The 57,671-nt window shown below is 66.3% G+C and carries 42 protein-coding genes and 1 pseudogene (1 of these 43 running past the window's edge); 29 read left to right on the forward strand and 14 right to left on the reverse strand.

The window, feature by feature from the left end; genetic code table 11:
- The 5 genes from ACTJLD_RS37620 to ACTJLD_RS37640 form a co-directional block, all read left to right on the forward strand.
- Nucleotides 1-3,447: hemagglutinin repeat-containing protein (locus ACTJLD_RS37620; RefSeq protein ID WP_440661296.1), on the forward strand; the 3,447-nt coding region annotated here is incomplete at its 5' end.
- 174 nt (nucleotides 3,448-3,621) lie between these two features.
- The gene (locus ACTJLD_RS37625) at nucleotides 3,622-5,382 is read left to right on the forward strand and encodes a DUF637 domain-containing protein (RefSeq protein ID WP_440661297.1); all 1,761 of its coding nucleotides are present in this window, start codon (nucleotides 3,622-3,624) and stop codon (nucleotides 5,380-5,382) included.
- Nucleotides 5,383-5,391: 9 nt separating this feature from the next.
- On the forward strand, nucleotides 5,392-6,402 hold the full coding sequence (locus tag ACTJLD_RS37630) for a hypothetical protein (protein ID WP_440661299.1): 1,011 nt from the start codon (nucleotides 5,392-5,394) through the stop codon (nucleotides 6,400-6,402).
- A gap of 21 nt (nucleotides 6,403-6,423) precedes the next feature.
- Nucleotides 6,424-6,639, forward strand: a complete 216-nt coding sequence (locus ACTJLD_RS37635) for a hypothetical protein (protein WP_371090928.1) — start codon at nucleotides 6,424-6,426, stop codon at nucleotides 6,637-6,639.
- A 57-nt stretch (nucleotides 6,640-6,696) separates the two neighbouring features.
- Nucleotides 6,697-8,436, forward strand: a complete 1,740-nt coding sequence (locus ACTJLD_RS37640; protein WP_440661301.1) for a ShlB/FhaC/HecB family hemolysin secretion/activation protein — start codon at nucleotides 6,697-6,699, stop codon at nucleotides 8,434-8,436.
- Nucleotides 8,437-8,815: 379 nt separating this feature from the next.
- On the opposite strand, the pseudogene ACTJLD_RS37645 reads toward ACTJLD_RS37640, so the two are convergent.
- The 3 genes and pseudogenes from ACTJLD_RS37645 to ACTJLD_RS37655 all read right to left on the reverse strand — a co-directional run.
- Nucleotides 8,816-8,998, reverse strand: a pseudogene (locus tag ACTJLD_RS37645) (IS21 family transposase); the annotation flags it as partial.
- A 5-nt stretch (nucleotides 8,999-9,003) separates the two neighbouring features.
- Nucleotides 9,004-10,821 (reverse strand): glutamine--fructose-6-phosphate transaminase (isomerizing), encoded by a 1,818-nt coding sequence (glmS, locus tag ACTJLD_RS37650; RefSeq protein WP_059695619.1) that lies wholly within the window; start codon nucleotides 10,819-10,821, stop codon nucleotides 9,004-9,006.
- 49 nt (nucleotides 10,822-10,870) lie between these two features.
- Nucleotides 10,871-11,959, reverse strand: a complete 1,089-nt coding sequence (locus tag ACTJLD_RS37655; protein ID WP_124535621.1) for a hypothetical protein — start codon at nucleotides 11,957-11,959, stop codon at nucleotides 10,871-10,873.
- Nucleotides 11,960-13,282: 1,323 nt separating this feature from the next.
- Here ACTJLD_RS37655 and wecB point away from each other — a divergent pair.
- The 6 genes from wecB (at nucleotide 13,283) to ACTJLD_RS37685 (ending at nucleotide 21,791) form a co-directional block, all read left to right on the forward strand.
- Nucleotides 13,283-14,500, forward strand: coding sequence for a non-hydrolyzing UDP-N-acetylglucosamine 2-epimerase (gene wecB / locus ACTJLD_RS37660; RefSeq protein WP_119336624.1), 1,218 nt, complete (start codon nucleotides 13,283-13,285; stop codon nucleotides 14,498-14,500).
- A 605-nt stretch (nucleotides 14,501-15,105) separates the two neighbouring features.
- Nucleotides 15,106-15,567: a (2Fe-2S)-binding protein gene (locus ACTJLD_RS37665; RefSeq protein WP_021157241.1), complete on the forward strand. Its 462-nt coding sequence runs from the start codon at nucleotides 15,106-15,108 to the stop codon at nucleotides 15,565-15,567.
- Nucleotides 15,564-17,888, forward strand: a complete 2,325-nt coding sequence (locus ACTJLD_RS37670; RefSeq protein ID WP_440661304.1) for a molybdopterin cofactor-binding domain-containing protein — start codon at nucleotides 15,564-15,566, stop codon at nucleotides 17,886-17,888. Before ACTJLD_RS37665 ends, ACTJLD_RS37670 begins: the two co-directional genes overlap by 4 nt.
- 68 nt (nucleotides 17,889-17,956) lie before the next feature.
- The gene (locus ACTJLD_RS37675) at nucleotides 17,957-18,724 is read left to right on the forward strand and encodes a class II aldolase/adducin family protein (protein ID WP_119336622.1); all 768 of its coding nucleotides are present in this window, start codon (nucleotides 17,957-17,959) and stop codon (nucleotides 18,722-18,724) included.
- Between the two features lie 108 nt (nucleotides 18,725-18,832).
- Nucleotides 18,833-20,662 (forward strand): acyl-CoA dehydrogenase, encoded by a 1,830-nt coding sequence (locus ACTJLD_RS37680; RefSeq protein WP_440661306.1) that lies wholly within the window; start codon nucleotides 18,833-18,835, stop codon nucleotides 20,660-20,662.
- A 148-nt stretch (nucleotides 20,663-20,810) separates the two neighbouring features.
- A complete protein-coding gene (locus ACTJLD_RS37685) occupies nucleotides 20,811-21,791 on the forward strand; it encodes an NADPH:quinone oxidoreductase family protein (protein ID WP_176115685.1) in 981 nt (326 codons plus the stop codon).
- A gap of 117 nt (nucleotides 21,792-21,908) precedes the next feature.
- On the opposite strand, the gene ACTJLD_RS37690 is transcribed toward ACTJLD_RS37685, so the two are convergent.
- Nucleotides 21,909-22,445, reverse strand: a complete 537-nt coding sequence (locus ACTJLD_RS37690; protein ID WP_021157238.1) for a PadR family transcriptional regulator — start codon at nucleotides 22,443-22,445, stop codon at nucleotides 21,909-21,911.
- A 151-nt stretch (nucleotides 22,446-22,596) separates the two neighbouring features.
- Here ACTJLD_RS37690 and ACTJLD_RS37695 point away from each other — a divergent pair, with 151 nt between their 5' ends.
- Together ACTJLD_RS37695 and ACTJLD_RS37700 are read left to right on the forward strand one after the other, a co-directional pair.
- Nucleotides 22,597-24,621 carry an oxidoreductase gene (locus ACTJLD_RS37695; RefSeq protein ID WP_440661309.1) on the forward strand — a complete coding sequence of 675 codons (2,025 nt, stop codon included), beginning with the start codon at nucleotides 22,597-22,599 and terminating at the stop codon, nucleotides 24,619-24,621.
- A gap of 44 nt (nucleotides 24,622-24,665) precedes the next feature.
- Nucleotides 24,666-25,106, forward strand: a complete 441-nt coding sequence (locus ACTJLD_RS37700; RefSeq protein ID WP_060312121.1) for a nuclear transport factor 2 family protein — start codon at nucleotides 24,666-24,668, stop codon at nucleotides 25,104-25,106.
- Between the two features lie 182 nt (nucleotides 25,107-25,288).
- On the opposite strand, the gene ACTJLD_RS37705 is transcribed toward ACTJLD_RS37700, so the two are convergent.
- Genes ACTJLD_RS37705 through ACTJLD_RS37725 form a run of 5 tightly spaced genes read right to left on the reverse strand, consistent with a single transcriptional unit; the run spans nucleotide 25,289 to nucleotide 30,361 of the window.
- Nucleotides 25,289-26,365, reverse strand: coding sequence for an alpha/beta hydrolase family protein (locus tag ACTJLD_RS37705; protein ID WP_440661310.1), 1,077 nt, complete (start codon nucleotides 26,363-26,365; stop codon nucleotides 25,289-25,291).
- 13 nt (nucleotides 26,366-26,378) lie between these two features.
- Nucleotides 26,379-28,055 (reverse strand): bifunctional 3-(3-hydroxy-phenyl)propionate/3-hydroxycinnamic acid hydroxylase MhpA, encoded by a 1,677-nt coding sequence (gene mhpA / locus ACTJLD_RS37710; RefSeq protein ID WP_440661311.1) that lies wholly within the window; start codon nucleotides 28,053-28,055, stop codon nucleotides 26,379-26,381.
- A 50-nt stretch (nucleotides 28,056-28,105) separates the two neighbouring features.
- Nucleotides 28,106-29,173 carry a maleylacetate reductase gene (locus ACTJLD_RS37715; RefSeq protein ID WP_440661312.1) on the reverse strand — a complete coding sequence of 356 codons (1,068 nt, stop codon included), beginning with the start codon at nucleotides 29,171-29,173 and terminating at the stop codon, nucleotides 28,106-28,108.
- Between the two features lie 7 nt (nucleotides 29,174-29,180).
- Nucleotides 29,181-29,483: a Dabb family protein gene (locus ACTJLD_RS37720; protein WP_027787834.1), complete on the reverse strand. Its 303-nt coding sequence runs from the start codon at nucleotides 29,481-29,483 to the stop codon at nucleotides 29,181-29,183.
- The gene (locus ACTJLD_RS37725) at nucleotides 29,480-30,361 is read right to left on the reverse strand and encodes an intradiol ring-cleavage dioxygenase (RefSeq protein ID WP_440661313.1); all 882 of its coding nucleotides are present in this window, start codon (nucleotides 30,359-30,361) and stop codon (nucleotides 29,480-29,482) included. Before ACTJLD_RS37725 ends, ACTJLD_RS37720 begins: the two co-directional genes overlap by 4 nt.
- Nucleotides 30,362-30,478: 117 nt before the next feature.
- Between ACTJLD_RS37725 and ACTJLD_RS37730 the strand changes: the two genes are divergently transcribed.
- A complete protein-coding gene (locus ACTJLD_RS37730) occupies nucleotides 30,479-31,402 on the forward strand; it encodes a LysR family transcriptional regulator (protein ID WP_060357331.1) in 924 nt (307 codons plus the stop codon).
- Nucleotides 31,403-31,564: 162 nt separating this feature from the next.
- A complete protein-coding gene (locus tag ACTJLD_RS37735) occupies nucleotides 31,565-32,473 on the forward strand; it encodes a SphA family protein (protein ID WP_440661314.1) in 909 nt (302 codons plus the stop codon).
- A gap of 34 nt (nucleotides 32,474-32,507) precedes the next feature.
- On the opposite strand, the gene ACTJLD_RS37740 is transcribed toward ACTJLD_RS37735, so the two are convergent.
- Nucleotides 32,508-32,801: a hypothetical protein gene (locus tag ACTJLD_RS37740; protein ID WP_440661315.1), complete on the reverse strand. Its 294-nt coding sequence runs from the start codon at nucleotides 32,799-32,801 to the stop codon at nucleotides 32,508-32,510.
- Between the two features lie 378 nt (nucleotides 32,802-33,179).
- Here ACTJLD_RS37740 and ACTJLD_RS37745 point away from each other — a divergent pair, with 378 nt between their 5' ends.
- Genes ACTJLD_RS37745 through ACTJLD_RS37760 form a run of 4 tightly spaced genes read left to right on the forward strand, consistent with a single transcriptional unit; the run spans nucleotide 33,180 to nucleotide 38,117 of the window.
- Nucleotides 33,180-35,270, forward strand: coding sequence for a TonB-dependent receptor (locus ACTJLD_RS37745; protein ID WP_440661379.1), 2,091 nt, complete (start codon nucleotides 33,180-33,182; stop codon nucleotides 35,268-35,270).
- 29 nt (nucleotides 35,271-35,299) lie between these two features.
- A complete protein-coding gene (locus ACTJLD_RS37750; protein WP_060280011.1) occupies nucleotides 35,300-36,067 on the forward strand; it encodes an ABC transporter ATP-binding protein in 768 nt (255 codons plus the stop codon).
- The gene (locus tag ACTJLD_RS37755) at nucleotides 36,064-37,080 is read left to right on the forward strand and encodes an ABC transporter substrate-binding protein (protein WP_440661317.1); all 1,017 of its coding nucleotides are present in this window, start codon (nucleotides 36,064-36,066) and stop codon (nucleotides 37,078-37,080) included. The genes ACTJLD_RS37750 and ACTJLD_RS37755 overlap by 4 nt, the downstream gene beginning before the upstream one ends.
- Nucleotides 37,077-38,117 (forward strand): FecCD family ABC transporter permease, encoded by a 1,041-nt coding sequence (locus ACTJLD_RS37760; RefSeq protein ID WP_440661319.1) that lies wholly within the window; start codon nucleotides 37,077-37,079, stop codon nucleotides 38,115-38,117. Before ACTJLD_RS37755 ends, ACTJLD_RS37760 begins: the two co-directional genes overlap by 4 nt.
- A 54-nt stretch (nucleotides 38,118-38,171) precedes the next feature.
- On the opposite strand, the gene ACTJLD_RS37765 is transcribed toward ACTJLD_RS37760, so the two are convergent.
- Nucleotides 38,172-39,548, reverse strand: coding sequence for an ATP-binding protein (locus ACTJLD_RS37765; protein ID WP_124815615.1), 1,377 nt, complete (start codon nucleotides 39,546-39,548; stop codon nucleotides 38,172-38,174).
- Nucleotides 39,549-40,274, reverse strand: a complete 726-nt coding sequence (locus ACTJLD_RS37770) for a response regulator (RefSeq protein WP_027787824.1) — start codon at nucleotides 40,272-40,274, stop codon at nucleotides 39,549-39,551. It lies immediately after the preceding gene.
- A gap of 246 nt (nucleotides 40,275-40,520) precedes the next feature.
- Here ACTJLD_RS37770 and ACTJLD_RS37775 point away from each other — a divergent pair, with 246 nt between their 5' ends.
- Nucleotides 40,521-41,267: a MipA/OmpV family protein gene (locus tag ACTJLD_RS37775; RefSeq protein ID WP_440661322.1), complete on the forward strand. Its 747-nt coding sequence runs from the start codon at nucleotides 40,521-40,523 to the stop codon at nucleotides 41,265-41,267.
- Nucleotides 41,268-41,548: 281 nt separating this feature from the next.
- Nucleotides 41,549-41,884, forward strand: a complete 336-nt coding sequence (locus tag ACTJLD_RS37780; RefSeq protein ID WP_119336608.1) for a hypothetical protein — start codon at nucleotides 41,549-41,551, stop codon at nucleotides 41,882-41,884.
- A 22-nt stretch (nucleotides 41,885-41,906) separates the two neighbouring features.
- Here the strand turns inward: ACTJLD_RS37780 and ACTJLD_RS37785 are convergent, their stop codons facing one another.
- A complete protein-coding gene (locus ACTJLD_RS37785; protein ID WP_440661324.1) occupies nucleotides 41,907-43,298 on the reverse strand; it encodes a hypothetical protein in 1,392 nt (463 codons plus the stop codon).
- A 37-nt stretch (nucleotides 43,299-43,335) separates the two neighbouring features.
- Entirely contained in the window at nucleotides 43,336-43,599 is a 264-nt protein-coding gene (locus ACTJLD_RS37790; RefSeq protein WP_027787820.1) for a PAAR domain-containing protein, read from the reverse strand.
- Between the two features lie 479 nt (nucleotides 43,600-44,078).
- On the opposite strand from ACTJLD_RS37790, the gene ACTJLD_RS37795 reads away from it, so the two are divergent.
- The 8 genes from ACTJLD_RS37795 to ACTJLD_RS37830 all read left to right on the forward strand — a co-directional run.
- Nucleotides 44,079-46,874: a type VI secretion system Vgr family protein gene (locus tag ACTJLD_RS37795; protein WP_440661326.1), complete on the forward strand. Its 2,796-nt coding sequence runs from the start codon at nucleotides 44,079-44,081 to the stop codon at nucleotides 46,872-46,874.
- A gap of 2 nt (nucleotides 46,875-46,876) precedes the next feature.
- Nucleotides 46,877-47,734, forward strand: coding sequence for a DUF4123 domain-containing protein (locus ACTJLD_RS37800; RefSeq protein WP_440661328.1), 858 nt, complete (start codon nucleotides 46,877-46,879; stop codon nucleotides 47,732-47,734).
- 117 nt (nucleotides 47,735-47,851) lie between these two features.
- A complete protein-coding gene (locus tag ACTJLD_RS37805) occupies nucleotides 47,852-48,451 on the forward strand; it encodes a DUF3304 domain-containing protein (RefSeq protein ID WP_027787817.1) in 600 nt (199 codons plus the stop codon).
- The gene (locus tag ACTJLD_RS37810; RefSeq protein WP_440661331.1) at nucleotides 48,448-50,850 is read left to right on the forward strand and encodes a T6SS phospholipase effector Tle1-like catalytic domain-containing protein; all 2,403 of its coding nucleotides are present in this window, start codon (nucleotides 48,448-48,450) and stop codon (nucleotides 50,848-50,850) included. Before ACTJLD_RS37805 ends, ACTJLD_RS37810 begins: the two co-directional genes overlap by 4 nt.
- Nucleotides 50,851-50,962: 112 nt before the next feature.
- A complete protein-coding gene (gene tssI / locus ACTJLD_RS37815) occupies nucleotides 50,963-54,676 on the forward strand; it encodes a type VI secretion system tip protein TssI/VgrG (protein WP_440661333.1) in 3,714 nt (1,237 codons plus the stop codon).
- The gene (locus ACTJLD_RS37820) at nucleotides 54,673-55,599 is read left to right on the forward strand and encodes a hypothetical protein (protein ID WP_027787815.1); all 927 of its coding nucleotides are present in this window, start codon (nucleotides 54,673-54,675) and stop codon (nucleotides 55,597-55,599) included. Before tssI ends, ACTJLD_RS37820 begins: the two co-directional genes overlap by 4 nt.
- A 34-nt stretch (nucleotides 55,600-55,633) precedes the next feature.
- Complete coding sequence (locus ACTJLD_RS37825) at nucleotides 55,634-56,536, forward strand: hypothetical protein (RefSeq protein ID WP_440661335.1); 903 nt, start codon at nucleotides 55,634-55,636, stop codon at nucleotides 56,534-56,536.
- Between the two features lie 69 nt (nucleotides 56,537-56,605).
- Nucleotides 56,606-57,671 carry the beginning of a type VI secretion system Vgr family protein gene (locus ACTJLD_RS37830; protein WP_440661337.1) on the forward strand. 1,751 nt of this gene lie beyond the right edge of the window, so 1,066 of the gene's 2,817 nt are visible here — the first part of the coding sequence; the start codon lies at nucleotides 56,606-56,608; its stop codon lies off the right edge, out of view.

Consider the following 57,671-nt stretch of genomic DNA (forward strand, 5'->3'; position numbering starts at 1 on the left):
AGCCCGGCTGCCCAGATCGTGTCGGGCGGCAAGATCGACGCCTCTTCGGTCGGTACGCTGCAGAACTACTGGAGCAACATCGCGGCGGTCGGCGACATCAAGATGCCAGCCCGCTACGATGCCGACGGCTGGGCGGCGTCCGGTCAGAAACTGCCGGGCGTGTCGGTTTCCTACTCGGGGCAATATCACTACAACAATTACGATAATTCCGAATATGACTGGAAGCTTCCGTTCGGCAATGCGCCGTTTGTCGGCTCTCGGCCGGGTGGCTACACGCAGGCGGCGCCAGCATCGATCAAAGACTACAAGCTGCCGCGTTACGATGCGACGTTGAATTCGAACGGCACGATTTCCGGTACTGGAGTGAGTGTCAACAACTCGGCGGGCAACGCATCGATCCCGTCGCTCGGCCTGCTGCCGGGGCAGTCGGTGCCGGGTCTCACGCCTACCAATCTGAGTGGGAACGCGAGCGGTGCGAAATCGGGGGCGTCGTCCGTGCACGGCGGCCCGTCGGCGCCGGTCGACCCGATCATCGCCAGCGCGACGGCGCTGAACGTGCTGAACAATCTCGCCATTCCGCAGGGCGGATTGTTCAAGCCGACTACCGCGCCGAACGCGAGCTACGTAATCGAGACGAACCCTGCGTTCACGAACCAGAAGAATTTCATTTCGAGCGACTACTTTTTCGGCCAGCTCGGCGTCGATCTCACGCATATTCCGAAGCGACTCGGTGACGGCTTCTACGAGCAGCAGCTCGTGCGCAACGAAGTCACATCGTTGACCGGCAAGGCGGTACTCGGGCCGTACGCCGACCTGGAGACGATGTACCAGTCGTTGATGGCGGCCGGTGCGAGCCTGTCGAAGTCGCTTGATCTTCCGATCGGCGCGCGCCTGTCTGCCGATCAGGTATCGAAGCTGACCAGCAACGTAATCATGATGGAAACGCGTGTGGTCGACGGTCAGTCGGTGTTGGTGCCCGTCGTGTATCTCGCGAAGGCCAGCCAGCAGAACATCGACGGCCCGCTGATCAGCGCAACGAACATCGATTTCCAGAACGCGCAGTCGTTCACGAACAGTGGCACGATCAAGGCGGACAACACGCTGGCAATCCAGGGCAAGCAGATCGACAACGCATTCGGCGCGCTGCAAAGCGGTGGGCTGATGTCTCTGAAGACAGAGAACAACATCGATCTGACGTCGGCGAACGTGAAGGCGGGCAGCCTTCAGCTTGATGCCGGCAAGGACTTGATTCTGGACACGGCGACGAAGACGAATGCGCGCGTGAGTCGGGACGGCGCGACGAGCGTGGTGACGACGCTCGGGCCGACTGCGAAGCTGGATGTCGCGGGTGATGCGTCGATTACGACAGGTGGCAACTTCCAGCAGAACGCGGGCAACCTGTCGGTCGGCGGCAATCTCGGGATGAAGATCGGCGGCAACTGGAATCTCGGTGCGGTGCAGACGGGCGAGCACAAGATCGTGCAGCGGGCGAACGGCGTGTCGAATACCGACATCAACAAGGTCACCGGTAGCTCGGTGACGGTCGGTGGGCAGTCGAACGTCGTCGTGGGTGGTGATCTGACGGCCAAGGGCGCACAAATCGACCTCGGCAAGGGCGGCACGCTTGCGGCCAAGGGCAACGTAACGCTCGGCGCGGCGAGCACGACATCGACGGTGAACAGCAACAGCTCGGGCAGCGACAGTCACAGCAGTTATGCGGAGACGCTGCATACGTCCGATCAGGCGTTGACCGGCACGACGCTCAAGGGCGGCGACACGGTGAACATCGTGTCGGGCAAGGACATTACTCTTTCCGGCAGCGCGATCAGCCTCGACAAGGGCAACGCGAACCTGCTGGCGTCTGGCGACGTGAATGTCGGCGCGGCAACCGAGACGCACGAGTTGAACTCGCACGAGACCCACAGCCACAGCAATGTTGTCAGCGGAGCAAAGATCGCGAGCGGAATCGATCAGACCGCGACTTATAGCCAGGGCAGCACGATTTCGGCGGATGGTGTGACGGTCACGAGCGGCCGGGACATCAATGTGACGGGCAGCAATATCGTCGGTACAAACGATGTGTCGCTGTCGGCTGCGCGGGACGTGAACGTCAAGACCGCGCAGGACACGATCCAATCGTCGACCTATTTCGACAAGAAGGAAACCGGCCTCATGTCGAACGGCGGCTTGTCGGTATCCGTCGGCTCGCGTTCGAACTCCGACAAGCAGCAGTCTTCATCGGTCACGAACAACGGTAGCGCGATCGGCGCGCTGAATGGCAACCTGACCGTGAGTGCGGGTAACGATCTGCACGCGACCGGAAGCATCCTGCATGCGGGCAATGACGTGAATTTGGCCGGCAAGACGGTCAAGATCGACGCCGCGACGGATACATCCAGCTTCGCAGAGCAACAGCAGTTCCGTCAGGCCGGCGTGACGGTGGGCGTGACGAATCCGGTGGTCGCGGCGGTACAGACTGGCAGGCAGATGACGAACGCTGCGCAAAACGTGGGTGGTGATCCACGCCTGATCGCGCTGGCAGCGGCTACGACGGGTCTTGCGGCGAAGAACACCTATGACTCGCTGAAGCAGATGGGCGGGGATCCGGTGAAAGCCGCGACAAGCGTCGGGATCAACGTATCGGTTGGCGCGAGCAAGAGCGACAGTCAGATGCACGCACAGTCGAGCACGGCGGTGGGGAGTACTGTGTCGGCGGGCCGCAACGTGACGATCGCAGCCGCTGGTGCCGGCAAGGACAGCAATATCGACGTGATCGGCAGCACGATTTTGGCGGGTAACAACGCGAAGTTGGCCGCCGAAGGCAATGTGAACCTGCAGGCGGCGGAAAATACCAGTAGCCAGCACAGCACGAACAGCGGGTCGAGCGCCTCGGTGGGCGTGTCGTTCACCGTTGGCGATAAGTCGGGGATAGCCTTCACGGCGGGCGTTGCCGGCAATCGAGGCAACGCGGATGGAGATTCGTCGACGTGGACGAATACGCACGTGACCGCGGGCAACCAGCTTGCAATTCAGTCGGGCGGCGATACGATTCTGAAGGGCGCGGTCGTGTCAGGCAAACAGGTGGTTACCGATGTCGGCGGTAACCTGAACATCGAGAGCCTGCAGGACAAGGATCACTACGATTCGAAGCAGCAAAGCGCCGGTATTTCGGCGAGCGTGTGTGCGCCACCGCTTTGCGCCGGGAAGTCGAGCGTGGCGGGCAGCGTCGGCCAGACCAAGATGAACAGCGATTACGCAAGCGTGATCGAGCAATCGGGGATCAAGGCGGGTGATGGCGGCTTCCAGGTCGACGTGAAGGGCAATACTGATCTCAAGGGCGGTGTGATCGCGAGCAGCGACAAGGCCGTGCAGGACAATCTGAACAAACTGACGACCGGCACCCTCACCCATAGCGACATCGAGAACCACGCATCGTACGACGCATAGTCGGTCGGGCTCTCGGGTGGCTATGGTGGCACCATCGGCAAGGATCAGAAAGGTACAGCGGATAACGTGAATCCGGTGCCTGGGACCAGTGTGCCGAGTAAGGGCGGGGTATCAGTTGCGCCACCGGTGGTGATGGGCGCATCGGGTGATGCGAGCTCGACCACAAAGAGCGGTGTGAGCGGTGGTACGGTCACGATTGCTGATGGCGCGAAGCAGCAGCAACTGACGGGCGAAACTGCCGCCGAAGCGGTAGCGAACATCAATCGCGACACGTCGAACACGAGCAGCGCGCTCGCGCCGATCTTCGACAAGGACAAGATTCAGGCCGGGTTCGACATCACGAGTCAGTTTATCAATCAGGTCGGAACCTTCGTCGACAATCGATTGAAGGAAGCGGACGCGGCACAGGCTGCCGCCAAGAATCCAAATTTGACGCCTGAGCAACGATTGCAGGCGCAGCAGCAGGCCGACCAGTTGACGGCGGAATGGGGCCCAGGCGGTACGTACAGGCAAGTGCTGTCCGCACTGACCGCAGCTGCGGGCGGCAACGTGACCGGTGGCGCCGGCCAGTTTGCGCAGGCCGGCGTGGTGAATTACCTGCAGCAGCAAGGCGCGTCGTACATCGGCAAGCTGGTCGAAAATGGCACGGTGACGGAAGGTAGCCCGCTGCACGCTGCGCTGCACGCGATTGTTGGATGTGCAGGTGCGGCCGCTAGCAGCCAAAGCTGCGGCGCCGGCGCGATGGGCGCGGCGGCATCCAGTCTGCTGACGAATCTGTTTGCGCCCCCGACTCCTGACATGACCGAGCAGGAGAAGGAAGCGAAACAAAATCTGATTTCGTCCATCGTGGCCGGCGTGGCGGCAGAGTCCGGCGTGGGCGGCGCCTCGGGAGCGGCCACGACGACAACCAGCGCGACCGCAGCCGCGCAGAACAATTGGCTTGCGACCGAACAGCGCGTTCAGATGCAAAAGGATCTGGTTGCCTGTAACGGCAACCTGGGATGCCAGTTGCAGACCAATGCGAAGTGGTTCGCAGTCAGCGGAAAGCAAGATTTGCTTACGGCTGGGGGCGTGTGGAAAGGCTTGAACGAGGCCGCCGTCATTGACGCTGCCGGGCTCGTGCGTTTCGCATCTGATCCCGTCGCTGCATTGAAGGGGCTGCAGGCGCTGGTCGACGATCCCCAGGTGCGCGCTGCACTTGGTGATCAGATCGTCTCTTCATTGAAGACGCGGATCGCCAGCATGGACAACGCGCTGACAGTCGGTGGCGACGCGAATGCCGAGCAGCTCGGGCGCGATTTAGGCAATCTCTTGTGGCAAGCTACCAGCGTCGTCACCGCTGCTAAGGGCGCGGTCGACGCGAGTGCAGCTCTTGGTCGAGTAGGACTGGATGTGACCGCCGGTGCGCTTGAAACACTCGCACGTCGGGCACCGCCACTTGTGACCGGCACGATGGCCGATATGGCGGGTAGCTATCGCTTCACGGCGGATCAACTGCCAACGTTGACGAATATTTGGCGCAACGATGGGCGCCTTGGGGAGCAGTTATCGTCTCAACTGATGAAGGAGGCGTCCGGTCAGGACTTCGTACCCATCCAGAACGCGTCCGGACACGGTATTGATCTGGTCTATATCGATCAGCAAACCAGGACGATTTATCATGTCGAGGTGAAAACTGTGACCGGTGATCGGATTCCGATAACGCCAGAGGATAATCTCACCAATCGATTCAATGACTGGGTTGCTCAAGCATCGACTGGGGTCCTGAATAAGCAGCAACTCCCAGGCGACATGCAGGCCCTTGCGAACCGGATTGGTCAAGCGCAAGACGAAGGGTACGCGGTTAGCCACAATGTCATGCAGGTCCGAATTCCTCGCCCAGGGTCAACAGGTTCAGTGACCGCCGGCCTTTTGCCTTGGCCGCCCGCACCGTGAGAAAAGTGAATGAAACGCCTTGGTATCTATCCGCGTTGGGAGACCGAAGATCAACTTCTGTCCGGAATTGAGAAGAGCTGGGAGCAGTTGCGACAGAACATATGGGAACCGCGCCGGCGGGACCTGGAAGCATATGCACGTGGTGAAAATCCATTTACGGATGTATCCGGGACTTCTCCCGCAAAATACCTTTCTCACGGGGTTAGTACGTCACTGGTCTGCGCTGAGAAGGAAAAATCCGAAGCCGTAAGGCTCATGTTTTCTTCCGATGAAGAGCCGGAATGGAAAGGATTGCTGGCAGAAAGTTTCGGCTACCAGTACTGGCGCACAAGAATTGAACAGTATAAGCAGATCGATTCCACTCGAACCGATTTTCGAGCATCGTTCAATCAAGCGATTGAGACCTTGTCTACCTGCCTGTGTATGGGCTGGATCGATGAAGCGAAAATGCTAACCGACGAAATCAAGATTCTTTATGAGAGACAGCGGTACTTTGACACGGGGCATTACCCGCTTTATCACTGGTTGCTGCGAATCTGCTTTGACCACTGGGATATTCCGTTCGATGCCTGGAGCGATCCTGATGAAGACACGCCTCATTCTTTGAACCAGCCGGTACTAAACGAACTGTTCGTTCACTGGCGCGGAGCCGATCTCTTGCCGATGCAAGAGCACATCCAGTGGTTGTGTGACTTCTACACGCATCGAACTAGAGGCAAGCAATGGTACGAATTCAGCAACAGCCATCTTCTGACACGTTTCCCGGCGCTGATATTGGCTTGGCAGCGACTGCGCGAGATTCGAGGGCTTGAGAATCCCCTCATCGATCATCCGCTGATGCAACCGACTTACGCACGCCTCCAGGCCGCGATTCCGTTCTATACAGATCCGGTGCTGGAGGCTGCGCTCGCGCGGCTCCGCCGTGAGGAAATGCCGGATCTAGGGGGCGTGCGGCAACCGCCTCCGTCAGCCAATGTCGAGAAGCGTGGCTTGTTCGCTCGGTTGTTTGGGCGAATCTGAATTCCAATAGAAGGTATAGCAATGAACCAAGTGATGACGTCGTTCGCGAGTTGGGGGCCATTGGCTCTCATGGTGTTACCCATTTTTTATGGCCTGTTTCTTTATCCATATGCTCGAATTTTGCGTCGAACCGGGCATTCCGGCTGGTGGGTGCTTGCGCTGTTGATTCCCGGTGTGAATCTTGCTGCGATTTGGATTTTCGCGTTTGCGGGATGGCCGGCAATTGACCGAAAGTGACGCTTCGATAGCACTCGCGATCCAGCCGTAGTCCACGATCACATACCTAGAAAACACATGAGAACTATTCGCCGGGGGAATTCTGCTGCGGCAGCGCTGTTGCTTATCGCGACCAATGTGTCCGCACAGGAAGCGCCGCGCCTGACCGTTCCGGGCAATGACCAGCAAACCCGACAGCAAGAAGAGGCACGTGAGCGCGAGCGAACCGTCACCGCGCCTGGGGTACGATCGAACGTGGCGGCAAGCGCTGGGTATCCGACGCTGCCGTCGGAGATGCCCTGCTTTCGGATCGAGCGTTTCGCACTCGACGTACCCGATGCGCTGCCTGCTTCCCTGAAATCGCAAGGCGCGTCGGTGTTGCCGATGGATCGATTCGCCTTCGCGCGGGAATGGCTCGAGCACTACGCCGGCCAGTGCGTCGGCAAACAAGGCCTCGACGTCCTTGTCAATGGCCTGTCGCAAGCCATCCTGGCGCGTGGGTACGTGACGACGCGCCTGCTGCTGCCCGAACAGGATCTCTCCACCAGCACGCTGAAGCTCTCGCTGATCCCCGGTGTCATCCGCCATGTGCGCTTCGCCGATGAAAAACTGCGCGGTACGTGGAAAACTGCCTTCCCGACACGTGACGGCGAACTGCTGAACTTGCGCGATCTCGAACAGGGCCTCGAGCAGATGAAGCGCGTGTCGAGCCAGGACGTGTCGATGGAGATCGTGCCGGCCAACGTGCCGGGCGAGAGCGACGTCGTGCTCGACGTGAAGCGCGGCAAGCCGTGGACGGTCGTCGCCTCGATTGACAACTCGGGTACGCGCGCGACCGGCCGCTTGCAGGGCAACTTGTCGCTCGGCATCGACAACCCACTCGGATTGAACGACCTCTTCAACATTGGCCTGAGCCAGGATCTTGAGTTCGGCGACAAGCGCCTCGGCTCGCACGGCTGGAACGGCTTCTATTCGATCCCGTGGGGCTACTGGACGGCCACGCTGTCCGCTTACACGAACACGTACTACCAGCAGATTGCTGGCGTGAATCAGACATTCGTCGCGAGCGGCAATTCAAAGACGGTCGATTTCAAACTGGCCCGCGTGCTGTCGCGTAGTCAGAACGATGTATTCGGCGCCTACGCTCGCCTGTCGCGCCGTTTTGGACAAAGCTTTATCGAAGACACCGAGATCTCGCAGCAGCGCCGCAATAACACGATGATCGAACTCGGCCTGACTGATCGCCACTACTTCGGCGGCGCGCAGTTCGACGGCTCGCTTGCATATCGTCAAGGTGTCGGTGGATTGGGCGCCCAGGACGATACGTTGGCGGCGGGTGGCGGGCCGACCTATCGCTTCAAGATGGCGGTGCTCGACGCGAACTTGTCGGTACCGTTTGCCATCGGTAAGCAGCCATTCCGCTATGTCGGCACATTCCACGGCCAGTACACCGGAAACACGCTTTACTACATCGACGACTTGACGATTGGCAGTCGCTATACGGTGCGCGGCTTCGATGGCGAGACGATGCTCGCGGCGGCACGCGGCTTCTACTGGCGCAACGAATTGCAGGCGCCGATCGGGCAGACGGGGCAGGCGCTCTATGCGGGGCTCGATTATGGCCGCGTATGGGGGCCGCAGCCGATCGCACTCGTCGGCACGCAACTGGCGGGTGCTGTGATCGGCGTGAAGGGGAGTGTCGGCACGCGATTCGGCTCCTATGCGTACGATCTCTTCGCGGGTACGCCTGTCTACAAGCCGTCGGGTTTTCCGACGGCACGTGTGACGCTCGGTTTTCAGGTGACCGCTCAGTTCTGAAGACAATGAGCCAAGGTACTTCTCCGACACGTACACGTCGCAAGCCCGATGTCGCATATGCTCGTCTGGTATGAATTCCGCCGTGAATCGGGACATGACTTCACTCGCGTAGGCGCGGTCGCGATGCGAGGCACGATAACCTGCTACGCAGCCTCAAGTGTGTTGCATCGACCGGTTGAATCCACCACTGGATGTAGTCGCTCGATTCTTGGCTTCAAATGTCCCCTGGGTTCAATACGAGACGTTGACCTGGGGCGAGAACTGCAACTGAACTGATTCCGAGGCCTCGCCCCAGCTATCAGTTGCGTCATGCTTCGGTTAACGCTACAAAAATTACATGCAAAGGGGATGGTGCGAAATGCATATCGAATTCGTCGAGATCGCGAATTTCAGGAAGCTCTTGTCGGCTCGCGTGGATCTGTCGCTCAAGACAACGCTGTTCGTCGGCGCGAGCCGGCAATCGGGGCACCGCGTAACCCGGCATATCGCGCAAGCAAGCCCGTTCGCGTTGCTCCAACAGAATCACGGGTGCCAGCCCTGTAACCGGATGCACGCGCTGGTTACCCCTCACTCCACCGTAACCGATTTCGCCAGATTCCTCGGCTTGTCGATATCCGCGCCACGCAGACACGCCGCGTGATACGCGAGCAACTGCAGCGGCACGACGTGCAGGATCGGCGACAACAACCCGTAGTAATCCGGCATTCGCAGCACCGACACGCCTTCGCTGTTGTCGATCCGCGTATCTGCGTCGGCGAACACGTAAAGCTGCCCGCCGCGTGCCCGCACTTCCTGCATGTTCGACTTCAGCTTCTCGAGCAGCGCATCGTTCGGCGCGATCGTCGCGACGGGCATCGTGTGCGTCACGAGCGCGAGCGGCCCGTGCTTGAGCTCACCCGCGGGATACGCCTCCGCATGGATGTACGAAATCTCCTTCAGCTTCAACGCACCTTCGAGCGCGATCGGGTAGTGCAGCCCGCGCCCGAGGAACAGCGCATTTTCATGCTGCGAGAATTCCCCCGCCCAGCGCTCGATCTGCGGCTCGAGCCCAAGTACGTCCTCGAGCGCGCCGGGCAGCCGCCGCAATTGCATCGTGTAGCGCGCGAGCTGTGCATCGTCGACGTAGCCGCGCAGCCGCCCGAGCGTGACGGCGAGAATGAACAGCGCGACGAGCTGCGTCGTGAACGCCTTGGTCGACGCGACGCCGATTTCCGGGCCGGCCCGCGTCAGGAAGCGCAGGCCTGCCTGACGCATCATCGCGCTGGTCGGCACGTTGCAGATCGCCAGCGTATCGATATGGCCGAGCGCCTGCGCATACTTCAGCGCGGCGAGCGTGTCGGCGGTCTCGCCGGATTGCGACACGCTCACCACCAGCGTATTCGGCGTTGCGAGCGCGTCGCTGTAACGGTATTCACTCGCGATCTCGACCTGGGCGGGCACGCGCGCGATCGTTTCGAGCCAGCGGCGCGCGGTCAGGCCGGAATAGTGACTCGTGCCGCACGCGAGAATCAGCACGTTGTCGATCTGCTCGAACGCGCGCGCGGCGTCGGGGCCGAATACGGCCGGATCGAACAGCCCGGCATCCGGGATGGTCGCGGCTACGGCCTGCGGCTGCTCGAATATCTCCTTCTGCATGAAATGCCGGTACGGCCCGAGTTCGACCGCGGCCTGCGCGGACGAAATGGTCTGTACCGCGCGCTCGACCGGCGCGCCACCGCGATCGAGTACGCGCACGCCGCCCGGCGTCAACTCGACGATGTCGCCTTCCTCGAGAAAGATGAAGCGGTCGGTGATGCCGGCGAGCGCGAGCGCGTCGGACGCAAGAAAGCATTCGCCATCCGTCACGCCGACGACGAGCGGCGAGCCGACCCGTGCGCCGATCAGCCGCTGCGGCTCGTGCTTGCTGAATACCGCAATCGCGTACGCACCGTGAAGTTGCGACGTTGCCGCGCGCACGGCGGCGAGCAGGTCGCCGCGATACTTGCTGTGGATCAGGTGTGCGACGACCTCGGTGTCGGTCTGGCCGTCGAATTCGTAGTGCGCGTCGGAAAGTTGCTTGCGCAACGTTTCGTGGTTCTCGATGATGCCGTTGTGCACGAGCGCGATTTCGTCGCGCGAGAAGATCGGATGCGCGTTGCAGGTGGCCGGCGCGCCGTGCGTCGCCCAGCGCGTGTGCGCGATGCCGGTGCTGCCGGTCAGGCCGGCGGTGCGCACGTGCGCGTCGAGATCGGCGACGCGCGACACGCTGCGCTCGCGGCGGGCCTGGCCGTCGACGACCGTTGCCACGCCGCATGAATCGTAGCCGCGATATTCGAGGCGACGCAAACCTTCAATCAGAATCGGGACGATGTCCCGTTGCGCGACTGCGCCGACGATGCCACACATGACACGCCTCCTTCCCGTTTAGTCATCATGGACCGCACGCGCCGTTGCGTCAGCGCGATGCGGTTGCCGTTGCCGCCGCCGTCGTGAGCCCGCATCGAGCGGGGATGACGGGATCGGCCATCCGGCTTTCGAATGCCAGATAAAGCGACTCTTCCAATACGTTCCAGTGCGCGCCGTGCCGGTATGGCCCCGATCGCGCTTGCCAGCAGGCAACCGTGCTCCAATCGTTCATCTTGACCGCGACCAGCGCGATCAGGCTCCACGGGTAGTCGGTGTTGGCAAGTTGCGGCCAGCTCCTGCCGTACTTCCGGATCCACCGTGCATAGATCACCTCGCCGGATTGTTCGGGAACCTGAATACCGGACAGGAGCGGGAGGATCTGCGCGATCTTCGCCGGGTAAAAACTCGCATCGCTGACCTGCTGCGTGCTGGCGCGAAAACCGGATGCCGTGCCGCGCCAGAACACCTTCAGGATCGCGGAGGCAAGCTGGTCGGCGCGCAGGCTCCACGGGCCCGCATGCGTGTAGTCGGCGCGCCGGACGTAGTACGCCGCGAGTGCCTGGAACGCGCTGTGTACCTCGACGTTGTCCATCAGCAGCGCGACGTGCAGTGAAGACGAGATCTGATACACGCCGGAGGGCTTGTCGAGCAGCGTCTCCAGATGCATGGCGGCGCGGTTCAGGCTGAGTTCCCACGCGGCGGGCAAGCCGCCGGGCGGCGCGAAGCGGGCGAGCAATTCGATCCAGGTCGCCGTCATCGCGTCGTCGGTTTCCGCTTCGGCACATGAGCGGTAGCGGCCGTCCTTCACGCAGTAGCGATCGAAGCCGCCATCCGGGCGCTGGCGCGGCAGCAACCATGCGATCCACGCGAGTGCGGCCTGACGGGCGTCGAGTTGCGCGTCGGACGCGGCGAGCAGCGCTTTTGCCGCGAAATACGGATCGATGCCGACGCCGTTCAGGCGCACGGTGATCGCACCGTCGGTGCGCTGGTACAGCCCTTCGAGCCGGAGCTCGGCGGCGCTCGCGTGCAGTGCGAAGCCGCACGCGGCGAGACAGCAGGCGACGTGCCACAGGCGGCACAGCGCGATGGTGGCCGCGACGCGCGAGCGTGCGGTCGGGGAAAGCGCGGGCCGTTTCATGTCTTGGGCTCCTGCGCGGGGTCCTGTGCAATCGTCGCCGGGCGCGGCGTTGGCCGCGTCGCGCCTGGCGAGCGTGTCGACGTTGCGGCTCGGTTCACGGTGATGCGGGTGAACCCGAGGCTCGTACCGGGATATGCGTCCACGAGGCAGTTCCCTGCATCGGAGCCTGAATCTGGCCCGCGGATCGCGTATTGCAACAGGACACGTTGGCTCGCGCGGTGCGCAGGAGCGCTTGTTTTTCGCTCCCGGCGGACGCGTCGCGTTTCCTCCCGGCTTCGTTGCTTGGGCGTCCCCGTTCGTCCGCTGTCCGGCGCGTGCTTCGAGGTACACCTGACTGTCATTAAGCAAGGCGTGAGCCATCGGCCGCGATGCCGCGCGCAGCAAGGAGCAGGGGCGGAGGCCGGGGGCGTGGCGCGGACAGCGGCGGCGGATTTTGATTCATCGAAGAATCAGCCCGCGTGCAGGCCGATTGCCCGCGCGCGACCGGGATTGCAGCCCGCACGCTCGATGCGTCCAGCGAATTGTCTGTCGAACGTGTGCCGCGCCGGCAGCGTGACTTTGCGCGGTGATGCGCGCGGTGTCGTTCGTTGTGTGCGCATCGGCCGGGGTGCCGATGCGATTCATGCAGGCGCATGCGCTGCATTGGCCGCGCGTCGATGTATCCGCCCCGTTTCGGATCAGCGTTACACATTCGCAACATTTCGCATGCATCGATTCGTGCGACGTGAACGACGTTGCATGTCAGGTAAATCCCTCGTGCGGGATCGCGGCCGAGCGGCCGATTGCGCCGCCCGCTGCACAGACAAAAGTGGCGGATCGAGTAAACGCAACGCGCTTCGACAGATCCGCGAGATCCGATGCGAAACGAATGCGCGACACGCGTCCGCGATTCGTCGGACGACGCCGCTGAAGGGGCCATGAAACTGCCCGGATTTTTGCCTGTATCGCGCTTGACCGGCGATGCGACACGCGTAGCAGTTGTGAAACATTTCATCGTGCACCGCGTGTGCACGGTGCATGCGGTGTGAACCGGACACGGCCGCAGTACGACTGGTTTGAATATTGCTGTAGTGGAGGGGGACGTGACGAACGGACGTGACGCCTGGCCAAGCGAGGAACGACTCATGACGTGACTGATCAAGTGCAATGAGACGCCGGTAGTACGACGATTCGCGTGGCGCAGACCACGTGGACAGGGCGGCGCGCTCGCTCCGCGACACTGCAGCGTGTCGATCGCGTGCGAGTACGGAAGGTGCCGTCTGAATACATGCTTCGCGCCGCGAGCAGGGGCATTCAGCGCGATATGGGTCAACGAGGATAACGATGAAAAAGATTTTGCTTGTGTTCGGGACTCGGCCGGAGGCCATCAAGATGGCACCGCTGGTGCGTGCATTAAAAGCACAGGCGGGTGTCGACGCCAGGGTATGCGTGACCGCGCAGCACCGCGAAATGCTCGATCAGGTGCTGACGCTGTTCGACATCAAGCCCGACTACGATCTCAACGTGATGCGGCAAAGCCAGACGCTGACCGACGTGACGACTGGCATTCTGCAGGCAATCGGCGTCGTCTTCGACGAGTTGCGCCCGGACGTCGTGCTGGTGCACGGCGATACGACGACCACGCTCGCGGTCAGTCTGGCGGCGTTCTACCGCTATTTGCCGGTCGGGCATGTGGAGGCCGGCTTGCGCAGCGGCGACATCTGGTCGCCGTGGCCGGAGGAGTTGAACCGCCGCGTGACCGACGCGGTGTCGTCGTGGCATTTCGCGCCGACCGGGCAGGCACGCGACAACCTGCTCAGCGAGGGCGTGCCGGGCGCGGCGGTCGTGCTGACCGGCAATACCGTGATCGATGCGCTGCACGAGGTCAAGCGCATGCTGGACTGCACGGCGGCGCTGACGGAGAAGGTCGCGGGACAGTTTCCGTTTCTCGAGCCGTCGCGGCGCATGGTGCTGATCACGGGCCATCGCCGCGAAAGTTTCGGCGAGCCGTTCCAGAATTTCTGCGATGCGCTGTGCGCGCTCGCGAAGCGCTATCCCGACGCCCAGTTCGTCTATCCGCTGCACATGAATCCGAATGTTCGGGAGCCGGCGCGCGCCCGGCTCGGTAACCTGCCGAACATCTACCTGATCGAGCCGCAGGAATATCTGTCGTTCGTATTCCTGATGTCGCGTGCGCATTTCATCATCACCGATTCGGGCGGCATTCAGGAAGAAGGACCCGCGTTGGGCAAGCCGGTGCTCGTCACGCGCGAGACGACGGAGCGACCCGAGGCGATCCAGGCCGGTACCGCGCGGCTCGTCGGTACCGATCAGGAGCGGATCGTGTGGGAAGCGTCGCGGCTGTTCGACAGCGAGAGCGCTTACGGGGAGATGGCGCGCGCGAGCAATCCGTACGGCGACGGTCATGCGAGCGAGCGGATCGTTCATGCGCTGATGCGGAATTCGGGCGTACCCACGAAGGCGACGAGCTTTTCGATGGGGGCTGCGGAAATGCCGTTCAACGCGCTCACGCTGGGGTTGCAGGCGTTGAGGTCGCGGTGACCATAGCGGCGCGCTAGCGTCCGAACCGCTCGTTGCAATCGCGGGATGATCCGGTCCGGCCGGGAGGCCGGCCGGACGTTTGCGTTTGCGCGATCGATCATTTCCGGTTTCTCGGCCGGCTGATTGCACAGGGCGGGTCTGGTCATCCGGCTTTGCTACCGCGGCACCGCAGCGCCCGGCGAACGTGGCCAGTCGCCGTGCAAGAACGAGAGCGAACCACCTGCGGCCGTGCATCGAAACGTCGAAACCTGAATCGCCAGCCCACCTTTCCGGCAAGCGTGACCGGTCGCGGCACGCCATCTCCGGGCAAATTTCCCGCTCCGATTACCTGAAACGCCCGAATCCCCCCGATCCGACGGCAAATCCGAAATGGTTCGATAATGCGGATCGGCGATCCATGCGGACGAGCGAGCGGCCGGGAATTCGTTGCCATGTTGCGCAGGCAACCGGGCCGCAGCATCGTTTGCAGCATCTGCCGGGCCGTGCCTGCAGGCAACGCGGCCTACGACACGGCGCCCTGCCTGGTTGTTCGGAATGTGCGCCGCGCCGTTCGAATCCCCACCCGATGCCTGCCCGAAGCGGGCATCGCAACCAGGAGGTGAACGATGATCACGCTGACCGTCAACGGTAGCGAGCAACACTTCGACGGCAATCCCGACATGCCGTTGCTCTGGTATCTGCGCGATGTTCTCGGCCACACCGGCACCAAGTTCGGCTGCGGGATGGCACTGTGCGGCGCGTGCACCGTGCACGTCGACGGCGTCGCGATCCGGTCGTGCATCACCCCGGTCGCGGCCGCTTCCGGCAAGCGCGTGACGACGATCGAGGGCTTGTCGACCGATCTGACCCATCCGCTGCAGCAGGCGTGGCAGGAACTGAACGTCGCGCAGTGCGGCTACTGCCAGTCCGGGCAGATCATGCAGGCCGCGTCGTTGCTGAAGACGAATCCCCATCCGACCGACGCCGACATCGACGATGCGATGTCCGGCAACATCTGCCGCTGCGGCACCTACACGCGCATACGCGCGGCGATCCGCCTGGCCGTGCGCCGCGGAGGTGCCGCATGAGCGCGCCCGAACTCTCCGTCCATAACGAAAGCCGTCGCGCGCTGCTGCTCGGTTTCGCGTCCGGCGGGTTGCTGCTCGCGTTCGGCGTGCCGTCGCTCGTGCGCGCGGCCGTGCCGAGCCAGCCGCCCGTCAGTGCAGATCCGCGTTATGGCGGCGCGGGAATGCCGCACGGGTTGCGAGACGATCCGCACCTGTTCGTCGCGATCGCACCCGATGGCACGGTCACCGTGACCTGCATCCGCTCCGAGATGGGGCAGGGGGTGCGCACGAGCGTCGCGCTCGTGGTGGCGGACGAGCTGGGCGCGGACTGGGCGCGCGTGAAGGTCGCACAGGCCGTCGGCGACGAGCCGCGCTACGGCAACCAGAATACAGACGGGTCGCGCAGCCTGCGTCAGAGCTTCGCCGCGTTGCGTCGCGCGGGCGCGGCGGCGCGCACGATGCTCGAACAGGCTGCGGCCGCGGCGTGGGGCGTCGATGCGCGGCAGGTCAAGGCAACCGTGCATGAGGTCGTCGACACGAAGAGCGGACGCAAGCTCGGCTTCGGCGAACTGGCGGCGAAAGCGGCCGCGTTGCCGGCACCCGATCCGGCAACGGTGCCGCTGAAAGCGCCAGCCGAATTCCGCTATATCGGCAAGGGCCAAACGGCATTGATCGACGGGCGCGACATCGTCGCCGGCCGCGCGCACTACGGGATCGACACGCGGCTCGACGGCATGCTGTACGCGGTCGTCGCGCGCCCGCCGGCCTACGGGGACACGGTGGCGTCGTTCGACGCGTCGGCGGCGGAGAAGCTGCCGGGCGTCGTCAAGGTCGTGCCGCTCACGCCGACGCCGCTGCCGTCCGGCTTCCAGCCGCTCGGCGGCGTGGCCGTCGTCGCGCGCGACACGTGGACGGCGATCCAGGCGCGCGCGCAACTGAAGATCGACTGGAAGCACGGGCCCAATGCGAACTATGACTCGGCCGCGTATCGGAAGACGCTTGAAGCGGCTGCCGCGCAACCGGGCGACGTGATCCGCAACGACGGCGACGCGGCGGCGGCGCTGGCCGGCGCGGCGAAACGCGTGCGTGCGACCTACTACATCCCGCATCTCGCGCACGCGACGATGGAGCCGCCCGCGGCCGTCGCGCGCGTGGCGGACGGCCGATGCGAAGTGTGGACCTGCACGCAGGCGCCGCAGACCACACGCGACGAGGTCGCGAAGGCGCTCGGGTTGCCGGGCGAGCGCGTGACGGTCAACGTGACGCTGCTCGGCGGCGGTTTCGGCCGCAAGTCGAAGCCCGACTACGTGGTGGAGGCGGCGCTGCTGTCGAAGGCGGTCGGCGCGCCCGTCAAGCTGACGTTCACGCGCGAGGACGACCTCGCGCACGACTATTTCCATGCCGTGTCGCTCGAAGCGTTCGACGGCGGGATCGATGCGTCGGGGAAAGTGGTCGCGTGGCGGCATCGCACGGTTGCGCCGTCGATCCAGTCGACCTTCAGGGCCGGCATCGTGCACGAGCAGCCGGGCGAGCTCGCGCAGGGGATCGCGGACCTGCCGTTCGCGATCCCGAACGTGCGGATCGAGAATCCGGCCGCGCAGGCGCACACGCGGATCGGCTGGTTCCGCTCGGTCTACAACATCCCGCATGCGTTCGGAATCCAGAGTTTCGTGTCGGAGCTGGCGCACGCGGCCGGCCGCGACCCGAAGGATTTCCTGCTCGAACTGATCGGGCCCGCGCGGCGTTTCGAGCCGCACATCACGGTGAAAAACGTGAACTACGGCGAGGATCCGGCGCTGTATCCGGTCGACACCGGGCGGCTGCGGCGCGTGGTCGAGACGGTCGCGCGCGAGGCGGGCTGGGGGCGCAAGCTGCCGATGGGGCACGGGCTCGGGATCGCCGCGCATCGCAGCTTCGTCTCGTATACGGCGGCGGTGTGCGAGGTGCAGGTCGATGCCGACGGCAAGATCACGGTGCCGCGGGTCGACATCGCGATCGACTGCGGGCCGCAGGTCAATCCGGAGCGCGTACGCTCGCAGCTCGAGGGAGCGGTGGTGATGGGGCTCGGCATCGCGCTGCACGGCGAGATCACGTTCAAGGACGGCCATCCGGAGCAGAGCAACTTCAACGGGTTCCAGGTGCTGAGAATGAACGAGGCGCCGCGTGAAATCCGCGTGCATCTCGTCGCGCCCGACGATTTCGCGACACCGCTCGGCGGCGTGGGCGAGCCGGGCCTGCCGCCCGTCGCGCCCGCGCTGACCAATGCGATCTTCGCGGCGACCGGCACGCGCATCCGCAGCCTGCCGGTTGCCGATCAGCTCGCGAAGCCCCGGGCGGGGTGACGCAATCCCCGGGCCGGGCCGTATCGTGCGGCCCGGTACGCATCCATCCTTGAACAAGGAGTGTCGACATGGCCTCGTCCGATGTCAGCGTGAAGCAGGCGGTTTCCCCCACCGAATGGGACGCGCGAGTCAACCTGGCGGCGGCTTACCGCCTCACCGCGCTGTTCGGCTGGGACGATCTCGTGTTCACCCATATTTCCGCGCGCATCCCCGGCCCGGAGCATCATTTCCTGATCAACCCGTACGGCATGATGTTCGACGAGATCACGGCATCGTCGCTGGTGAAGGTGGATCTCGAAGGACGCAAGGTGTCCGAATCGCCGTACGAGATCAACCCGGCCGGCTTCACCATCCACAGCGCGGTGCACGCGGCCCGCGACGACGCGCTGTGCGTGATGCATACGCATTCGATCAACGGCGTCGCCGTGTCGGCGCAGGCGGGCGGGTTGCTGCCGCTGTCGCAGCAGTCGCTCGGCGTGCTGGCGTCGCTCGGCTATCACGACTACGAGGGCATTGCGCTCAACGAAGGCGAAAAGGCGCGCCTCGTGCGCGACCTCGGCGCCCACACGAACCTGATGCTGCGCAACCACGGCCTGCTGACCGTCGGAGCGACGCCGGCAGACGCATTCGTCGCGATGTACTTCTTCGAAGCGGCCTGCATGATCCAGGTGCGCGCGCAGGCCGGCGGCACCGCGCTGTTGCCGATCGCACAGCCGATTCTCGACGGCATCAAGCAGCAGATCGCCGCGGTGACGCGCGGCATGGGGGCCGGCGCACTCGTCTGGCCCGGGCTGCTGCGCCGGCTCGATCGACGCAATCCGGGGTACGCGGACTAGCTCATCCGTCGTTGTTGTTTGCGAACGACCGTGCTAAATTCCTGCCAGCATTCGCAATCACGGAACCCTTCATTCGGCTGACGAAGCCGGCCCCCGGGAGGCAGCACGATGAGCTTGTTGATGTCGCGACGCGATCTCGCGTTCCTGTTGTACGACTGGCTCGATGCGGAGGCGCTCGTCGCGCTGCCGCGCTACGCGGAGCACAGTCGCGAGACCTTCGACGCGGTGCTCGATACCAGCGAGCGGATTGCCGAAGACCTGTTCGCGCCGCATGCGGCACGAGGCGATCGCGAGGAACCGCACTTCGACGGCGAGCGCGTGACGCTGATCCCGGACGTCGAACCGGCCGTGCGCGCCTTCGCGGACGCCGGGCTGATCGCCGCGGGCCACGACGAAGCGCTCGGCGGCATGCGCTTGCCGAAGCTGGTCGAAGCCGCGTCGTTCCTGTTCTTCCAGGCCGCGAACATCGCGACCGCCGCCTATCCGTTCCTGACCGTCGCCAACGCGAACCTGCTCGTCGCGCATGGCACCCCCGCGCAGATCGACGCGTTCGCGCGCCCGGAGCTGGAAGGGCGCTACTTCGGCACCATGTGCCTGTCCGAGCCGCAAGCCGGTTCGTCGCTGTCCGACATCGCGACGCGCGCGGATTTCGAGTGCGACTCGCCGCTCGGCCCGCGCTACCGGCTGACCGGCAACAAGATGTGGATCTCGGGCGGCGAACACGAGTTGACGGAGAACATCGTCCACCTCGTGCTCGCGAAGATTCCCGACGAACACGGCCGGCTGCTGCCCGGCACGCGCGGCATCTCGCTGTTCATCGTGCCCAAGTACCTGCCCGGTACCGACGGCGCCGCGCAGGGCGAGCACAACGACGTGGTGCTCGCCGGGCTGAACCACAAGATGGGCTACCGCGGCACCACCAACTGCCTGCTGAACTTCGGCGAAGGCACGCGCTACCGGCCGGAAGGGCGGGCGGGTGCGATCGGTTATCTGGTCGGCCAGCCGAACCACGGCCTCGCGTACATGTTCCACATGATGAACGAGGCACGCATCGGTGTCGGCGCGGGCGCGGTGGCGCTCGGCTACACGGGTTATCTGCACGCGCTCGACTACGCGCGGAACCGGCCTCAAGGGCGTCCGCTGGGGCCGGCGGGCAAGGATGCCGCCGCGCCGCAGGCGCCGATCGTCGAGCATCCGGACGTGCGGCGCATGCTGCTCGCGCAGAAGGCCTATGTCGAAGGCGGTCTCGCGCTGATCCTGTACTGCGCGAAGCTGGTCGACGAAGCGCGCGCGCACGACGACGCGACCGTGCGCGCCCAGGCCGAGCGGCTGCTCGACATCCTGACGCCGATCGCGAAAAGCTGGCCGTCGCAGTGGTGTCTCGCGGCGAACGACCTCGCGATCCAGGTGCACGGCGGCTACGGCTACACGCGCGATTACGCGGTCGAGCGGCTCTATCGCGACAATCGGCTCAACCCGATACACGAAGGCACGCACGGAATCCAGGCGCTCGACCTGCTGGGCCGCAAGGTCGCGCAGGACGATGGCGCACTGCTGCACGCGCTCGACGGGAGAATCGGTGCGAGCGTCGAACGCGCGCGGGCGCTCGACGCGGGCCTGCGAGAGCAGGCCGATGCGCTGGCGCAGCGCTGGTCGCGGCTGCTCGACGTCACTCGACAGCTCGGCGCGATCGGCGATCAGCAGGCGCGGCTCGCGAACGCGAGTGTCTATCTGGAAGCGTTCGGCCATCTCGTCGTCGCGTGGCTGTGGCTCGACGTGACGCTCGCCGCGCACGGGCAAACCGGCGATTTCCACGACGGCAAGCGTGCGGCCGCCCGCTACTTCTTCCGCTGGGAATTGCCGAAAGTGGACGCACAGCTCGATCTGCTGTCGAGCGTCGACACGACGACGCTCGACATGCGCGACGCGTGGTTCTGAACGTGGCCGCACCGACATTCCGGAATACTGACGATGTGGCGAAGGCCGGCTCGGAAGGCTATCGCACACGCGTCGTGAACCGGGCGCGCGGGAACATCCCGCAAACCGCATCGATGCGCGGCCGCGCCGCGCAAGGAGAGAGAAGCGCATGAAAGCCCTGTTGTGTACCGCATTTGGCCCGATCGACAGCTTGCGCATCGAAGACGTCGAGATTCCCGAACCGGCGGCCGGCCAGGTTCGGGTCCGGGTGAAGGCCGCGTCGCTCAATTTTCCCGACGCGCTGATCGTCCAGGGGTTGTATCAGGTGAAGCCGGCGCTGCCGTTTTCGCCGGGCGCCGAGTTTGCCGGCGTGATCGACGCGGTCGGCGAGGGCGTTACCGCGTGGCGGCCCGGCGATTCGGTGGTCGCGTTCACGGGGCACGGCGGGTTCGCGCAGCAGTGTTTGGCCGATGCGCACCAGATCGCTCCGTTGCCGCCGGGGATGACGTTCGAGCAGGGCGCGGCGCTCGTGCTCGCATACGGCACGTCGCTGCACGCGTTGCAGCAGCGCGCGCGGCTGCAGGCGGGCGAGACGCTGCTCGTGCTGGGCGCGGCGGGCGGGGTCGGGCTCGCCGCGATCGAGATCGCGAAGGCGCTCGGCGCGCGCGTGATCGCGGCGGCGTCGAGCGCGGACAAGCTCGCGCTGTGCCGTGAAGCCGGCGCGGACGAGACGATCGACTATGCGACCGAAGACCTGCGCCGCCGCGTGGACGAGCTGACCGGCGGGCGCGGCGCCGACGTCGTCTACGATCCGGTGGGCGGCGCATACAGCGAGGCGGCGCTGCGCGCGACCGCATGGCGCGGCCGGTTCCTCGTCGTCGGGTTCGCGGCCGGCGAGATTCCGAAGATCGCGCTGAACCTCGCGCTGCTCAAGGAGCGCGACATCCTCGGCGTGTTCTGGGGCGACGCGGTGCGCCGCGACCCGGCGCAGCATGTCGCGAACATGCGCTTGCTGGCCGAATGGTTCTCGGCCGGCAAGGTGCGGCCCGCGATCACCGAACGCGTGTCGCTGGCCGGCGCGACCGATGCGATCGCGCGGATGGCGAACCGGCAGGTGAAGGGCAAGGTGGTGATTCTGCCGGACGCGTGACTACGGTATGGCGCGTCGCGGCGCAATGCGCGCCGCGCTCGCCGTGCGTCCTCGACGGCCGCGTGCGCCGGTGCAACACCGGTGCAGCCGTGCCGGCGGCCCCCGCGCGAACCCGGTTCAGTCCTTCGGCAGGCGCAGCGTGTCGAGCGCATGCTGCGAAAACTCGACCCAGAACCGCTCGTTCGCAATGCCGGCCTGCAGCACCAGATGCTGCAGGCGCTTCGTGCGTGAATCGTCGGGCGTCGAAAAATCGCGCGCCTCGATCTGCAGATACAGGTCGAGCTTTTCCTGGTGAAGCGCGATGCGCCGCCTGATTTCGTCCTCGAGGCCGGCCGGCCCGAGCACCGCTTCCGCGCGCAGGCGCACCATCAATGCTTCGCGCAGCGGCGTCGGATCTTCCGGTTCGGCGATCCAGCGCCGCAGTTCCTTTTTGCCGGCCGGCAGGATCCGGTACGCGCGCTTGCGGCCGCGCCCCGATTCGGCGGGCAGCGATTCGATCCAGCCCGTTTCCTCGAGGCGCCCCAGTTCGCGGTAGATCTGCTGGTGCGTGGCCTGCCAGAAATAGCCGATCGAGCGATCGAAGCGGTCGGCGAGCTCGGACCCCGAACCGGGACGTTCGGCGAGCGCGGTGAGGAGTGCGTGAGGCAGGGACATGTCGGATCGGATGAGGCTGCGGAATGAACCGCATCTTGCCATATCGGGGCCACAGTACAAGCCACGGGTCATGTTTATGCAACTTGTTGCGTAAACGAACGCGGTGAACTACCATCTGTGCAACTTGTTGCATAAAAAATGGAGACACTCGATGGCATCCCGCTATCCGCATTTGACGACCCCGCTCGAACTGGGCTTCACGTCGCTCAGGAACCGCGTACTGATGGGGTCGATGCACGTCGGCCTCGAGGAAGCGCCGCACGGATTCGAGCGAATGGCGGCGTTCTACGCGGAGCGCGCGCGAGGCGAGGCCGGCCTGATCGTCACGGGTGGCTTCGCGCCGAACGAACGCGGCCGCCCGGCGCCGGGCGGCGCGATGCTGACGACCGATGCGGAAGCCGAACGCCATCGCGTCGTGACGCGCGCGGTGCATGCGGAGGGCGGCAGGATCGCGCTGCAGATCCTCCACTTCGGGCGCTACGCATATCACCCGGCGCTCGCCGCGCCCAGTGCGCTGAAAGCGCCGATCAACCGGTTCACGCCGCATGCGTTGAGTGGCGACGAAGTCGACGAGACGATCGCCGATTTCGTCCGATGCGCGGCGCTTGCGCAGCATGCGGGCTACGACGGTGTCGAGATCATGGGGTCCGAGGGCTACCTGATCAACGAGTTCATTGCCGCGCGCACGAACCATCGCGACGACGCGTGGGGCGGCGCCTACGAGAATCGCATCCGTTTCGCGGTCGAGATCGTGCGGCGCGTGCGCGAGCGGGTGGGCACGAACTTCATCGTCATCTACCGGCTGTCGATGCTCGATCTCGTCGAAGGCGGCTCGACGCTCGACGAGGTGATCCGGCTCGCGCAGGCGATCGAGGCGGCCGGTGCGACGATCCTCAATACCGGTATCGGCTGGCACGAGGCGCGTATTCCGACGATCGCGACCAAGGTGCCGCGCGCCGCGTACGCATGGGTTACGCGGCAATTGATGGGCAAGGTCGGCATCCCGCTCGTGGCGACCAACCGGATCAACACGCCGGAAGTCGCCGAACAGTTGCTCGCCGACGGCTATTGCGACATGGTGTCGATGGCGCGGCCATTCCTCGCCGACGCCGAATTCGTGCGCAAGGCGCGGGAAGGGCGCGCGGACGAAATCAACACGTGCATCGGCTGCAACCAGGCGTGCCTCGACCATACGTTCAGCGGCAGGATCACGTCCTGCCTCGTGAATCCGCGCGCCTGCCACGAAACCGAGCTCGTGATCCGCCCCGCACGGCAGCGCAAGCGCATCGCGGTGGTCGGTGCCGGTCCGGCGGGCCTCGGTTTCGCGGTCACGGCGGCCGAGCGCGGTCACGCGGTGACGCTGTACGAAGCGGGTGCCGAGATCGGCGGCCAGTTCAACATCGCGAAGAAGGTGCCGGGCAAGGAGGAGTTCAACGAAACGCTGCGTTACTTCCGCCGGCAGATCGAGTTGCGCGGCATCACGCTGCATGTCAATACGCGCGCGAGCGCCGAGATGCTGCTGCAGGGCGAATTCGACGAAGTGGTGATCGCGACGGGCATCGTGCCGCGCACGCCGCCGATCGACGGCGTCGGGCATCCGAAGACGCTCGGTTATCTCGACGTGCTGCGCGACGACAAGGCCGTGGGCCGCAGCGTCGCGATCGTCGGCGCCGGCGGAATCGGTTTCGACGTCGCGGAATATCTGGTTCATCGCAATGGCGGCGAACAGGTAGACGCGGACCGGTTCTTCAACGAATGGGGCGTCGATCGATCGTATGCGGGTGCCGGCGGGCTGGGCCGTGCGCAACCCGAGCCGGCCGCGCGGCAGGTGCATCTGCTGCAGCGCAAGGCATCGAAGATCGGCGACGGGCTCGGCAAGACCACCGGGTGGATCCACCGCACGGCGCTGAAGGCGCGCGGCGTCGGCATGTCGTCGGCGGTGACGTACCGTCGCATCGACGACGAAGGATTGCACTTGACGATCGACGGCGTCGAACAGACGCTGCCGGTGGACAACGTGGTGATCTGCGCGGGGCAGGAGCCGTCGCGCGAACTGGCGGAGCAACTGCAGGCCGCCGGATGCCGCGTGCATCTGATCGGCGGCGCACACGAGGCCGCCGAACTCGATGCGAAGCGCGCGATTCACCAGGGCACGACGCTGGCCGCGACGCTTTGACGCCGATTCGTTTCTTTTCCGTCCGATGAGTCAGGAGACTTCTGATGACACACTCACCGCTGCAAGTTCATCCCGCTGTCGCGAAATCGCTCGACGTGTGGCACGCGATGATCGACAACAAGGATTTCAGTGCGCTCGAATCGATCGTTCACCCGGATGCGGTGTTCCGTTCGCCGATGGCGTTCAAGCCGTACGGGCCGGCGCCCGCGCTGTTGATGGCGCTGCGCACGGTGATCACGATCCTCGAGAATTTCGTCTATTACCGCCAGTTCGTCACCGACGACGGCCTGAGCGTGGTGCTGGAATTCAGCGCGAGCGTCGGCGACAAGGCGCTGAAGGGGATCGACATGATCCGCTTCGACGAAGAAGGGCGGATCGTGGAATTCGAAGTGATGATCCGGCCGTTCAATGCGCTGCAGGCGCTCGGTACGGAAATGGGTGCGCGGCTCGGGCAGCAGTTGCCGGCGTTCAAGGTTGGCGGTTGAAGCGACGATGACCGCGCAACTGCGCGCGTATCCCGGTTCGGCCGGCCATCATGAGCGGATGGCGAAGTACGGCTTCACACACGTGGAAACCGACGGCGTCGCGGCAGGCGGCGGTGCGACGTCGTCATGCCGGATGCCACGCGCGGTGTCGACCGTCGGCACGGCCGGTACCGCATGCGTGTTCACACGGCTGCCGCTCGCGCCAGCCGCTCGGCGAACCAGTCGCAGACGAGCGCGGTGCGCTCGGACGCGTGGTTGTAGATCGTGTGCTCGCCGTCCGGCCAGACCTTGAGCGTCGCATCGCCGGACGTCGCGGCATCGAGAAACGGCTGTTGATCGTCGATCCGGATCAGCGGATCTTCGCCGCCGTGCAGCACCAGCAGCGGACACGCGATACGGTCGCGTTCGGACGAGAAACGCATCCGCGCGAAGTTCGCCGCCACGGCATCGGGATCGTCGTTGCCGAGCATCGCCGCGGCCTGCTCGACGAACGTGCGGAACGGCAGCAGCGTCGGCGCCGCGAGCGCGCCGTTCACGCAACAGGCCGCGATCCGTCGGTCACTCGCGGCAGTCGACGCCGCCCACAACCCGCCGATGCTGTTCCCCCAGATACCGATCGGCCCGGGCACACGATCGGCGACGTGGTCGACGAAGCGCCGATAGGCGGCGCTCATGTCGACGTCGACGAAGATCCGCTGTTCGAGCCGCGTCTCGCCCTGGCCCGGCCCCTCGGCGAGCAGCGTGGCGAGGCCGCGTGCCGCGAGTGCGCGCGCGATCGGCCAGTACGCGAAGCCCCAGCCGCTCTGGCCGCCGAACACGATCACGGTGCCGAGTACGCGCTCCGCCGGCGGCCGCACCAGCCAGCCGATCAGGCGCGCATCGCCGAACGGCACTTCGACACGTTCGATGCGCTTGTCGGACCAGCGCGCGAGGCCGTGCGACGCGTCGACGAGCCGCGCATAAAGCGCGCGCTTGCGCGGCACGTCGTGGTTGAACGCCATCTGTGCGAACAGCAGGTTCGCGATGGCCATCGCCTGCGCGTCGGCGGCCGTGACCAGATGGCCGGCATCCGCCGCCTGCGCGGCGCGCGCGAGCTGCGCGTCGGCCAGCGCTTCGGCCGCGACGTCCCACGGTTCGCCGTTGGACGTGCGGGCGTGCAGCGCGGTTGCGTCCGCGTAGTCCATCCCGCAATCGAGCAGGCGCGTGACGGGCATCGCGCGCTGCAGCGACAGCGCGAACGGTGACAGTTTGGTCGTCATGCGTCGGTCTCCTTCACGATGCGTGGGTGACGGCTGGCGAAGCCGCCGAAGTTGCCGAAGCCGCGGCAGGCTCGCTCGAAACGGCGGACCAGTGCAGTGTGTCGCGCAGCGCGTCGACGAGCGCGCCGAGATCGCGCAGGTCGCTTACCGAACCGAACACGATGAAATCGGGCCGCTTGATATACGCGGCGATGCCGTGCGCGTGCATGAACGCGTGCTGCTCGCCGTCTAGATCGACCACGGCATCCGGCGCGCACACGTCGTCGGCCAGCACGGCCACGTGACAGCCGAGCTGCGCGAGGAATGCGCGCTGCGCGTCGTCGAGATGGCGGGCAGGATGCTCGCGCGTGACGAGCTGGAAACCCTGGCCGACCACGTCGTCGAAACGGCCCTCGGCCGCGCCGCGCCGTGCGCGGCCTTGCGGGGCCGGTGCGCCCGTCGTCGGCAGCAGCGTGCCGTCGGCTTGTGCGTGCACGATGCCGTGGCCGAGCTTCGGGAACGGCGGCATCGGCGGCATGTTGCCGGAGCGGAACGCCGCGTCGCGCTCGGCGACCTTGCGCGGATCGTCCTCGTTGACGACCTGCCCGAGAAACAGCGACATCTGCGTGATCGCCGTCACGTGCGGGCGGCGCTCGGCTTCATAGGTGTCGAGCAGGTCGGCGGACGCGCGCCCGGTCAGCACCAGGTCGAGCTTCCACGCGAGGTTGATGCCGTCGCGCATGCCGGAGCACGCGCCTTGTCCCATGTACGGCATCATCGTGTGCGCCGCATCGCCCGCGAGCAGCACGCGGCCGGCGCGCCAGCGTTCGGCCATGCGCGTCTCGAACGTGTAGACGACGTGCCGCAGCAGCGTCAGATCGTCCGGGCCGTAGCCGTAGTGGTCGTTGAGCCACTTCCAGCCGGCTTCTTCCGTTTCCCATTCGGCCGTCGATTCGTTCGGCAGCACGCGCAGCTCGAAACGCGTGCGCTTCGTGCCGATCGGCATGTGCATGTAAGCGCGTGCCGGATCGCAGTAGATCGTCGTGCGCGCGCAGCCGTCGCCGAGATCGCGCTTGTTTTCCGAATCGAGATTGAGCCAGCGTTCGTTGCAGCCGAAATCGGAGCGTTCGATGCCGAGCGTGCGGCGCACGAGGCTGTTCGCGCCGTCGGCGCCGATCACGTAGCGCGCGCGAATGACGCGCGGCCTGTCGGTCCATTGCGCGTCCTGGCCGCAGCGGGACGGATGCGCGGTCAGCGTCACGCCGTCGTCGTCCTGCCGCAGTGCGTCGACTTCCCAGCCGCGCAGGATCGTCACGTTCTTGAAGGCACTGGCGCGTGCATCGATCGCGTCCTCGATGTCGGGCTGGTAGATCGAGATGTGCGCGGGATAGCCGCATGCGCGGCCGGTCCAGTTCAGTTCGAGCAGCAGGTCGCCGTTCGCGTCGCAGTAGTGGTAGGTGTCGACGGCCTTCGCGTTGCGCAGCGCGTGATCGACGTCGGCACTGGCCTGCACGATGCGCGCGGTTTCGCCGTCGATGTGCGTGAGGCGCGGCAGGCCGTAGGGCGTCGGCCAGCGTTCGAGGACGATCACGCGATGGCCGGCACGGCCCAGCATCGATGCGGCGACGAGGCCGGTCGGGCCGTAGCCGACGATCGCGACGTCGCAGTGTTCGGCGGTGCTGTTGCCGTGCGCGCTCGATTCGGTATTCATGTGGGATGTCTCCATGATGGTGGCGTCTGTTGGTTTGTCGTGTGTTCGATTCAGCGCGCGGTGGAGCCGGGCAGGTTGCCGTCGAACGCGTCCTGCAGCAGCGCGCGCAGGCCGTCGCGTTCGATCGGGCGAGGGTTCCAGTACGGATTGGCGGCCGCGAGATCGGCCGCGCGATCGAGGTCGACCTCCTGCATGCCGATCGCCTTCAACGAGACGGGCGCGCCGTTGTCGAGCGCCAGTGCGTAGAGGCCGCGCGCCGCGTCGTTCGTGCCGATCGCGCGGGCGATGCGCTGCATCGCGTCCGGCGCATGCGCCGCGTTGTACGCGAGCGCATGCGGCAGCACGACCGTATGGGTCGGCGCGTGTGGCAGGTTGAAGCTGCCGCCGAGCGTATGACAGAGCTTGTGATGCAGCGCCATGCCGACGTTGCCGAGCACCATCCCGCACAGCCATGCGCCGTAAAGCGCGTCGCCGCGTGCGCCGAGATCGGCGGTGTTGCGGCGCACGCCGGGCAGGCCGCGCGCCAGCGCGCGAATCCCTTCTTCTGCGACGAGGCTCATCACCGGGTTCGCGTTGTTCGCGTAGAGGCCTTCCGCTGCGTGCGCGATCGCATTGAGCCCGCTCGTCACGGACAGCTCGACGGGCAGCGTGACGGTGAGCGCGGGATCGTAGATCACCGTTTTCGGCAGGACGCGCGCGTCGGAGCCCGTGCGCTTGATGCCGCCTTCCGTCAGGCCGTAGATCGGGGTCATCTCGCTGCCCGCATACGTCGTCGGGATGGCGAGGATAGGCAGGCTGCTTTCGAGCGCGATCGCCTTGCCGAGGCCGATCGTGGAGCCGCCGCCGATCGCGATCGCGCAATCCGCACCGCACGACCGGGCGAACGCCTGCGCATCGCGGGCGATTTCGATCGGCACGTGCATCGTCGCGCGATCGTACAACCCGGCCGCTCGCGCGCCGAGCCGCTCGACGATGGGTTGCGCGAGGTCGCGCTGCTCCGGCGTGCAGAGCACGAGCGCACGCTGCGCGCCCAGTTCCAGCACTTCGCGTTCGAGATGGTCGAGGCTGCCTGCGCCGAAGATCACGCGTGCGGGGCGTGCCTGGTAAATGAAATTCATGTCGTCGTCACTCCATTGCGTAGTCGACCTGGTGGCGCGCGATGCGCAGGCCGGCCAGTGAGTCGCGTACGCGTGCGTGTTCAGGATGCGTCGCGTATCCGTCGAGCGCTTCGCGCGACTCGAATTCGGCGACGAGAATCAGGTCGCACGCGTAATCGGCCGCGCTGAAATCCGCGCCGACCTCGAGGTGCGTCATGCCTGGAATCCGGCCGCGCAGGCTTTCGAATGCACGCTTCACGCTGGCGCGTGCCGCCGCGCGTTCGCCGTCGGTTTCGCCTGCGACGTTCCACATCACGACGTGCCGGATCATGCGCCGCGCCCGGCGGGATTGAGCACGAAGTCGTAATCGAGCGTGTAGAACGGCGTGTCCATGCGCGAACCGTCCGGCGCGATGCCGGGCGCGTGCCGCACCCAGTCGGCGACGAGCGTCGACCGTACGCCGAATACCGCGTCGGAGTCGAGATAACGGTCGCCGTCGCGAAACACGTGCGTGATCAGCGTTTCGTAACCGCGCGCCGCGATCATGAAATGCAGGTGCGCGGGGCGCCACGGATGGCGGCCGAGCGCGTCGAGCATGGCGCCGACGGGGCCGTCGTGCGGAATCGGATACGGTTCGGCGAGGATCGAGCGGAACGCGTAACGGCCGTCGGCGCCGGTGCGCAGCCGGCCGCGCGCGCGATGCGTGACCGAACCGTCGTCGGCCGGAAGCTGGACGTCGTAGTGCCCGTCCTCGTCGGCTTGCCAGACTTCCAGCGACGCGTGCGCGACCGGCATGCCGTCGATGCCGCGCACGTGGCCGGATACGAAACAGGGCTCGCCGCATGCGCCGTTCGCGATGTCGTCGAACATCGCGAACTCGGGGCTGCCGTCGACATAGAACGGGCCGAACACGGTCGCTTCCGTGCAGCCGGCCGGTTTCGCATGGTTCTGCGCGGTGACGAGGGTCGACAGCCCGAGCACGTCGGAAAGCAGGATGAATTCCTGGCGCTTGTCGTCGGTGATGTGCCCGACCGCGGTCAGGAAGCCGATCGCGGCCTGCCATTCGGCCTCGGTGAGCCGGGTCTCCCGCGCAAACGAATGCAGGTGCTGGACGAGACTGATCATGACCGTGCGCAGCCGCTCGTCGCGACAGCCGGAGAGCGATGCGATCACGGCCTGCGTGATGGTGTCTTCGTTGAGATTGCGCATGGGGTTGTCTCCTGATGTCGTTGGATGGCGCGTTGACGTAACATTAATTCCTCCCCGGATCGTAAAAAAGATGGTTTGGAGGAGTTTTGTTCTCCGCCAAGTGGAAGAATCCAGCGCATGGACAAGTGGACGCAGATCGAATTTTTCGTGCAGGTCGCCGAGCTGGGGAGCCTGTCGAAGGCCGCCGAGCGGCTCGGCATGTCGAGCGCGGCGGCGAGCCGCTGCCTGAATGCGCTGGAGGAACGGCTGGGGGCGCGGCTCGTCGAGCGGACCACGCGCCGCCTGTGGCTGACCGACGCGGGGCACGAATACCATCGGCGCTGCGTCGCGATCCTGACGGAGCTGTCGGAGGCCGATGCGGCGGTCAATGAAACGAGCGTCAACCCGGCCGGCACGCTGCGCGTGACCGCTTCCGTATCGTTCGCGTCGATCTATATCGCGCCGGCGTTACCGGAGTTTCACCGGCGCTACCCGAACCTGAACGTGCAGATCATCGCGGCGAACCGCTACCCGGATTTCATCGAGGCGGGCATCGACGTGGCGATCCGCACGCGCGAGCATGAAGCGGATTCGGGCATCACTGTGCGCAAGCTCGCCGAGACACGGCGCGTGCTGGCCGCGTCGCCCGGGTATCTGGCGAAGCACGGCGCGCCGGCGACGCCCGATGCGCTGTGCGACCACCGGTTGCTGGTCTACAACCTCGCGAACGATCCGTACGTGCTGCATTTCCGCCGCGGCGCGAAGAAGCAGTCGGTCACGATCAGGAGCGTGCTCGATGCGAACGAAGGGCAGGTGATCCGCGCGGCGGCGCTTGCCGGGCTCGGCATCCTGATCCAGCCGCTCTACATCATCCACGACGATATCGTCGCGGGAAAGCTGGTGCCGGTGCTCACCGACTGGCAACTGCCGGCGCTCACCGTCAACATCGCGTACCAGAGCCGCCGTCACCAGCCGGCGAAGATCCGTGTCTTCACCGAGTTCCTGATCGAGCGTTTCGAACGCCTCGGGCTCGCGCGCAAATGGAAGGAAGTCGGCCGCTGATCGCGGGCCGTCGCCGCACCGCCGCGCATTTCTCCGTGTAACGAAGAACTGTTCTCCTGAAGGTCGTCTTTTTCGCCGCTGTCGTGCGCTTTACATTGCGTCTCCCCGGGCCTGCGATGCCCGGCACGCGATGACACGATAACAATCCGGTCTGGAGACGACATGAAATTCACCTTGCGACGGGTACCCTTGGCATTCCTGATCGCCGGCGCCATTCAGGTTCCGGCGTCGGCCACGGAGAACGGGCAGGTCAGCTATCCGTTCGGCGTCAACACCGTGCTGAACGGGCTGCTTCCGCCGCCCGGCAACACGCAGTACTTCAACTACGCGCTGTACTCGGTATCGAACCGGTTTGCCGGGCCGGACGGCGGCAGCGCGGTGCCGGGGTTTCACCTGAGCGTCGTCGCGGAAACGCCGCGCGTGGTCCATACCTGGGGCGCGACGTTCGGGCCGTTCTCGCTGTCGAGCAGCGCGATCGTACCGATCGTGCACCTGCATCTGTCGACACCGGGCGGTACGGGAAACCGCACGTCGCTCGGTGACGTGATCCTCGAGCCGTTCATGATCAATTACGCGAACGCATCGCAGACCTTCTTCGCGTTCTTCTCGCCGTCGTTCGCGGTGCCGAGCGGCGCGTATGCGGCGAACCGGATCGCGAACACGGGGTTGAACACGTATGCGTTCCTGCCGTACGTCAGCACGACCTGGTTTCCGGGCCGCGACTGGGAGATCTCGACGACCACGCTGCTGGAGCTGAATTCGCCGAACCATGCGACGCGATACCACTCGGGTGCGGTGGCCGTGCTCGATTACCTGGTCGGCTATTCGATCGACCGGCGCGTGCAGGTCGGCGTGCAGGGCACGTTCCTGAAGCAGTTCACCGACGATACGCAGGACGGCGTCAAGGTCGCGTCGGACGGTTTTCGCGGGCAGTCGGTCGCGATCGGCCCGCAGCTGCGTTACATGTGGGGGCCGGCGTCGGGCGTGGTCGTGAAATACCAGCACGAGTTCGCGGTGCGCAACCGGCCGCAGGGCGACAAGCTGTGGGTGCAGTTCAGTTTTCCGATCTAGGCGGCGAAGTTGTGCCGGCCGGTCGCGGCGCGCGTCATGGGCGCGGGGGCGGGTCGTAGCGGTCGTCTGCGTGTGCGAAGTCGTAATCCCGACTGAGGCGCGTGGCGCTCTGCCTGGCCGCGATCCGGCGGATGTCGGCGCGACCGCCGGCCAGGATATCGGCCAGGGCGCCACGATCGAATGCGAACAGCGCATCGGCCGACAGCCGTTTCCCCAGTGCGACCGGGACGTCATGCAACGCGACGGTTGTCGCGTATTCGCGAGCGGCAGGTCGACGAGGGCCGATGCGCTTTTGCGTCTGCATCGCGGCGTCGAAAGCGGCATGCATCGGGCGGACTGGCTTTCCGGCGGCCGAAGCGGTCGTGTCGTCGACACGTGAGCCGGCGTACCGGCCGATTTATCCAGTGATGCTGTCGAGGCGACCCGTCACGGGTTCAGCCATAGGCCGGGCGTGCTGGCCTACGGATCCTGACAAAACCCTGACGGGATAAATTGATATAACGTATCATCCGACGTTTGGATCGACGGCCGTCCGAGGCTGTCGGGCAAGCCACGTGCGACGAAACCACACGAAGACCGATACGAAGTGACGAAGACGAAACACATGCGGGCGCGCGACGCGCGGCTGCACGCCGGCTCGCGCCGGCACGACGGGGGATGGCGCTCGCGTGCCGCGTATGGTTGCGCAACCTGGGTGGGGTGCGCGATGGCGACGTCCGCCGCGCTTGCCGCGGAAGCGGCCGCACCTGCACCCGACGACCGCCATGCGCTGCCGGCGATCAACGTCAGCGCGCGATCCGCACCGGCCGACCCGCTGACGCAACCGCTCGAAACGGGCTCGCGGCTCGGGCTCGCGAGTCTCGACACCCCCGCGAGCGTCGAGTCGGTCACGGCCGGCACGATCGAGGCGCGCGGCGATCGCACGGTGCTCGATGCGGTGACGCGCACCGCGGGGTTCGCGAGCGCGATGGCGCCCGGTACCGGCGGCACCGCATTGAGCGTGCGCGGCTTCAGCGGGCAGGAATCGGTGATGACGCTGCTCGACGGCGTGCGGCTGATGCCGGCGGCCGGCACGATCACCTTCCCGTTCGACACGTGGTCGGTCGAGCGCATTGAGGTGCTGCGCGGCCCGGCGTCGGTGCTGTATGGCGAGGGGGCGATCGGCGGCGTCGTCAACGTGGTGCCGAAGCGGCCGCAGCGTGTGCGAGAGACGACGCTGCAGGCCGGTGTCGGCGCCGACGGCGCGAAGCGCTTTGCGTTCGATACGACGGGCGCGCTCGGCCCGAGGCTGTCGTATCGCTTCTACGCGAGCGATGCACGCGCGAACGGCCTCGCCGAGCGGGCCGATACGCATACGACGGCCGTCGGCGGCGCGCTGAAGTTCGATGTGAGCCCGAAGCTCACGCTGACGCTCGACTTCGACTACGGCCGCCAGATGCCGGCGACCTACCATGGCGTGCCGGCACCGAACGGCGTGCTCGATCCGTCGCTGCGCAAGCTCAACTACAACGTCGGCGATGCGACGATTGCCTACTACGACCAGTGGACGCGCCTGTCGGCCCGCTACCGGCCGACGGCCGGCGTGACGATCGACAACCAGCTCTACTACCTGACGTCGAACCGCCACTGGCGCAATGCCGAATCGTATGCGCTCGACACAGCGACGGGTCTCGTCACGCGCGGCGACTATCTGGACATCGGCCATCACCAGCGGCAGATCGGCGATCGGCTGAGCGCACGCTTCGACGGCACGCTGTTCGGCCGCGCGAACCGCTTCGTCGTCGGCACGGAATTCAGCCAGGTCACGTTCAGTGGTACCAACAATTCGCCGTACGGCGGCGAATCGACGGTGCCCGCGCACGGTTTCGATCCCGGCGTGTTCACGAGCCCCGACCCGACGGTGCCGCAGTTCAGCACGCGGGCACGGCAGGCGGCGGTGTTCGCCGAGAACCGGCTCGACGTGCTGCCGCGGCTCGCGTGGGTGAGCGGCCTGCGCTACGACCACATCGCGTTCAGCCGCGAGCAGGCCGCGACCGGCGCCGGCTTCGACAAGCGCTTCGCGAACGTCGGCTGGCGCACGGGCTTCGTGTTCGAAGTCGCGCCGACGCTCAGCGCCTATGCGCAGTACACGACAGGCGCGGAGGGCCTCGGCTCGCTGTTGACGCTGTCCGCGTCGCAGGCGAACTACCGGCTCGCCACCGGCGAACAGTGGGAGGCCGGCGTCAAGCAGACGCTGCTCGACGGCCGCGCCTACTGGACCTTCGCGGTGTACGACATCACGAAGCGCAACCTGCTCAGCTCCGATCCGTTCAATCCTGCGCTGCGCCGGCAGGTCGGCCGGCAATCGTCGCGCGGCATCGAGTTGACGGGCGGCGCGCGGCTGCCGCACGGCTGGACGATCGACGCGAACGTCGCGCTGCTGCGCGCGCGCTATGACGCGTTCAACGAGAAGGTCGGCAGCGCGACGGTGTCGCGCGCCGGCAATGCGCCGGCCAACGTGCCGCAGCAGACGGCGAACCTGTGGCTCGGCTGGGCGTTTGCCGAGCGCTGGCAGGCGAATGCGGGCATGCGTTACGTCGGCGCGACGTACGGCGACGACGCGAACCGCATACAGGTGCCGTCGTACACGGTGTTCGATGCGTCGCTGCGCTGGCAGCCGACGTCGCGCACCGAGCTCGCGCTGTACCTGCGCAATCTCGCGAACCGCACGTACGCGGTGACGACGTCGAACGGCGGCGAGCAATGGCTGCTCGGCCCGTCGCGCTCGGCGGAGCTCGTCGCGACGATGCGCTTCTAGTGCGGCGCGGCGAGCCTCCCGTGGCGCACATGCTCGACATCGAACGCGTGAGCTGGTCTCCCGGCGGCGCGATCGCCGTGCTCGATTCGGTGACGCTGAGCGTGGCCGACGGCGAGTTCGTCGGGCTGGTCGGCCCGAACGGCAGCGGCAAGACGAGCCTGCTGCGCTGCGTGTTCCGTTACGCGCGGCCCGATGCGGGCCGTGTCGCGCTCGACGCGCAGGACGTGTGGCGCATGCGGCCGCGCGCGGTCGCGCAGCGCATCGCGGTGCTGCAGCAGGAGACGCCCGACGATTTCGGGCTGACGGTCGACGAACTGGTCGGCATGGGGCGCACGCCGCACAAGCGGCCGTTCGACGCGGAGACGGCGGACGATCGCCGGATCGTCGAATCCGCACTGCACGACGTCGGCCTCGTCGAGCGCCGCGCGCAACGCTTCGCGTCGCTGTCGGGCGGCGAGAAGCAACGCGCGCTGCTGGCTCGTGCGCTCGCGCAGCAGCCTGAACTGCTGCTGCTCGACGAACCGACCAACCATCTCGACCTGCGTCATCAGCTCGAACTGCTCGCGCGCGTGCGGCGCCTCGGCATCGCGACGCTCGCCACGATTCACGATCTCAATCTCGCGGCCGCGTATTGCGACCGGCTCCACGTGCTCGCGCACGGCAGGGTCGTCGCATCGGGCGCGCCGGCCGACGTGCTGACCGAAGCGCTGCTGCGCGACGTGTTCGGCGTCGTCGCGCTCGTCGATCGCCATCCGGTCACGGGCCGGCCGCGCATCACGCCGCTTCATCCGGAATGACCGCCATGCCGTTTCCTGTCCTGCCCTCCGCGTTGCAGTCTGCGTCGTCATCCGCATTCCGCCGCCTGGTTGCCGCGATCCTGCTCGGCTGCGCGGCCGGGCATGCGGGTGCCTATCCCGTCACCGTGCGCAGTTGCGATCGCGACGTGACGTTCGACCGCGCGCCGACGCGCGCGGTGAGCAACGACGTGAACCTGACCGAGATGATGCTCGTGCTCGGCCTGAAGGACCGGCTCGTCGGCTACACCGGCATCGGCGGCTGGAAGACGGGCACCGCGCGCGTGCGCGACGCGCTGCGCGGCGTGCCCGAACTCGCGAGCCAGTATCCGTCGCTCGAGGTGCTGGCGGCCGCGCGTGCCGACTTCTATCTTGCGGGCTGGAACTACGGGATGCATGTCGGCGGCGCGGTGACGCCGGCGACCCTCGCGCCGTTCGGTATCCGGACGTACGAGCTGACCGAATCGTGCTCGCACGTGATGAAGCAGACGGCCGCGTCGTTCGACGACGTGTTCCGCGACCTGAACAATCTCGGCCGGATCTTCGGTGTCGACGCGCGCGCCGCGCAGGTCGTGGCTGCGATGCGCGCGCGTCTCGCGGCGGTGTCGCGCGCGATCGGGCGTCCGGCGCCGCTGCGCGTGTTCGTCTACGACAGCGGCACCGACAAGCCGATGACGGCCGGCGCGCTCGCGATGCCGACCGCGCTGCTGACGGCGGCCGGGGCGCGCAACGTGATGGCCGACCTGCCGCGCAGCTGGACGCAGGTGAGCTGGGAAAGCGTGGTCGCGCGCGATCCGCAGGTGATCGTGATCGTCGACTATTCGGCCGTGACGGCCGCGCAGAAGCAGCAGTTCCTGCTGAGCCAGCCGTCGCTCGCGCGCGTGGCCGCCATTCGCGACCGGCGCTTCATCGTGATTCCCTACGATGCGGCGACGCCGGGCCCCGAGAACGTCGCGGCGGTCGAGACGCTGGCGCGCGCGCTGTATCCGGCCGCGTTCGCCGGGCCGGCGCGATGAGCGGGCACGTGCGTGCGTCGCGGCCCGGCATGTGCACGGTGCTGCCGGCGCTGGCGCTGCTGCTGGTCGTGTCGATCGTCGTATCGGCCGCGTTCGGTCCGGCGCCGATCGCGATGCCGGCGGCGGTGCGGATCGTCGCCACGCACATCGTGCCGGCGTTCGGCGAGGCCGGCGCGTTCGCGGCGGGGGCGGGCGACGACAGCATCGTCTGGCTGATCCGGATGCCGCGCGCGCTGCTCGCCGCGATCGTCGGCGCGACGCTGGCAGCGGTCGGCGTCGCGTTGCAGGCGGCGACCGCGAACCGCCTGGCCGATCCGCACCTGCTCGGCGTGAGCGCGGGCGCGATGCTCGGCGCCGTCGCGGTCACCGTGCTGGCCGGCGCGGCACTCGGCCCGTTCACGCTGTCGGCTGCCGCCTTCGCGGGCGCGCTCGCGGCGACCGTCTGCGTCGTGGCGCTCGCTTACCGGCGCGGCCGGCTCGAATCGGACCGGCTGCTGCTCGCAGGCGTATCGGTGTCGTTCATGATGGCCGCGTTCGGCAACCTGCTGCTGTATCTCGGCGATCAGCGCGCCGCGTCGTCGGTGCTGTTCTGGATGCTCGGCGGCGTCGGGCTCGCGCGCTGGGATTTGCTGCCGGTGCCGGCCGCATGCGCGGTGCTTGCCGGCGGCGCGCTGTACGCGCGCCGGCGCGAACTGAATGCGCTGATGTCGGGCGACGTGGCCGCGGCCGCACTCGGGGTGCCGAGCGCGCGGATGCGGCGCGAGGTGTTCGTCGTCGCGTCGTTCGCGACCGGTGCGATGGTGGCGGTGAGCGGGGCGATCGGCTTCGTCGGACTGGTGACGCCGCATCTGTGCCGCCGCGTCGTCGGTGCCGAGCACGGCAGGCTGCTGCCGGTTGCCGCGCTGACCGGCGCGATCCTGCTCGTGTGGGCCGATGTGGCCGCCCGCACGCTCGCGGCGCCGGAGGATCTGCCGATCGGGATCGTGACCGCGATGTTCGGCAGCCTGTTCTTCGTCGCGCTGTTGCGCCGCCGCTGAGCGACGCGTGTGCACCGGCGGCGGGCGCTCAGGCGAGGGCGCCTGCCGCGCGCGTCATTGCCGCAGGATGGCCATGCCCGTGCCGCGGCCGAATGCGTCGCCCTGCGCGAGGGTATCCGGCACGTCGAACAGGTTGTCCGGCAGCGTTCGCACGGGCAGCGTGATCACGAAGCGTGCGCCGCCGAGCGGTGAATCCTCGAGCCGCACGTCGCCGCCGTGCACCTGCGCGACGCGCCTCACGATCGCGAGCCCGAGCCCGAAGCCGCCGGTTTGCCGGTCGCGGCTGGAGTCGAGCCGCTGGAACGGTTCGAACACGCGGGCGCGTTCGGCGGCCGGAATGCCGGGGCCGTCGTCGTCGACGCTCAGCACGAGTGCGCCGGACGCGTCGCGTGCGGCGGCGAGCAGCACGGTGCGCGATGCATAGCGCGCGCCGTTGCGGATCAGGTTCAGCAACGCGCGGGCAACCAGCTTCGGGTCGCACACGTGGGTCGCGGGAGCACCGAGCGTCGATATGTCGAGCGAGATGCCGCGATCGGCGACATCGTTCGAGACGTTGCCGGCCACGCTGTCGATCAGCGCGTCGACGACGACTTCCATCGGCGCGAGCTGGCTCGCGCCCTGTTCGAGCCGGCCGATCGTCAGCAGCTCGGTGACGAGCTCGTCGAGTTCGCGCACGTCGCGGCGCAGCGCGTCGCGGCGTTCGCGCATCCGGCCCGTTTCACCGGGCTCGGCGAGCAGCGCGAGCCCGAACTCGAGCCGCGCGAGCGGCGTCTTCAGTTCGTGCGAGATGCCGTGCATCATTTCCCGCTGCTGCTTGATCGATGCCTCGATGCGCTCGGCCATGTCGTTGAACTGTTGCGACAGTTCGTCGATGTTCGACTTGCCCGACAGCTTCACGCGCGTCGACAGCGTGCCGGCGCCGAATGCGCGTGCGGCGTCCTGCAGCTTGCGCAGGTCGCGCCAGTGATAGTGAACCCACAGCACCACCGCGAGCAGTGCGCTGAGCGCGAGCAGCATGTATGCATAGATCTTGATGTCGAGGCTGAATGCTTCGATCGGCCGCGCATGCAGTACCGAACCATCTGCAAGCGGCATGTAGTAATCCTTGTGGTCGTAGCTGATCGAGATTCGGCCGGCGTCGAGATCGCGCAGCGGCTCGCCGCTCAATTGCGCGCGGGCGGTGGCCATCGGCATGAAGTCGAACCTTTCGTTGCCGTGTTTCGCGAGCTCGCGCAGCGCGAACTTGCGCTGCTCGCCCGGGTGGCGTTCGAGGTAATCGTTGAGCACGAACGCGTAGGTCGTCAACGACTCCCGCTCCGCCTGCGCGGTGCGATCGTAGAAGATCCGGTCGAACGACAGCTGGACGAAGATGATCGACGCGGCGACGAACAGGATCACGACGAGGTACAGCCTGATCAACGGGCGCAGCATTTATTCGTCCCACGCGGAAGGGCTGAACAGGTAGCCGCGGCCCCAGATCGTCTTGATCTTGTGCGGCTCCGACGACGCATCCTCGAAGCGGCGGCGCAGCTTCGAGATGCCGGAATCGACCGAGCGGTCGAGTCCGTCGAACTCGATCCCGCGCAGCTGCTTCAGGATGTCGTCGCGGCTCAGCACGGTGCCGGCCGCGCGCGCGAGAATCAGCAGCAGGTTGAACTCGGCAGTCTTGAGGTCGACCGGCTCGCCGCGCCAGGTCACGGTGCGGTTCGGCGGCGAGATCGCCAGCTCGCCGAACACGAGCGCTTCGGGGGCGGCCACGGGCGTGTCGGCGGCGGCCGGCTGCGCACGGCGCAGCAGCGCGCGGGCGCGCGCGACCAGCACGCGCGGCTCGATCGGCTTCGTCACGTAGTCGTCGGCGCCCGTCTCGAGGCCCGCGACCTGGTCGTAGACGTCCAGGCGCGCGGTCAGGATCAGCACGGGGACGTTGGTGAACGCGCGGATGCGCCGGCAGACTTCCATCCCGTCGAGGTTCGGCAGCATCAGGTCGAGTATCACGAGGGCCGGCTGGTGCTCGCGCACCGCCGCGACGGCGAGGTCGCCGCGCCGGACGACCGTCACCGCGAATTCATAGCTGTCGAGGTATTCGCGGACGAGCTGCGCGAGGCGGTCGTCGTCCTCGATCAGCAGCACGCGGTATTTGAGCGGATCTTCGTTCATGGTCTCCTCAGGATGCGCGCGCCATCTCACGCCGTGGCAAGCCGGGGTGCGGCGCGGCCCGCAGATTCTATCCGGCGCACCGAACGCCGGGGGAGCGGTACGACAATCTCGAACAATCAAACACAATTGAGCACAGATTCTCCGAAGATTCAGGACAGTCTCGGCGCAGGGCGGCACCTAGACTGCGGGCTCCGTCACTTCTATCTCAATATTGTGCGCCCAATACTTCGCCGCTACCGCTATTGCATGCCGCTCGCCGGCCTGACCCTCGCCGCCGCCGCCCACGCGGAAAACCAGTATTCGCTGTCGCTTGGCGGTGGTTTCGCACCGCGCTACCCGGGCAGCAACCAGTACCGCGGCGTCGTTGCGCCGGGGCTTTCCGCGAAGTTCGGTAACGGCTTCTTCATCGACAGCACCGAGGGCGCCGGCTACCGGCTCGACCTGCCGCACGGTGTGTTCCTGTCGGCGGCCGTGAGCTACGACGCGGGCCGTGCGGACGAGAACCGCTTCGACATGCCGGGCTCCGACTACCTGAAGGGCATGGGCCGGATTCCGGGCTCGGTGCTCGTGGGCGTGCGCGCGGGCGTGACGCTCTTCAACGCGGCGGAGCTGAGCGTCACGATCGACACCCCGGTGACGCATACGTCGCGCGGCGTGTCGGGGCACGTGGATCTCGCGGTGCCCGTGTTCAAGACCTCGCAGCACGAGATCATCGTGACGGGAACCGTGCACGGGGGCTCGGGGCGCTACACGCAGACGTTCTACGGCGTGACCGATGCACAGTCGATGACGAGCCGGTTCCGGCCGTATTCGACGAGCGGCGGGATCGACAGCGCGTCGATGGCGGTCGCGTGGAACTGGACGCTGTCGCAGCACTGGTCGGTGCTCGCGACGGGGGGCGTGACGCGCTTGCTTGGCCGCTACGGCGGCAGTCCGATCGTCCAGTCGCGCAGCAACTATTACGGCATCGCGGGCGTGACCTACAAGTTCTGAGTGAGTTGCCGGCGCGCGCATGCCGCACGCGCGGGCGTCGGCGTCGGTGTTGCAGCCGTCGCGGCAAATCGCGTGCGGTAACATGCACGCGGGTCCGGCGCCGTGCCGGACTTGCGACCCGGTTCGCCGCCACGGCCGGACCGTATCGCGTCACCGCCGACATGCGCCGGCCGGCCTTCGTCGAGGAACGGTCGGCGGCGCGCGGCACCGATCATTCATGCGACGCCGGGCCGTGCACGAAGGCCGTACACGGCGCACCGGGGCGCGACAGGGAGAAACCGATGAAGAACACGATCGCGATACTCGTTGCACTCGTTGCGAGCGCAACCTTTGCAGGATGTGCGGACATGAACACGAAGCACCCCAACGCCACCGCCGGCGGCGCGGTGATGAACCCCGCACCGTCGGGCGCCACGAGCGCGTGCAAGGCGGACGCCGCGCCGGACGACGCGCTGGTCGGAAAAACCGAGGCCGATGCGGCCGCGCTGCTCGACGGCTGCCTGTGGCGCGTGCTCGAGCGCGACGGCAAATCGCTGCCGGGCACGATGGACTATCGCCAGGAGCGACGCGACCTCGGCATTCGTGACGGCAAGGTGATCTGGGTGCGGCGCGGGTGAGGGATTCGGCCGCTGCGTCCGGTTATGCGGTGGCCGTCCCGGATTGCCGCGCGGGAGCGGCGGTGTCGGCCGTCGTCGCGGGGGTGACGAGCATCACGCCGCGTACGAGCGGATCGCTGACCGATGCCGCGAATACCGCTTGCCGCTCCTCCGTCGCGCGATCGGCGGCGACCGCCAGCGCCGCCAGCGCGAGCGCCGCGCCGCTTGCGCCGTTGGCGAGCCCGAGGTGGCGGCTGCGCTCGGCGGCCTCGTCGCCCCAGGTCTGTTCGCCGACCGTCACGACTTCGGTGCGACGACTGCCGCGCTGATCGGCGTCGGTGACGAATCCGGGGGCCGTCAGGTCGGGATGCAGCATCGACAAGCGTGTACTCGCCGCGGTGAGCAGCTGCCCGAGCGTCGTCGATTCGGTCTTGCCGTGATCGGCGGAGCCCGCGCGGCGCGCGGACGCGATGCGATGGAGCGACGGCACGGGCATCGCATGCGGGGCGTCGGGATGACCGAGCAGCAGCGCGCATGCGCCTTCGCCAGGCGTTACGCCGTCCGGCCGATCGCGGCCGTAGAGCCGGCCCGTGCGGTCCAGCGCGTCGACGGCATCCTGGCTTGCGGTGGAGTCGAATGCGAGCACGACGTGCAGATCGGCGGACGGTTGCAGGTGCAACGCCTGGATCAGTTCGTCGATGACCGCCCACGCTTGTACGGGATCGGCGACCGTGCGCAGTTGCGCGCGAACGATGCCCGGCGCGACGGCTTCCTGTGCCGTGTGCGCATCGAGCCATGCGGCGAGCGTTGCGGCGACCGGTTGCCAGCGGTCCGGTATCAGCAGGTGGAGCCTGAGCGGCGACGCGTCCGCGCCGGACAGCACGGCATGCCGCTCGCGCAATTCGTCGAGCGCATCGGCGGCCAGCAGCAGCCCGCGCCAGTGCTCGTCCCTCAGAGTTTCCTGCGTGCCAGGCGCAAGGAGGCTCGCATCGAACCGGTCGGGCGACACCGAATCGACCGTGCTGGCGAATACGCCGGTTCCGTCAGGGCGTTGCAGTTTGGGGTGAAGCGCGACGGGATGCCCTTCCCGGGCCGCCGCATCGATTTCCGCGGTCGTCGCACCCGTCGGCAGCCGGACGCTGCTGTCGAGCAGCAGGGCAGACCACGTGTGCGACTCGGCATCCTGCGTGGCCGTCGCGTCCTTCGACGCGGACGACGTCGCCGGTGCGGCCGCCGCGGGTGCCGAGCCCTGGCCGAGCCCCCGGCGCAACCATGCCACGCAAACGGCGAGCGCCGCCGGCAGCACGAGCCCGTATAGCAGGAGGTCCCTGGTGGTCGGTGCATGTCGGGTCGTCTTCCACCAGACGAACACGGCGACCCACACCGCGACGAATAGCGCGGCGACGAATGCCGTTTTGCGCAACCCCGTGATCATTTCCGTCGATTCCCCCGTGACTTGCCGACGTCGTGTGTCAGTTGCCGTCACTGCCTGCCGTTTTGCTCGCGACCAGCACGGCGCCGCAGGCCGTCTTGTAGCCGTCGCGTGCGACGCCTTCGCCTTGCACGATCATCGTGTCGTCGCCGTCGACGATGTGATTCGGGCCGTGCACCGGACACGTCACCGTGTCGTTGCGGCGAGCGATGCCGCGACCGTCGACCGACGACAGCGTGGATGCACTGGTCACGGTGCCGCCATGGCTGTGCTTGTCGCCAAGGACGATGAAGGGTTGGGTCATACGGATGGGCCTCCTTGCGGGATCGTCGTCGCTGCATCCGGATTTCCCGATCCCGGATGTCATCGACGACGCTTTTCGAATCTATTTCGACTGAATAAGGTATTTATTACCTTTCGGCAATAATTGCCTGATTCGGTTGAATAGTCAGGTAGCTGTCGAACTGAAAGCAGCCATTATCGTGTGTGAAGCCCGTACGTCAAGGTCTCGCGTTTTTTTTTCAGGTGTTTGCCTGTAGCGGAGTCTGACTGTGTAATTTAAAATAGTAAGCTTCAGAAAAAGGGGCGCATCCATTCGGCCGACTGGCGTGCGTTCCGCCTGATGGCGGGGCAGGTGCCCGTACCAGACAGTGCTGCAGGGGAATTCCGTGTGTTTCCTGCCGGTTGGGCGTGGCGATCGCGATGCAGGCAATCATGCATCGTCTCGTGTTCGTCGCAGCCTATGCACCTAAAAACGTCAAATCCTGAGAGAGCGGGAATCGCATGAGCGTCATCAAGGAATTTGCGTCTCTATTCGGCGCATTCAATCGCCTGTATTCGCTGGACGGATCCGGCGCGCTTGCTGCATTTCAAATCGAGCGCTGGACCGGTCGCGAATCGCTCTCCGATCTCTTTCAATGGAACGTCGATGCGCTGTCGACGGATCCTGCACTGGATCTCGACGCGATGCTCGGGCAGCGTGTCGCGATTCGCACCACGCTCGCGAACGGCACGACGACGCTGCGCAGCGGACTCGTCGCCGAGGCCGAGTGCATCGGTTACGACGCAGGTCTCGCTCGCTACCATCTCCAGATCGTGCCGTGGCTCGCGGCGCTCACGCATGCGCGTGACGAGCGAACCTTCGTGAATCAGACGCTCGCCGACGTGCTCGACACGGTGTTCGCGCCGTACGCCGGGATCGCGCGGTGGCGCCTCACGCCGGATGCGGGCCGGCGTCTCGACGCGCTGGCTCCGGTCGCGTACCGCGTGCAGTACCGCACTCATACACACTACGAATTCGTGCAGCATCTGCTGGCCGAGGCCGGCCTCGGGTTCTGCTTCGTCGAGGACGAGGACGCGCCCGCCGGGCATGCGATGCTGGTCTTCGACGACAGCGCGCAACTGGCCGAGGACGAGACGTCGGCGCGACGCGGCGGGGTGCCGCGCCGCTCGAGCGGGACAGCGACCGACGCCGACGACGTGATCCTCGGGATCGGGCAGTCGCTGTCGCTGACGGCCGATCGCGTCACGTTGATCAGCAGCGACTACCGCGCGAACCGCGCGACCACCGCGAGCACGGATCTCGGCCGGCCGAACGGCACGCGCGAGCTCTACGACGACGTCGGGCCGGAAGCGTTCGACACCTTGCGCGACGCGGAAGACACGGCGCGGCGCCAGGCCGACGCGATCGTGTCGCGCGCATGTTTCTGGGCCGGCTACGGCACGCTGCGCACGGCGCGCGCCGGCCGCGCGCTGAAGCTCGTCGATTCCGGCTGGCAAGCCGTGCGCGGTGCCGCGGCGCCCGAGGATTTTCTGCTGACGCACGTCGAGCACGTCGGGATCAACAATCTCCCGCCGACCGTCATGGAAGCCATCGAGCGGCAACTCGGGCCGCTGCCGGCGGCGAAGCTCGATCCGCGTGTGCTCCGGCAAGCGCAGGCCGGGGGTTACGCGAACCGGTTCGATGCGGTGCCGCGCTCGCAAGTCTGGCGGCCCACGCTGGCGGACGGGACCGGGCAGCGGCTCAATCCGGTTGCGACGGCGCTGGGCGCGCAGACGGCGATCGTCGTCGGTCCGACCGGCAGCGCGCAGCCCGGTTCGACGGGGCCGGTGCATGCCGACGCGCAGGGGCGCTTGCGCGTCCGGTTCCACTGGCAGGCCGAAGACGATACGGGCACCTATCCGACGCGCGCGATTCAACGGCTCGCGAGCGACGGGCACGGTCTTCAGCAGGTGCCGCGCATCGGCCATGAAGTCCTCGTGCAGTTTCACCACGGGCTGATCCACCGGCCGATCGTGCTCGGCGGCCTGTTCAACGGCCGCGGCGAAGGCGGTGAGTCGCCTTCGCCGGGCGGCGCGGCCGGGAAACCGCTCGACGCATCGATCTACACGCAGGCGGGCGACCATGCGCCGAGCGCGCAGGGCAATCTCGCGAGCGGGCTGAGCCCCGCGTGGCACGGCGCCGGCGGCGGCACGGATCGTCACAATCACGCCGGCGCGCTGTCGGGCTTCAAGAGCCAGGGGTTCGACGGGCAAGGTCACAACCAACTGGTCGCGGACGATTCCGACGGCATGGGGCGCCTGCAGATGGCGACCACGCACGCGGCGACGCAACTGAACCTCGGCCATCTGCGTCATCAGTCCGACAACTATCTCGGCAGTTTTCGCGGCCAGGGCGTCGAATTGCGCTCGGACGCGTACGGTGCGATGCGTGCGACGCGCGGTTTGCTGGTATCGAGTTATGCGCCCTCCGGCGCCGCACAGCCGGCGGGCGATGCATCCGCGCTGCAGGCGCTGCTCGCGCGGCACGCCGCGCTGGTCGGCCGGTTCGACAAGACTGCCGATACGCACGGGACGCTGCCGTTCGCCGCGCAGCGCGGCGTGGAGCAGGCGGGCCAGTCGTCGCTGAACGGCAAGGCCGCGCCGCTCGACGCGCTCGCGCAGAGCTTCGCGACGACGGTCGGCGCGAACGGCTACGCACAGGCATCGGCCGATGCCGCGCAGCGATCGACCGGCAACGCACTGCCGCATACGGGCGATGCGGTGCTCGGGATCGAGGCACGGGGCGGACACGGATTGATCGCCGGGCAGGCGCTGCAATGGGCGGCCGGCGAAACGCTGTCGCTCGGCAGCGGTGCCGACTTCAATCTCGCCGCCGCGCAGCAGCTGCGCATTCATAGTGGGCAGGGCATCGGGTGGCTGGGCGGCGCGAGCCATGCGGGCGGCGTCGGCATGAGCATGATCGCCGGCAAGGACGGGCTGACACTGCAGGCGCAGCGCGACGTGCTGGGCCTGCGTGCACGCGACGACCTGAAGGTCGCGTCCGCGAGCGCGGATGTCGAGATCGCCGCGAAGAAGACGGTGCATCTCGCGGTGAGCGGCGGCGCGCACGTGACGATCGAAGGCGGCGACGTCACGTTCGGCTGCCCGGGCAAATTCATCGTGTATGCCGCGCAGCATGCTTTCGTGGGCCCAGATCAAATGAGTACACCATTGCCGCAGTTTCCCGAGAAGGTGTGCGTCGAATGCCTGCTGCACGCGATGCAGTCGGGCAGCGCGCTTGCGGGTAAGGCACTCTGAGCATGAAGATCGAGCCGACCGACTGGATCGACCGCTATCCCGACGACACGCCGGATCGGCTGAACACGCTGTTCGAGCGCGCGCCGGCCGGCGGCCGCTGGCATCTGCTGCTCGACATGGGTTTCGCGCCGGCGCTGCGTGACCGGCTGCCCGCGGTCGACCGCAACGATGCCGTCGTCGTGCTGTACGAAGGCGTGTACGACGGCGACGACCTGGCGGCGATTTCGCCGTGCCTCGCGCCGTTGCCTGCCGACGCGGCAGCGCGCGCGGCGATGCTCGGGACCGTGTTGCGCGAGACGTCCGGACGTCCGATGGTGAGCCTGTTGCGCGGTGCACGCGATACGGGCGCGCTTGCCGCGCATCTGCGCGGGCAGATGGAGGCGAGCGCGGCGGCCGACGGCGAGGCGTTCCTGGTGCGTTTCGCCGATACGCGTTGCCTGCCGGCCTGGCTCGAGGCGCTCACGCCCGCGCAGCGTCGCCGCTTCACGGACGGCATCGACGCGTGGCATGTGTTCGATCGCACCGGGGCGCTCGTGGCGCTCGATGTCGACACCGCGCGCGAAGCGGCCGCCGGCGAAGCGGGTGCCGGGCGCAGCGGCGAGCCCTACGTGCTCGACGGGGACCAGGTCGAACGACTGCGGCAGGCCGCGAAGATCGACACGCTGCTTTTTCATGTCCGCCAGCGTCCGGAGAGTTTCGGCCGGCTGCTGGCAACCCCGTCGCAAGCCCATGCGTGCGTGAGCGCGGCGTGGGCGCGGCACGACGGGCCGCCCGCGGCAGCGTCGCGGGTCGCGCTCGATGCGCTCGTGGCGGCCGGGTATCTGGCGACGGAGCGGGTGCCTGCCGCGTCGTCCGCGTAGAACAATGCGGGTTCGCGTGCATGCGAACGGCGACACGGACGTGTCGGTGCGGCATGCGACGGAGCACACTGTTGATAGCGATCCGCGCCGGACGGCGTCGGACAAGAGGATCGAGAAATGAGTCTGAATGCCGGTTCCACGACGTTTGCCGCTCGGCTGCTGATGTTCATGGCCATCCTGCTGGGGACGGCAGGATGCTCGCGTGCCACCGATGCGTCGTTTGCGGCGTCGGGTGTGGCGGGTGTGTCGAGCGCGCCGGCCGAGCCCGACACGATGGGCTTGAAGCTGAATGCCCTCAACTACACCGACGTTCCGATCGGCGCGTTCTACGTCGACGGCACCTGGGGCGGGGCGGTTCCGGCACGCATCGGCAGCGGCGGCGGCGCGATCATCTGCTGCGTCGCGTTACCGAAGCAATGGCATCCGGGGTTGACCGTCAACCTGCAGTGGCGGGACGACAACCTGTACAGGAAGGATCCGAAGGCGCTCGCGAGCCGCGTCGTGCCGGTCGAGCGCTACGACGCGTTCTCGGACGGCTTCCTGTGGGTCCTGTTCTTTCCGCACGATCGAATCAAGGTCTATGCGTCGCAGTGGATGCCCGGCTACCGCGGTTTTCCCGAAAATCTTCAGGCGCCCGCCGAAGCGTGTCCGGGACACTTCACGTTGCGCAACGGCGATCCGCAGTGCCCGAATCCCGACAAGAGGATCACGCCATGAGTTTCCGCTTCGCGAGCGCTGACCGGCCCGACGTTGCGGTCGTCACCCCGGAGGAGCAGGACGCGATCATGCGCCGCCTGCACGACGACGACGGGATGAGTTGCTGCAAGACGCTGCATGTCGGCATCTTCTTCGACGGCACGCGCAACAACGCCCATCGCGATCGCGCCGGCGGCAAGCACAGCAACGTCGCACGCCTGTTCGACGTGTTTCCCCGCGACAAGTATCACAGCGCCATCTACGTGGCGGGCGTCGGCACGCCCTTTGTCGACGAGGTCGGCGATCAGGGTGTCGGGCTGCAGGCCGCGGCGGGCGCCGCGACGGGGTGGGCCGGCGAGGGGCGCATCAACTGGGCGCTGCTGCAGATCCACAACGTCGTGCATGCGCACGCGTTCGGCAATTCGCTGTCCGCGGCGCTCGGCAAGAGCGACAAGGCGCTCGCGAAGGCCGTCAGCGTCGACCTGAATTTCAAGGGCATCGATCTCGGCGGCACGCCGCCGAAGCCGGGCAGTCTCGGCGACATCAACGCGCGCGGCAGTTCGAGCGCCGGCGCGCTCAAGCTGATGGCGGCCGAGCAGAACGGGATCGAACTCACCTGGGATCGCGACACGATCTGGGCACAGCTCAAGGGCGAAGTCGATACGGCGAACTGGACCGCGACCATGCGCGCGTGGGACGACAAGCGGCGCGCCGCGTTGCGGGCCCGTTGCGCGCAGCTGAAGGAGCGCGTCGGCGATCTGCTGGTCAAGGGCAAGCCGAAACTGCAGCGCATCCGCCTGTATGTGTTCGGCTTTTCGCGCGGCGCCGCCGAAGCGCGCACGTTCTCGAATTGGCTGAACGATGCGCTCGACGCCGATTTCAGCCTGTGCGGCGTGCCGGTGTCGTACGACTTTCTCGGCCTGTTCGATACGGTCGCGTCGGTCGGCATCGCGCAAAGCACGGCCGCGACGTTGTTCGACGGGCACGGCGGCTGGGGACGCAAGGAACTGATGGGGCTGCCGCACTCCATCCGCCGCTGCGTCCACATGGTCGCCGCACACGAGCCGCGCGGATCGTTCCCGCTCGACCTGATCGATGCGTCGATCGACGGGCGCGAGGAGATCGTCTATCCGGGCGTCCATTCGGACGTCGGCGGCGGTTATGGACCGGGCGAGCAAGGACGTGGCACGGGCGATGCGGACAAGCTGTCGCAGATACCGCTGCTCGACATGTATCGCGAAGCGCGCAAGGCCGGTGTTCCGCTCGACATCAACGGGCCCGGCGTCGCCGCCGAAGCGGCCGCGGCGTTCGCGATTTCGCCCGCGCTCAAGCGCGCGTTTTCCGCCTACGTGAAAACGAGCGCGGACTACTACTACGCCAGGGAACACGGCACGCCGGGCCTGATGCGCGCGCACTACGGGCTGTACCTGCGCTGGCGCAGGATGCGCCTCGACAACTTGCGTACGCAACCATCGTTCCTGGCCGCCAAGGCCGCGTACCCGCAGGATGCCGTCGATCTCGACAGCGCGAACGAGGAACTGCGGCTCGAATGGCGCGACCTGCTCGAGTGCGAGAAGCAGGGTGGCCCGACCGTGAGACGTTACGCGGGGAACGCGGTCAGCAAGAAGCTCACGCAGAACCCGAAGGCGGCAGCCGTCATTTCCCCGGCCGTGCTGCCGATCGTCCAGGGCCTGCAGTCCGCGCTTCCGCTCGTCGGTCCGGTGGTACGCGCGAGTGCGAAGCGCGCCGAGGATTTTTTCCAGTTGCAGCTCGACGAGAAGTGGCAACAGTGGCTCGAGGTGCGAGGCGACTGGAACATGGGGCCGCCGGAGGCGCCGATCAGCGCGCTGTACGACAACTTCATGCACGACTCGCGCGCGTGGTTCAAGCCGCTCGGCGACGACGACGACGTTTGGAACTACAACCAGATCAAGGCGCTGAAAACCCGTCAGGCGGAATTCGAGCGCGAGCACGCGGCGTGGCAGAAGCGTCGGCAACTTGGCCTGCCGGGGCCGTCGCAGATCATGCAGGTGATGGGCGCGAGTGCGCTCGGGCTCGGGCCCGGGGTCAGCGCGGTGCAGGAGCCCGAACCGCGCTCGCCGCTGAGCGCACGGCAGGCCGATATCCTGAAGCGCTACGACGCCGCGCAGCAGGCCGCGCAGAAGGCACGCGCGGCCAAGGACGCGAATGCGCCGACCGACAGCGCCGTGCTGACCGATCCCGATGTCACGGGCGGTCTCGCGTTGCAGGATTCGGGACGCGAGTTTTCGTTCGTCTGGGGTTACCTGCGCTGGCGCACCGTCTACGTGAACGGCGTGCGCTGGGATGCGCCTCACGTACCGAGCGTGCAGGAAGAAATGGAGGCGCAGCGCAAGATGCTGCAGTACAAGGTCAACATGAACGGGATGTTCCCGCAATGATGCGGCGTACTGTCTCCCGCGCGCGGCGGCCGCTCGCCGTTGCACCGCAGAACCGATTCGATACGAACCAGCCGACGCGAAACGCATTCGCGCGCGATTGCCGAGAAACGACATGGATCTTGTTGCCGCATTAACGGGGTACGGGCAAGCGACCCGCCATATCCAGATCGATACCGCGATGCCGGGGGCATTCGTGGTCGAGCGCTTTCACGGTCGTGAAGGGATCAGCGAATCGTTCCGGTTCGAGATCGACGTGCTGTCGAGCGAGCCGTTTCTCGATCTGGCGCCGCTGATCGGCAGCGCCGTGCGGCTGCGCCTTGCGACGGCGGCGGGCGAGCGCTGCTGGAACGGCTACGTCACGCATGCCGCGTATGCGGAGAGCGACGGCGAGTTCACGCGCTACCGGCTCACGATGGAATCGTGGCTCGCGCTGCTGCAGCTGCGCCGCAATTGCCTGTATTTCGTCGATCTTGACGTCGAGGGCATCTGCGAGCAGGTGTTCGGCGATTACCCGGAAGCGCATCGGCGCTACGAGCGAGTCGAGCCGCTGCGTGCGTTCCGCCTGCGCGGCCAGTACCGGGAAACCGATCTCGATTTCGTGTTGCGGCAGTTGTCGGAAGCCGGGTTGTCGTTTCGCATCGAGCACGGGCAGGACGCGGGGAACGCACCGTCGGGCGATCATACGGTCGTCGTGTTCGACCGTCACGCGCGGCTGCCCGACGGCAGCGCGATCGCATTCAATGCGCAGGACGTCGGCGATCCGGACGGCGTGATGACGCAATTCTCCGATCGGCGTCAGCTCGTGCCGGATCGCGTGGTGGCGACGAGCTGGAAAGCCAGCGAGCTCGTTGCGCTGGCCGGCCAGGCGCAGCAGCCGGCCGACGCCGACGCGCCGCTGCTACCGGTGCGGGAGGTCTACGACGGCCAGCGTGCCGGCCGCTTTGACACGAGCGGCGACGCGCAGCGTTACGCCGAGCAGCGTCTCGACGCGTTGCAGCTCGCCAAACGGGTTTACCGTGGCGGCGGATCGTCGCGCACGCTCGAGGTCGGCAGGGTGCATACGCTGAACGATTATCTGAGCGGCGCCGTGCGGTTCGTGCCGCTGTCGATCGAGCATGAGGCCGTCAACAATCTCGGCGCGCAGATCGGGCAGCTGTTCGGACGCGGCGAGCTCGAGAAGGGCCTGTATCGCAACCGCTTCGTCGCGGTGCCGGAAGGCACGCCGATCGTGCCGCCGCATCGCGACCGGCCGACGGTGCACGGCGTGCAGACCGCGATCGTGGTTGGCGAGCCGGGCGGCCGCGTCAGCAGCACGCGCGATCATCAGGTCCGCATCCAGTTTCCGTGGATGCGCGGGGTCGCGCCGCTGCCTGGCGGGCTGACCGATACGGCGAGCCGCTCCAATCCGGCCGGCCATGCGCCGGGCGACCATCGGTCGGGCATCCTGGTCCGCGTTGCCGAACAGGCCGCCGGGCCGAATTTCGGTCATGCGTTCGCGCCGCGTGTGGGGGCGGAGGTGGTGGTCGGCTTCGAGTCCGGCAACATCGACGCGCCCGTCGTCCTCGGCCAGGTGTACGGCGGCCGGGTGCGACCGCCGTTCTCGGCCGGCGAAGGCAGTGACGCGAATCATTCAGGATCGCTGACGGGCCTGCAGACGCAAACGCTCGACGGGCAACCGGGCAGCCGCTGGGTGATGGACGATGCGGCCGGGCAATTGCGCCACGAGCTGAACAATTCGACTGCCGGCACGCGCCTCGCGCAGGGCTATCTGATCGACCAGCAGGGCACGATGCGCGGCGCCTATCGCGGCGAAGGCTTCGAACTGGCGACGCAGGGCTGGGGCGTCGTGCGGGCCGGCGCGGGCGTGCTGGTATCGAGTACCGCGCGTCAGTTCGGTGCGTCGACGCAGATGGACGTCGCCGAACGCGTGGCGCAGTTGAAGGACGCCGAGAAAACCGCGCAGGAACTTGACCGGGCGGCGACCGGCGCGCAGGCGATCGGCCTGAGCGCGAACGCGGCGCTGACGGATTTCCTGAAGGCGATCGATCCCGCGCAGGACGGCAAGTATGCGGGGAGCGTAGGCGGCCAGAGCGCGACCAAGCCGAGCGGCACGCAGCGCGACGGCGGCGATCCCGTCGAGCGATTCGCGACACCCGCGGTGCTGATGGAGTCGCCGGAGAACATCGTGGTGACGACGCCGGACAGCGCGGTGTCGTATGCGGCGCAGCATGTTCATGTGACGTCGCAAGGCGATGCGCACGTGGGCGCCGGTGCGACCGTGGCCGCGGCGACGGGCGATGCAGTAAGCCTGTACAGCGTGGCAGGCGGGCTCAAGGCGATCGCGGGCGAAGGGCCGGTGAGCGTCGAGGCGCACGCGTCGACGATGGAGATTCTCGCGGACCAGACCGTGCGCGTGACGTCGACCGACGAGCGCGTCGACGTGCTCGCGCAGGATGCGATCGTGCTGCAGCAGGGACCGAACCGGATCACGCTGAAGGGCGGCGACATCATCGTCGAGACACCGGGGCAGTTCGCGGTGAAGTCGGGCGGGCATCCGTTCCCGGGGCCGCGCGCGGCGAGCGTGAAGCTTCCGGCGCTGCCGGTGTTGCCGCAGGGCGATCCGTGCGACTTCCTCGTACAGGCGCTGGCGGCGAGCCCGGCGGGGAGAGGGGCGGTGGCGGCGGGGGGAGCGGCATGGAGCGGGGCCGCGTCGAGCGCGACGGGTTTGACGGCCCACATGCCGGTTCCGGAAGCAGGAACTTTGCCGCTTGTCCCGCAGGCACGGGCAGGTGAGTCGAGTCGATCCATGCCTGCACCGGTACCCGCTTCGTCGGGACCGAATGCGGCGCCCGGCCCGTCGCTCGGTTTTTCGACTCCGCCGCCGGTGTCCAGCGAACTGGAAGGCATGCCGAAGAAAGGCCCGGCAGCGCAAAGCGGGCCGTGCAATCTTCACGTCCCCGCGATTCCCACCGAGTCTCATACCGTTGATTCTGGATGCGCCAGCTATTTCCAAACGGGAGCGGACGGCAAGGCGGTGCTCAGGGACAAGAAGCGCATCTGGCTGAATTTTTCCGGCACGGAGGATTCGTACGACATAGGATACGCACCCGCGACGGCGACCGTGACGGCGACCGTCTATATCAAGGTCAACCTGAAGGACCAGTACTGGATCAATAACGGGGCCGTCTACATGGATCCATCGACGGGCAAACCGTTCTCGGTACCGTTCAATAGCGATGGAATCCGTAAAGACCGGGTGATAAGGGTCGTGGACCGGCCGGGTGGGCTGGGTTCCATATCGGGCTTCAAGAAGCGCATCGAGGACGGGCTGAATAGCGGGAACTATTCGATGCAGCCGAAAGAATGCCCGCTTGGCAGTGCATGTACGTGCAAGGTCAAGCTGAAACTGGAAGTCGAGCTGGTTCAAATCGGACGATGCCATGCGGAGATCAATCTGTTTCCGATGGCGACCCGGGCGGATTCGGGCAACTGGGGGGAAGTGAGCGTCGAGTGGAACGGCCGGGAGAATCGGTACGTTCCGATCAAAACGGAACATACGATCGTGCACGAGGCCGGCCATCTGTTCGGCTGGCCCGATGAGTATTTCCTGGATGGCGGGGCGGTGTATGGCAAATACATCAACTCGCAACATCTAGTCGACGTGAAGATGGCCCAGCTTGTCGACAACTGGCAGCGCGAGACCCCCACGAACGTGATGGGCCGGGGGGTATACACGAAGAAGCCGGAAATTGCGAAGCACTACATGTACAGCTTCCGCAACTGGTTCAACAAGAAAACCGGGATTGAATGGGAGGTGCTGAAATGAAGCGCTCGATCTTGTTCCTGGTGATGTCAACGATTTCTTTCGGGGTGGCGGAAATGACGCTCGCACAAGTTCGTCCGGATTATTTCGAGATTCGTAGCGGACAGGGACAGCTCAATCCGTCGCCATCGATGGTCTTCACGGCCGATGGCCAAACGGTGTCATATTTTTCGCGTGGACGGGACATCGACCCGATGCCGCCATCGAGTTACGTCGGAATCGGGAAATATACGGCGGATCTCACGGGAACCTATCGCCAGCATGTCGATATGGTGAAGGCGACGTTAAGCAGTAGGGCGATCCCCCAGATCCGTGCAATCAACAAGGGGTCCGTGCTCGTCTATTCGTTCGACAAGGACGGCCACCATTACGAGGGCACGTACAACTATCAGTTCGACGATCAATTCAACGAGAACCTTTCGGTGCTTTATGACCTTGCCCACGATTTGCTGGCGCGTGGTACGCACGAGATCAATTTTCGTCCGGAATTTTCGGTGCGATCCACCGCCGACCATCTTGTCGTCGACGTGACGTTCGCAAACGATGGCAAGCAGGATGTGGCGATCGACGGTCCTGATCGTTGGTCGCCAGATCTGGCGAGGCCCGATGTGCAATACATGGAGATCAGCGGCGGCAACAAACTCGTGGGTTTCGACGTCAGGCTGGTCAGCAAATATCTGAACGACACATCGCGTCGTAATCGGCGCGAAATCGTCGTCAAGCCCGGTCAGCCCGAGAAGATGGAATTCCTCGTGCCTTACGCAGATCTGACCTATGACGCCAATTCGCCGATGCGCCGTGTCGAGCCCGGCACCTACGTCTTCGCCGGCAAGATGAACGTCGACATCCTGCGTCCGCAGGAAATGGACGGACGGATCTTCACGCCGACGAATCGGCTGGAAAACGTGAACCTGACGGGGAAGTGACCCTGACGTGATGCGCGTTATACGAATCCTGGTGTTGGCGGCATTGCTTCCCTGCGCGACGGACATGGCGTTTGCGCGCGACGAGCATAGTCATTTCGAAATCCGGAGCAGCCCGGGGCAGATCAAGCCTGCGCCTCCATTGGGTTTCACGTTTGACGGTAATCGTGTCGCCTACTATTCGCATGGGCTGGATCTTGATCTCATGCCGCCGGCGAAGTATGTGGGAATCGGAAAATACACGGGAGAACTGAACGATCGTTACCGGCCGGAAATCGAGCAGATGCAGCGGATTCTGGCCAACAACGAGATCGCTTCGGTTCCGGGCCGGAATGTCGGATCGGTCCTCGCATATTCGTTCGATCGGAATGGAACGCATTACCAGGGGCAGCTTCAATATCGATCCAGCGACGAGATCAACGGAAAGCTGTCGTTTCTTTACGAACTTGCGCAGGATCTGCTGGATCACGGCACGCCGGAAATCAATCTGCACCCGACGTTCGCCGCGCGTTCCGAAGCGGGGAATCTGGTGGTCGATGTCGTGTTCGGGAACGACGGGACGCAGGAAGTGGTCATCGATGGCCCGGAGAAGTGGTTGCCGCGGCGCGCGCTCCTGAACGGGCAATACTTTCTGACCAGCGCGCGCAACGACGCTGGCGTGCGCTTCCAGGTCGCACTGGTCGAGAAGTACCTGAGTGCCGCTTCCCGCGCCTATGCGTCGGTGATTTCGGTCAAACCGGGGCAGTCGGTGAAGGTCGAATTCGTCGTGCCGCACGATGCGTTGACGTTCGATCCGGGCGCATCGCGGCAACAGATCCCCGGGGGCACCTACCGGATGTTTGGCGAAGCGAATGTCAATATCCAGTCGCCCTCGGAAATGAAAGGCAAAGCATTCATACGGATGGACAAACTGTCCGACGTCGATTTGACCGAACGGTAATGCATAACCCGATGCTTCGACTCCAGGAACTGAACGTACCACCCCCCGTGAACCCCGAACCCACCCATCATGCCGACCCAATCTGACCTCATCCAGGCGTTCTTCCGCGGCTGGTCGCAGCACGACCGGTTTCTGTGGCTGACCACGCCGCTCGGCGCGGACAAACTCGTCGCCGAGAGCCTGCACGGATGGGAGTCGCTCGATCACGGCGGCTTCCGGTTCCAGGTCACTGCGCTGACCGAGCGTCCCGACGTGCCGCTCGACAAGCTGATCGGTGCGCCGATCCTGATCGAATGGCAGGCCGCCGACGGGCAGGACGCACGGCGCCCGTTCCACGGCCATGTGATGGCCGCGGAACTCGTCGGCTACAACGGCGGGCTCGCGCGCGTGCGACTCGTCGTCGAACCGTGGCTCGCGCTGCTGCAGCAGCGCGTCGACAGCTACAACTTCGTGAACGCGAGCGTGGTCGAGATCAGCGAACAGGTTTTCTCGCACTACGCGCGTGGCGCGGTCGCGCCGGCATGGCGCTGGTCGCTCGCCGATCCCGCGCGATATGCGAGCCGCAGCCTGACCGCACAGGCCGGCGAATCGGACTTCGCGTTTCTCGAACGTCTGTGGGCGGAAGAGGGCATCTTCTACTGGTTCGAACACGAGGGCGACGCGCAGTCGACGAACCTCGGCACGCACACGCTCGTCCTCGCCGATACGAACCAGCGTTTCGCCCCGGCCGAACCCGAGGTCGTCGGTTTCCACCAGACGAACGACGGCGATCCGCGCGGCGGCATCCGGCACTTCCTGCACGCGCGCCGCTGGCGCATCGGCAGCGTCGCGCGCGCCAGCTGGGATCATCGAAGCCTGTCGACCCGTCCGTCCGGCGTGCGCGCGAGCGGCGCGGTCGTGCCGGGCGAGGATCGCGACGTCGCCGGCCCGTACGCGTTCCAGACCACCGCGATCGGCGAACAGCGCGCGCAGCAGCAACTCGACGCGCAGCGCGTGGCGGCGCTGCAGGCCGAAGGCAGCGGCACGCGTCGCGATCTGCGGCCGGGGCTGCACTTCGCGATGTCGCAGCATCCGTCGCTCGATGCATCGCGCACGTTCGTGTGCCTGCGCGTCGAGCACGACGCGCGTGCGAACG

The sequence above is a fragment of the Burkholderia sp. 22088 genome (genome assembly GCF_052045915.1).
Classification (GTDB): domain Bacteria; phylum Pseudomonadota; class Gammaproteobacteria; order Burkholderiales; family Burkholderiaceae; genus Burkholderia; species Burkholderia cepacia.

What these genes read in the sequence shown, in the direction of transcription:
- ACTJLD_RS37795 (WP_440661326.1), top strand. Translation starts at nt 44,079, where the DNA reads ATGAGCGTCATCAAGGAATTTGCGTCTCTATTCGGCGCATTCAATCGC.
- ACTJLD_RS37750 (WP_060280011.1), top strand. Translation starts at nt 35,300, where the DNA reads ATGCTCGACATCGAACGCGTGAGCTGGTCTCCCGGCGGCGCGATCGCC.
- ACTJLD_RS37800 (WP_440661328.1), top strand. Translation starts at nt 46,877, where the DNA reads ATGAAGATCGAGCCGACCGACTGGATCGACCGCTATCCCGACGACACG.
- ACTJLD_RS37700 (WP_060312121.1), top strand. Translation starts at nt 24,666, where the DNA reads ATGACACACTCACCGCTGCAAGTTCATCCCGCTGTCGCGAAATCGCTC.
- ACTJLD_RS37715 (WP_440661312.1), bottom strand. Translation starts at nt 29,173, where the DNA reads ATGAATTTCATTTACCAGGCACGCCCCGCACGCGTGATCTTCGGCGCA.
- glmS (WP_059695619.1), bottom strand. Translation starts at nt 10,821, where the DNA reads ATGTGTGGCATCGTCGGCGCAGTCGCGCAACGGGACATCGTCCCGATT.
- ACTJLD_RS37685 (WP_176115685.1), top strand. Translation starts at nt 20,811, where the DNA reads ATGAAAGCCCTGTTGTGTACCGCATTTGGCCCGATCGACAGCTTGCGC.
- ACTJLD_RS37805 (WP_027787817.1), top strand. Translation starts at nt 47,852, where the DNA reads ATGAGTCTGAATGCCGGTTCCACGACGTTTGCCGCTCGGCTGCTGATG.
- ACTJLD_RS37690 (WP_021157238.1), bottom strand. Translation starts at nt 22,445, where the DNA reads ATGTCCCTGCCTCACGCACTCCTCACCGCGCTCGCCGAACGTCCCGGT.
- ACTJLD_RS37735 (WP_440661314.1), top strand. Translation starts at nt 31,565, where the DNA reads ATGAAATTCACCTTGCGACGGGTACCCTTGGCATTCCTGATCGCCGGC.
- ACTJLD_RS37770 (WP_027787824.1), bottom strand. Translation starts at nt 40,274, where the DNA reads ATGAACGAAGATCCGCTCAAATACCGCGTGCTGCTGATCGAGGACGAC.
- ACTJLD_RS37760 (WP_440661319.1), top strand. Translation starts at nt 37,077, where the DNA reads ATGAGCGGGCACGTGCGTGCGTCGCGGCCCGGCATGTGCACGGTGCTG.
- ACTJLD_RS37765 (WP_124815615.1), bottom strand. Translation starts at nt 39,548, where the DNA reads ATGCTGCGCCCGTTGATCAGGCTGTACCTCGTCGTGATCCTGTTCGTC.
- ACTJLD_RS37670 (WP_440661304.1), top strand. Translation starts at nt 15,564, where the DNA reads ATGAGCGCGCCCGAACTCTCCGTCCATAACGAAAGCCGTCGCGCGCTG.
- ACTJLD_RS37655 (WP_124535621.1), bottom strand. Translation starts at nt 11,959, where the DNA reads ATGAAACGGCCCGCGCTTTCCCCGACCGCACGCTCGCGCGTCGCGGCC.
- ACTJLD_RS37820 (WP_027787815.1), top strand. Translation starts at nt 54,673, where the DNA reads ATGAAGCGCTCGATCTTGTTCCTGGTGATGTCAACGATTTCTTTCGGG.
- ACTJLD_RS37630 (WP_440661299.1), top strand. Translation starts at nt 5,392, where the DNA reads ATGAAACGCCTTGGTATCTATCCGCGTTGGGAGACCGAAGATCAACTT.
- ACTJLD_RS37675 (WP_119336622.1), top strand. Translation starts at nt 17,957, where the DNA reads ATGGCCTCGTCCGATGTCAGCGTGAAGCAGGCGGTTTCCCCCACCGAA.
- ACTJLD_RS37740 (WP_440661315.1), bottom strand. Translation starts at nt 32,801, where the DNA reads ATGCATGCCGCTTTCGACGCCGCGATGCAGACGCAAAAGCGCATCGGC.
- ACTJLD_RS37775 (WP_440661322.1), top strand. Translation starts at nt 40,521, where the DNA reads ATGCCGCTCGCCGGCCTGACCCTCGCCGCCGCCGCCCACGCGGAAAAC.
- ACTJLD_RS37640 (WP_440661301.1), top strand. Translation starts at nt 6,697, where the DNA reads ATGAGAACTATTCGCCGGGGGAATTCTGCTGCGGCAGCGCTGTTGCTT.
- ACTJLD_RS37810 (WP_440661331.1), top strand. Translation starts at nt 48,448, where the DNA reads ATGAGTTTCCGCTTCGCGAGCGCTGACCGGCCCGACGTTGCGGTCGTC.
- mhpA (WP_440661311.1), bottom strand. Translation starts at nt 28,055, where the DNA reads ATGAATACCGAATCGAGCGCGCACGGCAACAGCACCGCCGAACACTGC.
- ACTJLD_RS37785 (WP_440661324.1), bottom strand. Translation starts at nt 43,298, where the DNA reads ATGATCACGGGGTTGCGCAAAACGGCATTCGTCGCCGCGCTATTCGTC.
- ACTJLD_RS37790 (WP_027787820.1), bottom strand. Translation starts at nt 43,599, where the DNA reads ATGACCCAACCCTTCATCGTCCTTGGCGACAAGCACAGCCATGGCGGC.
- ACTJLD_RS37635 (WP_371090928.1), top strand. Translation starts at nt 6,424, where the DNA reads ATGAACCAAGTGATGACGTCGTTCGCGAGTTGGGGGCCATTGGCTCTC.
- tssI (WP_440661333.1), top strand. Translation starts at nt 50,963, where the DNA reads ATGGATCTTGTTGCCGCATTAACGGGGTACGGGCAAGCGACCCGCCAT.
- ACTJLD_RS37725 (WP_440661313.1), bottom strand. Translation starts at nt 30,361, where the DNA reads ATGCGCAATCTCAACGAAGACACCATCACGCAGGCCGTGATCGCATCG.
- ACTJLD_RS37755 (WP_440661317.1), top strand. Translation starts at nt 36,064, where the DNA reads ATGACCGCCATGCCGTTTCCTGTCCTGCCCTCCGCGTTGCAGTCTGCG.
- wecB (WP_119336624.1), top strand. Translation starts at nt 13,283, where the DNA reads ATGAAAAAGATTTTGCTTGTGTTCGGGACTCGGCCGGAGGCCATCAAG.
- ACTJLD_RS37730 (WP_060357331.1), top strand. Translation starts at nt 30,479, where the DNA reads ATGGACAAGTGGACGCAGATCGAATTTTTCGTGCAGGTCGCCGAGCTG.
- ACTJLD_RS37680 (WP_440661306.1), top strand. Translation starts at nt 18,833, where the DNA reads ATGAGCTTGTTGATGTCGCGACGCGATCTCGCGTTCCTGTTGTACGAC.
- ACTJLD_RS37665 (WP_021157241.1), top strand. Translation starts at nt 15,106, where the DNA reads ATGATCACGCTGACCGTCAACGGTAGCGAGCAACACTTCGACGGCAAT.
- ACTJLD_RS37720 (WP_027787834.1), bottom strand. Translation starts at nt 29,483, where the DNA reads ATGATCCGGCACGTCGTGATGTGGAACGTCGCAGGCGAAACCGACGGC.
- ACTJLD_RS37695 (WP_440661309.1), top strand. Translation starts at nt 22,597, where the DNA reads ATGGCATCCCGCTATCCGCATTTGACGACCCCGCTCGAACTGGGCTTC.
- ACTJLD_RS37745 (WP_440661379.1), top strand. Translation starts at nt 33,180, where the DNA reads ATGGCGACGTCCGCCGCGCTTGCCGCGGAAGCGGCCGCACCTGCACCC.
- ACTJLD_RS37780 (WP_119336608.1), top strand. Translation starts at nt 41,549, where the DNA reads ATGAAGAACACGATCGCGATACTCGTTGCACTCGTTGCGAGCGCAACC.
- ACTJLD_RS37705 (WP_440661310.1), bottom strand. Translation starts at nt 26,365, where the DNA reads ATGACGACCAAACTGTCACCGTTCGCGCTGTCGCTGCAGCGCGCGATG.